Source organism: Maribacter stanieri (genome assembly GCF_900112245.1).
Lineage (GTDB): Bacteria > Bacteroidota > Bacteroidia > Flavobacteriales > Flavobacteriaceae > Maribacter > Maribacter stanieri.
In genome coordinates, this window is record NZ_FOYX01000001.1 from 1 (window position 1) to 57,671 (window position 57,671).

Here is a 57,671-nt window from a genome sequence, read left to right on the forward strand (position 1 = left end):
CACAATATTTCAATGAACTTCTATCCACTCCGCACCGAATCTCTCGATTCCTTCGCTTCGTTTCCCTTAGGTGTTTCCCTAAGCGGCTGCAAATATACAACTGTTTTTTAACCTGACAACTTTTATCGAAAAAAAATATTTTTTCTTTTTTCCCAGATCAAATCAACATATACATGAACCTTTTTCCAACTCCCGATTCAGAACTAATCTTCCTCGTTTGCGGGGTGCAAATGTACACACTATTTCTAAATACACAACTACTTTTAAAACAAAATAAACAAAGTTTTTTGCACCAACACACAACACCTTTGTTTACAGGTTTTTATAACTCTGAAATAAAGAAATACATACAAAACACTAACTGTCAGATACTTAATCAATCAGACAAGTATAACTTTCCAATAATCAATGATTTAGAACTTATGCAATAAGGTTAAGAAAAGAAATTCCACACCAAACCAAAGCGTATTACAAAATCTCGATAAGGGTAGTTTGGTGCTGCATAGTAATCATACCCTGAGAAAGAAGAATTAAAATGTTCTGCCTTTAAATAAATTCTTGTCTGTTTAATTCGTGCATTAATAAAGAAATCTAATAAAGGATACCCACCTAGCTCTTCTTTATTCTGAACATAAAACTCACCTAAAATAGGATTGTAACCATTCATATTATAACTAGTAAAGTATTTAAAGGTAATACCTGTTTGTAGGTACATTGCTTTTTCAAATACATCGGAAGAAAAATACAGTGTATTCCTTGTGACTAATTGCGGAACATTCAAAACTTGGGTATCTTGAGTTACGTTTTGATACATTACCGTATTATTCAAGGCAAACATCCCTACCTTAAATTCTTTTTCATATTTAACCTTTAGATGAGATACAGTATTACCTTCTTGTAACGGTTGCAAAAAAGCATTATCAAAACCATCTGCTATTTCCTCATCTGAAACCGGTGCGAAATATGTATAGTTATCTAAATTACTATACTTTACCATTAAGTTACCCCACGTTTTTGACAAGAGCTCCACTTTTAAACTACTAGTGCGTTCTTTTTCAAAAACATCACTATTATTCCAATTATAATTTAAGTATTCGCTTTGATATAATAGATAATTGAAATCTGGCATCCTTGAAGAGGTGTGCAATGAGAATCTCAACTTATTATTCTTATTAATACTATATGATGCCGAAGCATTAAAAAGGTTCCCCGCCAATTGACCTGAAAGGTTATATTTCAAATCAGCATCAAAATCAAATTGCCCTATCCGCTTTGTGTACTTACCAACAATACCTAACTCTGTTCCATTTAATCTACTAGGTATTATTATCCCATCTGCTTCTATAAACTGACTATTGAAATAATAATCATAATTATAAACATTTACGCCCCCAGTTAATTTACCCAAGGTTCTATTATAAAACTCAGCATTTACTTCGTTATAAAAAGATTTTAAAATTGCTTTATCATCTATACTACTTAAAATTGCTTCACCGAACAAATCGTTATTACTCGTCTGGACAAACTGATAATATTTAGTCTCATAATCAAAAGTATGACCTATAGATAAAGATGTTTTTTCAAAGCGAGTTGAATCTAACTGCTTTCTAACTAATTTATAGGTCTGATCCAAATAATACCTTTTACCTAAAATCTTATTATTTGCATCATCTAAATAAACATCTACTCTCGGCCTATTGATGAAATCTGGATCTCCTGATTCAAATTGATCTTCTTTTTCTGATAAACCTCCATTTTCTTCAGAAGTAATATTCTGGGCAGCTATGTGGGCCCTTAACGCATATCTACCGTTTTTAGACAAGTAATTTGTTGTGGTGATAAAGTTTCCTGACTCTATTTCAGTATCATTATATTTCCCTAATGATCTAAAACCGGTATAACCTATAGAGAAGTTTAATCTTCTGGAAGTATTAAAAGTTAAATTGGCATCTAAAAGTTGACCTTCTTCCAATGTTGTTTTAAAAAAGAGCTCTGTCATTGGTGTTGCAACATTATAATAATCTATTTGCTCTTTTTCCAAATACTTGCAATCTTTTGCTTTAGCACCTAAACTGGGATAGCTAGTTATTCTATCAAAATCTACTCCTAATTCATTATAAGCTTGACCTATATTAGAAAAGGACATCAACTCAAAATCATCTTCACGTAAGTAATTATACTTATATTCCTTTTGAATGGTAAGGGTAGTATCTAAAAAAGTAGTATCTCTCTCAAAAGAAATTATTTTATAATCTTCTATTGTCAACGTTATAGAATCTTTCTGCAACTTCTCTTTTGGACTAATTGGTTTGGTCTTTTTACCCGGCGGAAGTGAATCATTCTTTCTTTCTGACTTCTCAATTACATCTTGGCCTAAAGTAATCGAAGTTGTTAAACACAATAAAACTATAATTATATATCTCATGAAGTCTTGTTACCCTTGCAAAGTTAATTTTTTTGTTGCTAAGTAAATGTGAAAATTCAATTGACTTTAATAACCACAATACAAAGGATTCCCAAATTAATATTAAATTTTAACTGATGTCTTTATTATATAAAGGAATATTTTTCTGATTTTTATAAAAAAATGTTAATGAAAATATTGCTTTTTAATGCATTCGCATTCTTAGCGTTTGCATCCGCTTCTGCGCAGTTCAATGAAAATGCGCCTTGGATGAAAGAACTAAACGGAAATGAACAAACCTCAAAGTCTTTCAAAAGTACCCATTCTTTATATGATATCTCTGATGCGTTCAATGATTATTGGCGAGATAAAGACTATTCTAAAAAAGGTAGCGGATTTAAACCTTACAAAAGGTGGGAGAATTACTGGAGTTATTATATAGATAAGAATGGAAATTTACCTACTTCTTATGATTTATGGGAATCATGGAAAAGCAAGCAAGAAAGTATTGGCAAAGAACTTAACCCAACTGCTAGTTGGAATGCAATAGGTCCTTTTACCCATGACACCTATTCTGGTGCTCTTTCTGGTCAAGGAAGGGTAAATGCAATTGCAGTAGACCCTAATAATGCTAACATTTGGTATGTTGGCGCACCTGCCGGTGGAATTTGGAAATCAATTGACGGTGGCGCTTCGTGGGTAAACTTATTTGACGATTTTCCCCAAATTGGTGTTTCGGGTATAGCAATTGACCCTAATAATTCGCAAATTATATATATAGCTACAGGTGATGATGATGCCGCAGATTCTTATAGTGTAGGTGTTTTTAAATCTATTGATGGCGGAAATAGTTGGAACGAAACTGGATTAAACCCTAGTACTTCTAACATTAATTTATTGATGAATGAAATTACCATTGACCCGACCAACTCTAATACTATTTGGGTAGCTACCAGTGTTGGCCTTCAAAAATCCATAGATGGTGGTACAACTTGGGAAGTAAAAAGAGCAGGTAATATTCAAGATTTTAAATTAAAACCTAATGACCCGAACACCATTTACGCGGTTACGTCTAATACTTTTGTGAAATCTACAGACGGAGGAAACACTTTTACTGAAATAACAGATGGAATTCCTGGAAGTTCAGGAAGGTTAGTTATAGGAACAAGTGTAGCAAACCCAAGTGGGGTATATCTACTTAGAGCTTTAACAGGGGGAAATAGTTTTGCGTTTGGAGGGCTATATAAATCTTTAGACAGTGGTGAATCTTTTACAAAAACAGCAAGTGAACAAGATATCTTTGAATCTAATCAAGCTTGGTTTGATTTAGCCATTGAAGTTTCCCCTACGAATTTTAATGAAGTATACACAGGTTGTTTAAATGTATGGAAAAGTACTAATGGCGGTAACACTTTTATTAGAGTAAATAGATGGAATGTTAGTGACCAAGGTTATACCCATGCAGATATACATACCATTAAAATTTTCAATAATAAGGTATACGTTGGTAGCGACGGTGGAATCTATATGTCTGAAAATGGGGGAAGCACTTTTACCGATTACACTGCTGGAATTTCTATTAGCCAGTTCTATAGAATTTCTGTAGCTAAAAATGATTCAGGGAAAATAACTGGAGGACTACAAGATAACGCTGGTTTTATTAGAGATCAAGAACAATGGAATGTTTTTACCGGTGGTGACGGCATGGATTATGAAATAGACCCAAACAACAGTAGCTTGGTTTATGGATTTGTACAGTTTGGTGGAAGTTTATTTATTTCTTCGGACTCCGGTCAATCTGTTGGTGTAGTTGGTGCACCAAATGATGCCAATGGAAATACAATTCAAGGAAACTGGATTACACCATTAGCTATAAGTTCTGACGGCAATGTTTACGCTGGTTTTGATGCACTCTACAAATTAGAAAACAATGAATGGACTAAAATTTCTTCATCTATAGGAACAGGAAATATAGATGATTTAGAAATAGACCCGCAAAATCCCGAAACTATTTTCGCAGCTGAAAGTAATATACTGTACAGAAGTAGAAATGGGGGGCTTACGTTCAGCTTAATAAAAGTTATGGATTCTGAAATTTCAGATATGGCCATTAACTCGAACGACAGTAATATAATTTACCTCACAACTTCTAATAGAGTAGGACTTGCTTTAACAGACCAACCAGCCGAGAGAGGTGTATTTAAGGTTACCATTGGTGAAACAGAAACTACTTCTGAGAACATAACTTATGACATACCTACAGATCAAGCTTTTTTCTCTATAGCGCATCAAGGCAGACATACAGATAACCCTATATATGTAGGTACTAGTTTAGGTGTTTACAGATTAGATGACACTTTAACCGAATGGGAAGAATACTATACCAATTTACCAAATGTTGCGATTAGCGATATTGAAATAAATTTAGATGGAGAGAAAATTATTGCCTCCACTTACGGTAGAGGTGTATGGGAATCAAGTATACCTATACAAATTCCCGATGATGAAATTAGATTGGTTTCTATAAGCCCATCATCTAATGAAGTTCTGTGTAGCAATTTTATTCCTACGGCGACGGTAGAAAACCAAGGTATTAATGCAATTACAGCTGTGGATATTGAATATTCCATAAACGAAAGCCCTACTCAAACCTTTACTTGGACCGGAAACCTTTTAAGCAATGAAACTGCTATAATTGAATTACCCTTAGAAACCACAGTAACTTTTGGCACCTCTACAATAGCGTTAACGGCAACTATTGCCAATGACACTTATAATGATAATAACACTTTACAAAACAGGTTCTTTTTGAATGAACCTGGCTCTGGTGGTACGGTGAACACTTTTGAAACAGAAGAAGAATCGTTAATTACCTATAATGATGGTAATTCTGAAAATGTTTGGCAAAAAGGTATCCCAACAGGAACAAAATTAAATACATCAACATCGGGTACTAATGTTTACGGTACAAATTTAAGTGGCGATCACCCAAACAGTACCAAAGCTATTCTTTTAAGTAATTGTTATGATATGACTACTATTATAGCTCCAGTGCTGAAATTTAATATGGCTTATGACCTAGAATTAAACTTTGATGTGTTGTATGTGGAATACTCTATTGACGAAGGTGGCAATTGGGACATTTTAGGAAATATTGATAGCGAGCCAAATTGGTATAATAGTAATAGAACCAACGCACTTTCTGAAGAAGCGGACGATTGTCAAAATTGCCCTGGTGCACAATGGACAGGTGAAAATACTGATATGACAGCATATGCTTATGATTTTAATTTGAATGCTACCAATGGAGAACAAAACCTTACCGGTGAAACTAATGTTCTATTCAGAATTGTTTTTCAATCAGACCCTGCAGTAACTCAAGAAGGTGTAATTATTGACGATTTTGTCGTTGATGGTTTACCAGATGATGATGACGATGATGATGATGGTATTTTAGATATTGATGATAATTGCCCATTAATTGCTAATGCCGATCAGTTAGATACCGATAATGATGGAGCTGGAGATGTTTGTGACACTGATGATGACAATGACGGTATTTTAGATGTTGATGATAATTGCCCATTGGTTGCCAACCCAAATCAAGAAGATGATGATTTAGATGGTATTGGTAATGTTTGTGACAATGACAGTGACAACGACGGTGTACCAAACGATATAGATTTATGCGATGACACACCAAATGGTACAGTCGTAAACATTGATGGTTGTGAGGTATTTTCTTTGCCAAATACTAACTTTCAGATTCAAACAATAGGCGAAGGTTGTAGCATAAGTAATAATGGTAGTATTTCAATTACCGCTGCAGATACATCTTTTAACTATAATGCAGTTCTAACAAGCTCAAATGGCTCTGCAAACGCCAGCTTTACCGAAGAAAATACATTTACAGATTTAGCCTCTGGCAATTATGAATTATGTGTAACAGTTGAAGGACAAGATGATTACCAAGCATGTTTTGAACTTACTATTTCTGAACCAGATGCATTATCCGTATCCGCTAAGATAAACTCACTAAACAACGAGGTAACACTTAGGCTATCTGGAGGTGAATTATATACCATCTTTTTAAACGATAAAATGTATTCTACCACGGAAAAAGAAATTACTTTGCCTTTGGAAGATGCTTCTACATTAATTTCAGTTAAAACAGGTTTAGATTGCCAAGGAGTATTTACAGAAAAAGTAGTACTGAGCGATGCTTTACTTATATATCCGAACCCAATTGAAGGAGGAGATTTAACTATTTATCTTGGAGCAGAAGCTGCACCTGAAATAACCATATCACTTTATAACGTAAATGGAACAAGTGTTTTATCTAAAAACATGAAACCATCTAATAACGAAATAAAGCTTAGTGTTGACGGTTTAGCCACCGGAGTTTATCTATTAAATATAAAATCTGGCAGTACACTTTCTAATTACAAAATTATAAGAAAATGAGAATATTAAAATATACATACTACATAATACTAGTAAACCTACTACTAATATCTTGCGGTGGTGGATCTGATAATGACACTCCTGTTGACCCCATAGTACCAGTTGTACTAGATCCAGATGCGGCAAGCTTAATATTTCCAGAAGACAATACGGAATGTAATGAAGGTGTTGTAAGCACTAGCGATGAAACAAAAAGTACCGTTACATTTGAATGGTCAGCTGCAGAGAATACAGATTCCTATGAGATTAAGCTTAAGAATTTAGATACGGGAAGTGTAACAACTGCCGTTTCTAATACTAACGAGAAAGATATCAGTATAAATAGAGGCACGCCTTATGAATGGTATGTTATTTCTCTCGCAAATGGTACATCTACTAGTGCAACCAGCGACACATGGTCTTTTTATAATCAAGGACCTGGAATTGAAAATTACGCACCTTTTCCTGCTATTGCTATTAGCCCACAAAGGGGATCTACAGTTTCAAGTTCTAGTACAACTATAATTTTAGAATGGACAACATCAGATGTAGATGATGATATTGTCTCTTATGAAATTTTGTTCGATACTAGCGAAACACCTACAGTTTCTTTAGGTGAAACAATCGAATCAACTATAGAAGCTACTATTGCTTCAGGCAACACTTATTATTGGAAGGTTATCACAAAAGACTCATTTGACAATTCTTCTATCTCTGAATTATTTGAATTTAGAATAGAATAACAAAATTAAAAAAGCCAAGGATGCAATTACACCCTTGGCTTTTTTAATTTAATAAATATTTTTTTATAGCGAGTTATAATAATTAAGGAAACTAATTACATCTTTCTCTTGACGAAGGTTCAATTTATTTTCCTTCACATATTCTTTCATTTCCTCTTTTCTATCTCCCGTAAAGTCCAAAATACTTTTTTTCGTTAGACGTACTTTAACCGCATGGTTTTCTGCATCTGCAATCGTTTCATCTAACATATAATAAGAACTATTCCAAACAAATGTTGGTGGTACATACTTTTCATAAGATGTACTTGGGCTCCGTGCTTGTTTCAATAAAGCCTCTGGTTTAAATAAAAGTTTTAAAGCTCCTTCATTTAAATCAGTAAAATAGCTTGTCTTTATTGATTCATCTGAATCAACATAGGTGTAAATGCTATAATTCTTACCATCTATCTCAACTCTAATATAAGCACGCTTTAAAAGCGAATAGTAAGAATCTTTTGAAATATTATCTAATATTTCAACCTCATTTCTGTAGGCATTATAGCGCATCTTACCAACCTCTTTAACTTTATCGTCAACAATAACCTCACCATGTACAAACTCTTCATTTAAATAAGGTGTTCCCTTGGCTTTTGAAGGTTCTATCTCGGTACTACTAGTAACAAAATTCACTATACCTTCCTCAGGTACTGGCGAATAAGCGTTTTGTCCATTTACGTTGTTGATTACAAAAGTGGTAATGAAAATTACCGTTAAAATTTTATTCATTTTATGCATTGATTTTGGGACAATTTAATTGTTTATTATGAATTGAAGTGTTTAAAAACTGTTATTAAAAACTTAAAATATATAGTTTTATAACAAATTATTATACGACCATTCTACTGTTAATTTTAAATATTACGGAGTATCATTATTTAAAAAAGAAATAGCTGGACTATCAAGATTATAATGATAAGATCTCCAGTAGAAACCAGTACCCTCAAACTCCCAAACTACTTCTTTTGCATTAGTTACTTCGATAACACCCATAGAACCAGAAGTTATCAATGTATTGCCATTATCTAAACGAATTGCTCCCGAAACTCTAGCAGAATAAAGATTATCCCTAGTGTATTGCCATACAGTTTCTGGTTCATTATTTTCATTTGGAATTAAATTCAATTCTGCCGGTAAGCTAAATTCGTAAACTACAGATTGTTTAGTATCGCCATTTCCATTAGCATATACTAAAATATTACCAGCACCCGGCAAACCATCTTTTAAAACATTAGGGAAGTGATTATTGTAGAATAATCGTTCACCACTCTCGTTATTATAAGCCCTAGGATTTCCAAAACGATAAACTAAATCTCCACCTTTACCAAAATTACCACCTGTATCTATTATAGCTTCCTCAGCAGTTGTACTATGATCAATAACCCAAACCTCACTAAAATAGTTTACACTTAAATAAATTAAATCTTTATTACTATCATAACTTAATCCATTTGCATGCATAATATCACCGTCCGGACCTGTTTCTTCTCTTAAAACATCTATAAAGTTGATGTTAATTTTTTCAGGGTTATCTGCCACAACACCAAAATGCGGTTTAGAACTATCAGCATCTTGAACTATATGGTCCCAAGAATCCCACTTCCAAACAATTTCATTTGTAGCAGGATTTATTTCTATTATCGATTCTGTATACACTTTTTCCTCCTCACCAAGGTAACCTATGGCATCAAGTTCATCGGGAAGTCTTAGATCCCACACTAAGGCCAATACATTTCCATTAGGCAACATTTCTACATCATGATGGATGATATGTTCTTCATTTGCCAATATAAACTCCCAATCAATTGAATTATCAGGATTTATTATTTGGATTATTCCACCAAATCCACCAAAACTAAAAGTTGGAGAATCTACTCCCAATGACGCCAAAAGCTGACCATTTGGCATTAACTCCACATCATTACCTAAACCAAATTCTAATTGCCATTCATGAACAATTTTTGCAGAATCTTTTTCCATTAAATACACCCGATCCTCAGTAGCTTCGTTGAACAAAACATATCCTTCTTTTGACAAAGAATTATCATACAGCAAAACGCTACCTGTTTCTCCTTCCAAAGGATACACGGTTTCAACCGGAGTTTCTGTTTCAACTTCTTCCACTATTTCTTCTTCAACAACTTCTTCATTCAGCTCTTCTTGCTCTATTACCCTATCATCATCTGATGAACAAGAAATAACAAAACTTAAAAAAAAGATACTTAATACTTTAAAAACTATTTTATGTTTCATAACTAGGAATGCATTTTAAAGATTTTGTCGTAAAACCTAAGTAAGACTTTATAATGAAAATAAAAAAATCAGGCTAAATTGCTTCAGCCTGATTTCATATATATTATAATGATGTTTTTAAATCATCATAAATTCAAACAATATTCAATTGTTACAGAGAAAATGTTCAAATTTTACTTACAATAATCAACTGTGATTAAACCTGCATCTGCGCTTTCATAACCTCCAGCAACATTACCTTTTGGCGATATAATTTCAAATCCAATTTCACCATACTGATCTCCTGGAAAGAACCACTCGACAGATTCAGTACCCTCAGGTATTGTAATCGTTGCAGTTCCTTCTGATCCATCATTAGGTGTACATTCGCCATCTCCTAAAAAAGTACCCGCAGCACTACCATATGGAGAACAAAGTCCAACTTCAAATACAGTACCGTCATTTAAAGTAATGGTTAAACCAGAACCTCCAGTAGCTGCATCAGTCTGCCAGCCATCTCCATAAGAGTCAGACATATTAATAATCCAATCGCCAGGGGTAATTGGACATTCTCTATAAAATTCTAACGCTAACGGTGAATCTTTTATGACAAGATCATTAGATCCAGTTACATCTACTAAGTTAAGCACAAGATTGGCTCTACCCTCTTCTGGTAAAGCATCAAAATTACTGGTTATAGTAAGTGTAGATCCAAAAGCACCTGCTGGAATAGTTAAACCGCTGATCGAATATTGATCTGCTGTTGCTGTAGATGAAGGATCAACCTCCACGGAAATAGTTCTTTCACTATCCGTTTTTGTAGTAACAAACACATCTACAGTTATTGATGCCCCTTCCGCAGGAGTTGGCACTAAAATAGAACTCTCTGAAAAATTGGCGAATGTTTGGCCATTTTCACTATCAAATACTATATTCTCTTCTTCACAAGAAACAAAAGCAAAAAGTACTGCTATTATTGAAATATATTTTTTCATAATTTATCTAATTTTTAGTAGCCAGGATTCTGAACTATATTTTGGTTAGAATTGATTTCAGCAATTGGAATAGGCATTTGAAATCTGAAATTATCCGCAGCTAAAGTTGGGAAATCTGGAGGTGTTCCAGAACCATCAATAATATCTCCCATAGTAGAACGCATTACAGGTTCACCACGACGTTTTAAGTCAAAGAATCTATGTCCTTCGAAAGACAACTCAACTCTTCTCTCAAATTGAATAGCATCCTCAAGATCTTGACCTGCTTCACCACCATCATAAGCTACATATCTTAAATCTCTAAGCTCGTTAAGGGTAGATAAAGCATCTAGTCCTAACTCAAACTGAGCCTCTGCCTTATTCAATAACACTTCCTCAGCACGCAAAACCTTAATATCTACACGACCATTAACTTCACCTGTTTCTCCAAGAAACTTGGCAATTGCATTATATTGGTTACCACTATTTTCACCGATATAAGAAATTACTCCTAATCTTAAATCATCTTCATCAATACTATTAAAGAAATCAAAATCAAAAGCATATTCCAAAACATCAGAAGCTGTAGTTTGGCTATACAAAACACCCACGTTATTACCTGTACTTTCAGATGAAGTATTAATTGCCAATTCTACCACTAAGCCTGCTTCATTTACATCAGTATACAAACCTTCAAGATCCTCAGCCGTAGCTAATTCTACATCAACTTTATTAGCAGCGTCAATTACTTTCTGATATTCTCCATTATAAAGATATACTCTTGAAAGCAATCCGTAAACACCATTGACGTCAAGCTTGCCCTCTCCATTATCTTCACCTATTAGTTGCGCAGCTCTTTCTAAATCACCAATAATCTCAGCGTAGTTACTAGCAACGGTTTCCCTTACTGGCTCAGCTAAAGGATCTTCTGTATCACCATCTTCGGCCTTAATATAAACAACTCCTAAAGAAGCATTTGCATCAGCAGATTGTGTAGGTATTTTTCCGTAAAATCTAACCAAATCAAAATGTGCCCAAGCTCTAATTGCCAAAGCTTGTCCTAAGATGTTATCTTTTTCAGCACCATCGGCTAAATTGTCTATTTGAGCAATCACCAAATTGGCAACATTTACGGCCTCATAAGCTTCACTCCAATAAAAATCTATTGGACCAGCTGTACTTGCTACATATCTATAATCAAAGTAAGTACTGTTTGAGGTTCTACCTGTTCTTACAAGAGTAACATTATCTGAAAGAATGTCAGGAATACCTTGCAATCCAGAACCTGGATCAGAATAGTAATTCCACAATTGCCTGTAAGCTCCATCTACACCGTTCTGGAATGCTGATACACTTGTAAAAAATGTTTCAGGATTTCCTTCAACAAACGGTTGCAGATCATTCAACTCATCGTCACAGGACAAAAAGAACCCGAACGAAAATAAAAGAACTAATAATTTTATGTTATTTTTCATTTCTAACTTTTTTTTTGTTTTTAAAATCCTACTTCAACACCAAAAGTGTAAGACCTTGTATTTGGATAGCTAAATAGGTTAAATGATCCAGGTACGAAACCAGTATCTCCAGGCTCACCTGACTCTGCTGAACCTAAACCAACTTCTGGATCACCATTAAAATCAGTAATGGTAAATAAATTCTGTCCAGCTACGAAGAACCTTAGAGAATTTAAGCCAATACCATCAATCATATCTCTAGGCATGTTATAATCTAAAGTAAGAGTACGTAGTCTTAAGTAATCACCCTTTTCCAAAAATCTTGTTGAAGTTTGGTCTGCATTACTTTGATATACCGGACTAGGTAACACATCAGTATCACCTGGCTGTTTCCAGTAGTTGAAAGCTTCAACCCTTTGACTGCTAGCTATGTTCCCAATAGAAATTCCTGAAGAACGTTGAAAGTTATAAATATAATTTCCGCCTTTGTAAACGAAATCACCTCTAAGACCAAAACCTTTGTAAGAGAACGCAGTGTAAAAACCACCTTCAAAATCAGCTATTGGAGATTTTCCTTCTTGTAATTGTTGAAAACTATCACTAAACTCGTTAGTAACATTCCCATCTAAATCATAATATAAAGGCTCACCGTTTGCAGGGTTAACACCAGCATATTCAACCGCATAGTAAGAATTAATTTCTTCACCAACACGTAAAATGTTATCTCCAAATGTACCAGTAACAATATCTTCACCATCAACTAACTCAACAACTTCATTATCAATAAAGGTAATGTTACCACCAAGTGTCCATTTAAAGTTTTGCGTTCTAATAACATCTCCGCTTAAAGAAACTTCAATACCTGAGTTTTCTATTTCGCCAATATTAGAGAATATAGAGTTGTTTTCATCACCTACTGTATAAGAGATAGGACGATCTAAAAGTAATTCATTTGAGTTTTTCTTAAAGTAATCCACAACACCATTTAATCTATTGTTGAACAAACCAAATTCTACACCAACATCAAAAATAGCCTGAGACTCCCATTGAATCTGTGGGTTACCTACACCTACAGGTAAGGCAGTTGTTTGACCATTATATGTATTTGCAAAATCTAATAAGTTCAAATATTGGAAATCACCAATATTTTGGTTACCAGAAGTACCGTAAGAAGCTCTTAATTTCAATGTATTGAAAATAGAGTTTTCCATAAAGCTTTCATTAGCAATGTTCCATGCCGCACTAGCACTATAGAAATAACCGTATTTATTATCAGGACCGAATCTTGAAGAACCATCACGTCTTACTGATCCAGATAGAATATACTTTCCATCATAGTCATAGTCCATAAATAAACCTTGAGAGAATAAAATTCTTCTAGACTCTACAGAACCAACTGTAGTTGCTTCAGCAGCTACATCTAAATAAGGAATACTCGGTGAAGGAAAACCTCTACCTGAAGCCAACAAATCCGTTGAAATGTTTTCGTTATACTCCAATAGGAAACTAGCTGAAAAATTGTGAACACCATTAAAAGTATCTGAATATGTAAACACGTTATTAACGTTATATTCAAAATCAACTTCTAACTCATCCGTCTGAGTACCCGGAAAGGCAGCAGAACCAACTATAGAATTTAATACTCCACCAGCCAAAGAACGGCTAGTTCTATTATATCTGTTACTAATCAAACCAACACTAAAATTATTTGAGAATTTATCGCTAAAAGTCATTCCAGCAGTTAAATTCCCTATCAACAATAGATTCCTTGTATCTTCTGGCTCAGTAATCAATGCATTAGCAACTTGAAAACCTTGTCTTGTAGGATTATATACATTTTCACCTTGACTATCCGTTACTAAAGAACCATCATCATTGGTCAAAAATAAAGGCTCATAAGGATTGTAAGTGTACATAGCACTAATAGGATTCTGTACATTATTTCTATCTCTTGGCAAATCTGTAGTACTACGAGATACCGAAACATTCGCTCCTATATTCAACCAATCTTTAGCTTGATAATTAGTATTTAAACGAGTAGAAATTCTTTCGAAACCATCAATATTCTGAATGATACCTGAATTTTTGTCATAACCTAAAGACAAGAAATACGTTAACTTTTCGTCTCCACCAGAAATAGACAGATTATTAGATTGAATCACAGAATTTTTCAAAAGTGCTTCTTGCCAGTCGGTATCTAAAGATATCAATCTTGCAAGTTCTGCAGGTGAAGAAGTCGCACCAGGAGTACTAGTTGCAGCACCAACACCTAAAGCAGCATATTGACGCTCTAACTCTAGTTTTTGAGATGCATTCATAACATCAAAATTATCTGGAATTTTTTCTCCAAAACCATATGATGATGAAAACTTAATTTGGGCTTCACCAGCTTTACCTCTTTTCGTAGTAATTAAAATAACACCATTAGCTCCACGAGAACCGTATTTAGAAACGGTAGCCGCATCTTTCAATATTGAGAATGTCTCAATATCACTTGGGTTCAAGTTACTAATTGGGTTAAAATCTCTTTCCGTATCAATTGGAATTGGAACACCATCAATAACATACAAAGGAGTAGTTTGTGCATTAATTGAACCAACACCTCTAATTTGAACGAAGGCAGTATTACCTGGTCTACCGTTTGCAGCAGTTACCTGAACACCTGCAGCTTGACCTTGCAAAATGTTATCAATACTAGTAGAAGGTACAAATGCTTCAATTTTCTCAGCAGAAACTGTAGAAATTGCAGATGTAGAAAGTTCTTTAGATCTAGAACCATACCCTACAACAACAACTTCTTCCAATGCCTCAGCATCTTCTTCTAATTGTACATTAATAGTGTTAGATGCACCAACACTCATTGTCACTGTTTTTTGACCTAGGTAAGAAAATCTTAATTTTTCACCTTGATTTACGTTGATGGCATAGTTACCATCAAAATCTGTTTGAGATCCGTTTGTTGTTCCAACAACTACAACCGACACTCCCGGTAACGGCAAACCGCTTTGATCGGTTACAACACCGGTCACTGTTTTTTCCTGTGCAAAGGAAAATGTCATGAAGAGCACCAATAAAGGTGTCAACATCCACGTCAACTTCTGTTTCATAAAATTTGTTTTTGAATTAGCTTGCGCCAAAAGTCCAAAAATTTGCTTAGTATTCCAAAAGCTATCTTAACCCAAAAAAGTTATATGTTAAAAAAACACGTATTATTATTTTTTTCTTTTCAAAAGGAGAAATTTGTTGAAAAAAAGACAATTATTTAACAATAAATCATTATTTAAAATTCAAAATTTTAAGTTAAAAAAAACATAATGCTTCTTAATTTTTACAAAAATATTAACGAAACAGGTACCGACGAGGCTGGCAGAGGCTGTTTAGCAGGACCTGTCACTGCTGCCGCAATCATTCTTCCCGAATCATTTGAGAACACTATTTTAACAGATTCAAAGCTATTATCAGAGAAAAACAGAGAATTATTAGAGCCTCTTCTAAAGAGCAAAAGTATCTGTTATGGTATAGCTCATATACAACAAAATGTCATAGATGACATCAATATCTTAAATGCTTCTATTTTAGCAATGCACCAAGCAATAGATTCATTGTCCAAAACTCCAGATTATATAATTGTTGACGGCAACAGATTTAAACCATATAAAGACATTCCACATTCATGCATAATTAAAGGAGACTCTAAATATTTAAGTATTGCTGCAGCTTCAGTTTTAGCGAAGACGGCTCGAGATGCCTACATGTTAAAACTTCATGAAGAATACCCTATGTATAACTGGAAGAAAAACAAAGGCTACCCTACCAAAGAGCATAGAGCGGCTATTAAAAAATATGGTCCTACTAAATATCATAGAATGAGTTTTAAGCTTTTGCCCGACAACTAAACCTAATTATACAAATAGTATAACTTTGCAAAAACTTATCTGAATGAGGCATACCTTATTATATGTAGTAATAGTACTATTATGCATAAATTGTACGAATAACAAGACCACGGAGAATTACGTATTAGATTTAGTTCCAAATAATGCTGCCTTAGTTTTTAAAATTAATGATTTTGAGACCTTAACAGATGTACTTTCTACTAACGAAATTTTAAAATCGCTAGAAACTCAAAAGGCATTCGCCAATATAAAAAATACCTTAAAACCGTTACAACATCTATCTAACCAGAAAAAAGGTTTACTAGCCTTATCTATTGACAGCACACACTTAGATTACACCTATATTTCAAATGATAGTCTTTTAATACGCAATTGGGACAGCATTACCAGCAAAAGCATTGAGACCATTTTTTTCAACGATACAAAAATTACAAAATACGTAATTGAAGATTCCACTTTCTTTAGTTCTCATATCGAAAACAATTGGGTTTTGTGCTCTTCTCAAACTTTACTACAAAACATAATAACCAATATTGAAAACCCTAATATCAACGAAGCATTAAAACGATTCTATGATGTCTCTAGTGAAGAAAAGATTTTGAATGTTTTTCTTGACATTGAGCATGGCGAAACATTGCTTAAACAGCTTTTTGATGAAGACCAAAATATTTCGAATTTTGCAAGATGGTTAACTCTAGATCTTACCTTAAACGACACGGAAATTCTACTAAACGGCGTTGCAGAATCGAATACTGATGAAAACAAGTTTTTAAGTTTTTTCCAGAATACTAAACCAATACAGAACAAAATATGGAATTTAGCGCCGAGCGATGTAAACTATATAACATCATTTGGTTTAGATGATTTTAAAAAATACTCGGCAAACAAAACAGTCTTAAATTCTGCTAAAACAGCATTAGACTCCTTATTGACTACAGTTGAAGAAATTGGAATTACCGAATATGACAATGAGCATATATTATTCTTAAGAACTTATGGTACGGCAACACTATTGGATTACTTTAATGAACAAAAAATTTCTACCGATGAATTTAGTGGCAACGAAATCTGGGAGTTAAAATCAAACCTTGAAATTTTTGAACCATTGACCCCATTAATTGGCGAACATTCATTTAAATATTCTAGTATAATCGAAAACACTTTTATCTTCTCAAAATCTAAAAGCGTATTAGAATCGGTTATTACAAAAATTAAAACGGGAGATACTTTTGAAAAAACCATGCTTTTTAATAATGCCGAAAGTAAACTAACTTCGTCATCAAGCGTACTTTCTATTTCTAACTTAAAAGGTGCTGTTTCAATTTTAAACGAATCGGTTTCTAAAACACTAGGAGATTCATTTAATAAAAGTGACTTAAACGATTATGTTTATGGCTCGCAATTTATTGCCGATGCCGGTTTTTTTCACACAAATTTTTTAATTAAAAAAATAACAAAAGAAGAAGATCAAAATTCAGTCTCTTCAGCATTTGAAGTTCAATTCAATACAGATCTAGCAACATTGCCTCAATTTGTGACCAACCATAGCAATGGAAGAAAAGAAATTGTAGTCCAAGATCAAGAAAATATACTTTACCTTATTTCTAATAGTGGGAAAATTTTATGGAAAAAACAACTAGACGGACTTATACAGGGTAAAGTACAACAAGTAGACCTATTCAAAAACGGCAAATTACAATTAGCATTTACAACAAATAATGAATTCTTAATTTTAGACAGAAACGGCAAGGAAGTAAAACCGTTCACCAAAAAATTTACTGGAGGAAATTTAAACCCTCTGGCTGTATTTGATTACGAGGGCACCAAAAACTACAGATTTGTTGTTACTCAAGATAAAAAAGTGTTCATGTACAACGGTAAAGGTGACATTGTTAAGGGTTATAAATATGACAAAGACGAAGCTAATATTTTAGCTGCCCCACAGCATTTTAGAATTGGGAAGAAAGATTATATTGTTTTCAAGCTTGAAAATGGGCGCTTAAAAATAACTAATAGAGTAGGTAACACAAGAGTTAATGTAAAAGATAAATTTTCGTTTTCCGAGAATGACATTAAACTTTATCAAAATAAATTCACCTTCACATCTGAAGATGGAATCTTGTATCAAATTGATTCTCAAGGAAAATCCACATCTAGTAATTTAAACCTTGCAAAAGACCATGGAATAGATGCCACTTCTAGGACACTGGTTATTATGAATGATAATTTATTACGCATACGCGATAAAAAAGTGGAACTTGAATTAGGTGTGTATTCTAAACCAATCATTTTCTACCTGAACGATAAAATTTACGTTTCGGTTACCGATATTCAGAATCAGAAAATTTACTTGTATGATAGTCAAGGAGCATCTATACCAAACTTTCCGATTTTCGGCAGTTCCAACATAGATATGGCAGATATGAATCTAAACAAAAGAGCAGAGTTTGTTTTTAAAGATCAAGAAAACAGCATTAAAGTCTTTAAAATAAGATAAAGTATCAAACTGAAAAATACACAAACATTTATACCAATTACACAAATAGGATAAATAGATAATTTGATTTCCATATATTTAAGTAGTTATTAAACAGAACCTTAACTACAAGTAAAATGAAAACTAAACTTCTTCTTTTCTTATCTTTCTTAATTGGCACTACTTCATTTTTTGCTCAAGACAATTGTAGCAAATTTTACCCTATGACTGAAGGTGTATCTATGGAATACACCAATTACAATAAAAAGGGCAAGGTTGAAAACGTTAGCTCGTTTAAGGTTGTTGATGTAAATAATAGGGGAGGTGCCACAAATGCTACTATGGATATCAATTTAAAAGACCATAAAGGGAAAGACATCTATAGTACCAACTATAATCTAACTTGCAAAGACAATGTTGTTACTTTAGATTATGAATCATTATTGCCTACAGAAATGATGCAGCAGTATGGTGATATGGATATTGAAGTTTCTGGTAATGATATTGAAATACCAAACAATTTAAGCGTTGGCCAAAACCTTCGAGATGCCAATGTATCCATGAAAATTGGCATGAGCGGCATTAATATGAATATGACCGTTAATATGGTGAATAGAAAAGTAGAGAAAAAAGAGAGTATTACTACCACTGCAGGAACTTACGATTGCTTTGTGCTTTATAGCGAAAACCAATCAAAAATGATGATGGCAAACCAAGTATACCCAACTAGAGTTTGGTTGGCCGAGGGTATAGGTATGGTAAAACAGGAGACGTACAAGAAAAACGGAGATGTAATGAGTAGTACAATCCTCGCAGCATATAGTAAATAACAACTTCTACAACTATCAATAAAAAAACCGAAGCTTATGCTTCGGTTTTTTTATGCCTTATTGTTAACCTTTAACCTTTTGCTTCATTAAGAGGAAACAATCTTAAAATATTTAAAATGAAGACAACAACAAATTTTATTAAGTGTGCAATTTTGCTATGCGCAATTATATTGACCTCATGTTCAAAAGATGGAGACATTGGTCCAATTGGACCTCAAGGTGAACAAGGAATACAAGGTGAGCGAGGTCCCGCAGGAGAAGACGGTGAAGATGGAGAAGCTCTAGGTGTACCTGGCCCACAAGGAGAACAAGGCGAACAGGGTGAAACCGGACCTGCTGGACCAGCTGGTGAAGACGGAGAGAATGGTGAAGACGGTGAAGATGGCAACGCCAATGTGATATCTTCTAGTTGGCTTGTAGCAGATTTTCCAAATAATTATTCTTTCTCTGCAGCAACTGTTACCATTAACGATTCTAGAATTACGCAAGATGTATTGGATAATTATACTGTTTTGGGTTATTTTTCTTTTAGTGACAGTTATTCTGAAGTTTATGCCATACCGTTTACAGAACCTTTATTCAGATCTTTTATTATGGAGCAAAAAATGGCTATTGGCGAATATAAAATTACCGAAATGGGTAATTTAGATACTGTAGACACTATTGATCCTGTAGATGGTTTCGTACGCTATGTTCTAATTGCTAATTCCACAATTACACTTAAATCTGGAGAGAATAATCTACATACCGTTAGCGCTATGAAGGCCAACAACGTAAATCTTTCTAACTATCATGAAGTAATGGACTACTTAGGAATAGATTACTAAACTTTGAGTTTAATCAAAAGGAAAAACCGAGGCTTACACCTCGGTTTTTTTTATACACTATTGTTAACCTTTGCTATTTAGTTTTCATTAAAAAGAAATAATCTTAAAATAAGAAAAATGAAAACTACAATGACTATTATTAAATGTACACTCATGACTATTGCTATTGCATGTACCTCATGCTCAAAAGATGGGGATATTGGTCCTATTGGACCCCAAGGAGAGCAAGGCATTCAAGGAGAACAAGGTCCTGCTGGCGAAGATGGCGAAGCACTTGGCATACCAGGTCCACAAGGTGAAACTGGAGCCACTGGAGCCACTGGTCCGGCTGGTGAGGATGGTACAAATGGTGCTGACGGGGAAGACGGCAATGCAAATGTATCAACATTCACTTATGATCTTTCAACTGAATCTGGTGCAACTATTGCTATTACAGCCACCGCTTTAACTCAAGATGTTGTTGAAAACGACCTTATACTTGGTTATCTTTTAAAAAATGAAGATACCTACACCCCTATTCCTTCGTCAATATATGCTTTTGGACTAAATGACAATAGTGATATAGCTATTGAAATACAACTAAATAGATATTGGATGTTTTTTTATGAAGTTGGCACAGAGAATTTTAAATCAGTTACTGCCGGGCAATTGGACGAACTAAAATTAGTGATCATAGAATCAAACAGCACAACTTCTGGAAAATCAAGTAAAGAGGATATACTTTCAAAAATGAAGTCCGATGGAGTAAATACCGATGACTACTACGCAGTAATGGATTACTTCGATTTAAATTTTTAAACCTATATAAATACACACTAAAAAACCGAAGCTTATGCTTCGGTTTTTTCTATTATTGCAGCTTCAAAAAGTACTTGAAAATGCTTCAGTAATTTTTGTTTAACTTCCACCAAGTCCACCTCTTTTTTTCCTAATTCCACATTTAATGAAGTAACAGCTTTTCCTTTTATACCACAAGGAATCATCATATCAAAGTATCCTAAATCGGCATTTACATTTAATGCAAAACCGTGCATGGTCACCCAACGGCTAGCACGTACGCCCATTGCACAAATTTTACGTGCAAACGGAGTACCAACATCTAACCATACTCCTGTTTCCCCTGGTGAACGTTCAGATTTTATTCCGTACTCTGCTAAAGTTAAAATGACCATTTCCTCCAGAAAACGAAGGTATTTATGTATATCGGTAAAGAAGTTGTCCAAATCTAAAATGGGATAGCCTACAATTTGCCCAGGACCATGATAAGTAATATCTCCTCCTCTATTAATTTTATAGAAAGTTGCACCTTTGGCAGCTAATACTTTTTCATCTACTAATAGATTGGAAATATCACCGCTTTTACCCAACGTATAAACATGAGGGTGTTCAACATATAAAAAGTGATTAGGAGTTTCTAAATCCAGAGCTTCTCTCCTATTTCGGATTTTTAAATCTAAGGTTCCCTTAAATAACTGTTCTTGGTAGTCCCAAGTTTCCTTATAGTCTTTAAGACCTAAATCTTGTACTAGCACCTTCTTGTTCATCTTACAAAGATATGAAAAGCTAAATCCTATTTTTCTAGCTCTACTTCAATTACAATAGATTCTGGATTTTTCATCATATCCAAGAAATTTACTTCGTGAATCATGGTTTTACCATCCATTGAAAATGTAGCCTCTTCAATATTGGTAGATTTAACCCGCTTTGGAAAATGGTATTTAAATGTATATGTAGAACTGGACAGAAACATTTCTGCACTTGCCAAACTATCAATACTTTTTTCAAATAAGGCTTGATCTAAAATAATAGTCTCACGTTTAAACTTATTCTTTTTAAAAGTATAATTAACTTGTGTTGTTTCCTCTGTTGCACTATTTGGCATAGATTTACCTCCTGCAATTGGACCTACAGCACTAGCATTTTGAAAAGCGTTGAATGCATCATTTACTTCAGAAACCTTTTTAAAATCTGTATACATATTAAAGTTCATTACCCCATTGTCTGGATCTACCTTCATATGTAATTTAAAAGGCTCTAGCCTTTTAAATTTAGCCTGCTCCTCTGCAGATAATTGAGCAATACTATCCTTTTTATCTTGTAATAAATCTTTAAATACAAGTGTTGAATCTATTGCTTTATCTAATTGTGTAGAATCTGAGGCAGGTAACATTTGCATCATTTCTCCACCATCAAACAGTATGCTCATTTTACCAGAACCGTCTTTATTAAAATAAATCTCTTCGGTAAAATTACAAGCAGCAAAAAGTACTGTTATTATAACAGCTGACAAAATTTTAAAAAGTCTCATGTATTTGATTCTAATTAGGATTATTCAATATGACCAATGCAGCGATTACACCTGGCACCCAGCCGCAAAAAGTCAAAAGTAGAACAATTAGAAAAGACCCACAACCTTTACCTAAAACTGCTAAAGGGGGAAAAAATATGGCAAGTAATACTCGAATTAAACTCATTTGATTATTATTTTGATTGATTGATGTACCTTATACGTCGCAAGTATAATCGCTTTGTTACAAAATCTATTATTTTAAATGATTATTATACCACCAATGCTTAGAAAGTTTTTCTTAATTATTATTCTTCTCTCCTCTTCCATTGGTCTATCTCAATATAATTTCAAAGGTCAGATTGCAGAACAAAAGAGCGGCAAAACTATTTATCTCTCCATAATTGAAGATTACAGAAAGTTCGGTAGAATATCTATGAATCAAATTCTAAAAAAAACCACAACAGACTCTTTGGGTTATTTCAGTTTTAATGGAAACAACCTTATTAACGAAAATAGAATCTATAGAATTCATTTAGATGATTGTCCAAAATCCTCTTCTAGTTCAGAACATTTTTTTGGCAGTTGCGAATACAGCAAGAGTATACTATTTATAGCCAATAATACTGACACCATTACATTTCCCACTTCATTTGATAATGAAGCCCTTTGTGAAATTACATCTACTAACAGTAAATCATCTACCTTTTTAGATATTGATGTATTAAAGGAGCAAATGGCTTTCGATTTTAATGATTTTAGAAGTGACGCCAATAGAAAACTAAACTCCAAAAAATGGTTCTCCACCTTGCAAGATTTTGGAGAAAAACTAGATGAGCCTTTAGCCGAACTATATATCTTCAATTTTTTATCTGACAAAAGAAATGAAACCTACAGTTATTACTTAAAAGACATTGGCAATACAGACTACTATATAAAACTTGGCGAAAGATTAAACGCAAAATATCCTAAGGCACCATTTACCAATCTGTACATAAATGAAATTGCCATAGACCAACAGATTGCCGGTAGCAACACGCCAAAACCGCAATTATGGAAATGGCTTCTACCTTTATTGCTTACACTGTCAATTGCACTGAATATTTACTTTCTAATTAGAAATAAACAAAATATAAAAAATGCAGACAATGAAGCTCTTGAAAAATTAACGGAGCAAGAGCAAAATATTGTTCAACAGATTCTTGAGAATAAAACAAATAAAGAAATTGCTTCTTCTATGTTTATAAGTGTTAGTACCGTAAAGACCCATATCAACAACATCTATAGGAAATTACAAGTAGCTTCAAGAGATGAAATTAAACGGCGATATAGACCCCTAACTTAATTTCCACCTAGGGTCTAGTACCTTTTTCCACCCCATTAAATCCGTTTTGCACTAACAATTTCTAGAATTTTCAGGTCTAATACTAAAACTGAAAATCATGAAATTATCATTTATATTGACCACACTTCTTTTGAGCTTCTTCCTCAACACATTTTCTCAAAACACCAACCAAGAGGTTAGTATTGAAAATCAGCAGCCGTTTTTATTAGGAGAAATAACTATAGACGGCCTTTTATCCAACACCTATAAAACCTGGTTTGAATCTAATTTCGATAATTATAACACCGACAGCAAACAGATAGATTTGATTAAAGATAAATTGAAACCTTATAAAATTTTAGTTTTTATGGGTACTTGGTGTGGCGATAGCAAACGTGAAGTGCCAAGGTTTATAAAAATTCTAGAATCTTCTGAATATGCTATGGATAACCTAAAAATAGTAGCTTTAGATAAGCGAAAAGAAACTTATAAAAAAAGTCCTCAAGGCGAAGAATGGGGTTTGAATATACGTAGGGTTCCTACTTTTATATTCTATAAAAACGGACGGGAAGTCAATAGAATTATTGAAACCCCTATTACAACTCTAGAAGATGACATTTTAAAAATTATTTCAGAGGAAGAATATATCCCTAATTATTCAGCATCATTACATTTCGACTGATGTACTTTTTGGTAAATAAATGCTATAAAAAAAACAATAATAAATCTAGGTATCACCAACATCTAAATAAAAGGAATGAGCCAAAAAAATTTTGCAATTATTGATAGATTGCATCGTTCAGCACTCAACTATAAAAATTTTGCATAAAGACGGTATCCTTTAGTGCTTTCTAAATTGAAAGATTAATACATATCGATTATATTTGCCAGCTAAATAAACGACGGCATGCAATTATCGGAGCAAGAGCTTATCAGAAGAGAAAAATTGGAGAAATTAAGAACACTGGGTATTAATCCTTATCCCGCTGCTTTATATCCTGTTGATGCTACATCAGCAAGCATAAAATCCAATTATGAAGAAGGCAAACAAGTGGTTGTTGCCGGAAGGTTAATGTCTCGTCGTATTCAGGGGAAAGCTTCTTTTGCTGAGCTTCAAGATAGCACTGGCAGAATACAAGTTTATTTCAATAGAGATGAAATTTGTACTGGTGAGGATAAAACATTGTATAACGATGTTTATAAAAAATTACTAGATATTGGCGATATCATTGGTATCGAAGGGGACCTTTTTACCACGCAAGTAGGTGAAAAAACGATTATGGTGAAGAAATTTACCATGCTTAGTAAATCGTTAAGACCTTTGCCATTACCAAAAAAGGATGCAGAAGGTAAAGTTTATGATGAGTTCAATGACCCTGAGTTACGCTACCGCCAACGTTATGTTGATTTGGTTGTTAACCCAAAGGTGAAAGAAACATTCATTAAAAGAACTAAAATAACAACCAGTATTCGTGAGTTTTATAATGCAGCTGGGTATTTAGAAGTAGAGACTCCGATCTTACAACCTATACCTGGTGGTGCAACTGCGCGTCCGTTTTTAACGCACCATAATGCATTAAATATTCCTTTATACTTAAGAATTGCTAACGAACTTTACCTTAAGAGGTTAATTGTTGGTGGTTTTGATGGTGTTTATGAATTCTCAAAAGATTTTAGAAACGAAGGAATGGACCGTACCCATAACCCAGAATTTACTGTAATGGAATTGTATGTTGCATACAAAGATTACAACTGGATGATGGATACCACTGAGAAATTATTGGAGAAAATTGCGATGGATTCTAACGGTACTACAAAAATAACCGTTGGCAAACATGAAATTGAATTTAAAGCTCCGTATGCACGTGTACCAATTCTTGAAGCTATAAAAATACATACCGGTTATGACGTAGCTGGTATGCCTGAAGATGAACTTCGTGAAACAGCAAAGAAGTTAGGTATTGAAGTAGACGAAACTATGGGTATCGGTAAATTAATCGATGAAATTTTTGGTGAAAAATGTGAGCATCATTATGTGCAACCTACATTTATTACAGACTACCCTAAAGAAATGAGTCCGCTTACCAAAGAGCATAGGGACAACCCTGCGTTAACAGAGCGTTTTGAGCTTATGGTTAATGGTAAAGAACTTGCAAATGCATATTCTGAGCTTAATGACCCCATTGATCAAAGAGAGCGTTTTGAAGATCAATTGAAGCTTTCTGAAAAAGGAGATGATGAGGCTATGTTCATTGACCAAGATTTTCTTAGAGCTCTTGAATATGGTATGCCCCCAACTTCTGGTATTGGTATTGGTATTGACCGTCTGGTGATGTTGATGACTAACAATGCGTCAATACAAGAAGTATTGTTCTTCCCACAAATGAGACCAGAAAAGAAGCCTTTACAACTGTCTGAAAATGAAAAAGTGATTTTCGATATTCTAAAGGCGGAAAAGAAAATGGAACTCGACGCCCTTAAAACAAAGTCTGACTTAAGTAACAAAGCTTGGGACAAGGGCATCAAAGGGATTACGAAGCAACAGTTGGCTAAAATCTACAAAGAAGATGACGTTCTTTTAGTGGAAATTTTAAAATAGTCATTTCAAGGGACGTTAAAAAATAGTAGCTTAGAAGCTGGCTAAACCAACCAGCATGAATTTAAGTAGCAAAATAGGCTTGTTCGCAGGTCCTATTATATTTTTCACTATCCTTTTATTACCTAATGTACTTATATCTGAAAATGCAGATGCTGTAATTGCTGTTGCCCTATGGATGGTTACTTGGTGGGTTACCGAAGCTGTCTCCATATCTGTTACCGCACTATTACCCTTGCTGCTTTTTCCTATTTTAAAAGTAATGCCTATTGGAGATGTTGGGGCAAACTACGGTAGTCCTATAGTTTTTCTATTCTTTGGTGGATTTGTAATGGCATTGGCATTAGAAAAGGTTAATCTTCATAAACGTATTGCCCTTAATATTATTAGACTTACGGGTACAACGGCTAATAAAGTAGTGCTCGGTTTCATGATCGCCACTGCCGTATTAAGCATGTGGATCAGTAATACAGCCAGTACGGTAGTAATGCTACCCATTGCCATGTCCGTTATTAATCTGTTGATAGAAGATGAAGATGGTTTTACAAAACGAGACCGAAACTTTGCTTTAAGTGTGATGTTAGGTATCGCCTTTGCTGCCAACGCTGGTGGTATTGCAACTGTTATTGGCACTCCCCCAAATTCTGTTCTAATTGGCTTATTAGAAAATGAATACAATATTGAAATATCATTCCTAAAATGGATGATCATTGGGCTACCATTTTCCCTGATTATGATTACTATTTGTTACTTTGTATTGGTGAAAGTATTTTTTCCTACTCACGGCTTAAAATTCAAAGCATCTAAAACAATTATACACAAAGAGCTTCAAAAATTAGGGCCTACATCTGGAAAAGAAAAAATGGTACTTACCATATTTGGGGTTACTATATTTCTATGGATATTTAGAACCTTAATCAATTCCATATTTCCAAATCTAGGGCTATCAGATACACTAATTAGTATTTTTGCGGCTATTGCTTTGTTCACCCTACCTTACAATATTAAAAAGGGTGATTTTATTCTACAATGGCAAGACACCCAAAAACTTGCGTGGGGAATTCTAATTTTATTTGGTGGCGGGTTATCCTTAGCAAACGGCATGTCGGTTTCTGGCATTGTAGATTTAGTAGCCCAGGTTATTGGAGAAAGTAATCTGAGTATATTGTTAACCGCGTCGTTATTGATAACACTAATGCTATTTATGACAGAGTTAATGAGCAACGTTGCGCTTGTTGCCGTTCTTGCGCCTGTAGTTGCAGGTATTGCTATTGGTCTTGGTATACCTATCATCTATTTACTTATACCAATTACCATTGCTAGTAGTTGTGCTTTTATGCTACCAATGGCTACACCACCAAATGCAATTGTTTTTGCAAGTGGTTACATAAAGGTTCATGAAATGGCACGTGCCGGTGTTATTCTAAATCTAATTGCAGTGCTATTATTAATAGGACTATTTCAATTTATACTACCACTAATATTTTAGTTTTCAACTGAACAAAAAAATAAAGCCCTTGCTATTTGCAAAGGCTTTATAATTGACTAATTCAGAATGAAAAAATGTTTATTCCTACTTAATAGACGCCTTTCTCATGGTAATGTTACAAATAGGCTTAAGAAATTATTAACTATTTGTTCCATATATTATTTCAATCTTTGAAAAATTACCTAACTAACTCAAAAATGAAAAGAAAATTACTATTAAAATTATTACTCCTATTATGTGTTCTTGGCTACCAAAATGCCGACGCACAAATCTTTAAAAAGAAGAAAAAAGATACTGAGCAAGAAGCTGGCAAATCATCAAAAGATAAAATTCAACCTTACAATAAGGTAATTACCAAAGATGCCATAAGTGATACCGGACTTTTCACAACACATATAGTTGATGAAAATCACTTCTTTGAAATTCCAGATTCTCTTTTCAACAAAGAAATGTTGATGGTTAGTAGAATATCGAAAACCGCTTCTGGTATAGGTTTCGGAGGCGGAAAAATCAATACACAGGTTTTACGATGGGAAAAGAAAGATAAAAAAGTGTTGCTTCGTGTTGTATCCCATGACGTAGTTGCTGCAGATTCTCTTCCGGTACATGAGGCTGTAGTAAATTCAAACTTTGAACCTGTACTTTTTTCCTTTGACATTAAAGCTGTTCAGAAAGATTCACTGAATTCTTCAACAGTAATTGAGATCAACGACATATTCACAAAAGATACCAAAGCTTTTGGTATGCCAGAGCAGTATAGAAAACGTTATAAAGTTTCTCGTTTAGATGAAGGTAGAGGATATATTGAAACGATCAAGAGTTATCCTTTAAATGTAGAAGTACGTCACGTAAAAACATATTTGGCAAGTAATTCTCCAAGCAATTCTACATTGGGATCTATTTCTGTAGAAATCAACAACTCCATGATTTTACTTCCTAAAGAGCAAATGAAACGTCGTTATTTTGACGAGCGTGTTGGTTGGTTTGCCAGAGGTCAAGTAGATTATGGTTTAGATGCCCAAGAAAGTAAGACTATTAAATTTCTTGATAGATGGCGTTTAGAAGTTAAAGATGAAGACCTTGAAAAATTTAAAAATGGCGAACTCGTTGAGCCTAAAAAACAAATCATCTACTATGTAGATAGAGCTACACCTAAAAAATGGGTGCCGTTCATTAAACAAGGTATAGAAGATTGGCAAGTTGCTTTTGAGGCTGCAGGTTTCAAAAATGCAATTATTGCCAAAGAGCCACCAACTGTAGAAGAAGATCCAGAATGGTCTCCTGAAGATATACGCTATTCTGTAGTGCGTTATTTAGCATCACCAATACCTAATGCTAATGGACCACATGTTAGTGATCCACGAAGTGGTGAGATATTGGAATCTGATATTAATTGGTACCATAACGTAATGACTCTTTTAAGAAATTGGTATTTCGTGCAAACAGCGACCATAAATCCTGCTGCTAGAGGCGTTTCCTTCGATGATGATGTAATGGGCAGGTTAATTCGATTTGTATCATCTCATGAAGTAGGACATACTCTAGGTCTGCCACATAACATGGGTAGTAGTGTTGCTTACCCTGTAGATTCGCTTCGTTCTAAAACTTTTACAAAGAAATACGGCACCGCTCCATCGATAATGGATTATGCCCGTTTCAACTATATAGCCCAACCTGGTGATGAAGGTGTCGCATTAATGCCTGACATTGGTGTTTATGACAAGTATGCTATTCAATGGGGTTACAAGCCAATCTTGAACACTACTGCAGAGGAAGAAAAATCAATATTAGATAAATGGATTACAGCTCATAGTGGTGACCCATTATATCGTTTTGGCCATCAACAGGTAGGAGATATCGTTGACCCTAGCTCGCAAACCGAAGATTTAGGTGATGATGCAATGAAGGCAAGTGAATATGGTATTGCCAATTTAAAAAGGATTGTTCCTAAATTAATTGAATGGACAGCCGAGGATGGTAAGAACTACGAAGACCTAAATAAATTATACGGTCAAGTATTCTCCCAATTCAATAGATACATGGGCCATGTTTCCAACAACATAGGTGGGGTTTACGAAAACCATAAAACTTATGATCAAGAAGGAGCGGTATATACTGCAGTTCCTAAAGCCCATCAACAAAAAGCAATGGCGTTTTTACAAAAGCAATTATTTAATACGCCTATGTGGATGTTAGATCAAGATATTCTTGACCGTACAGAGTATTCAGGATTCTTAGAGCAAATGCGTTCTATGCAAGTACGTACACTTAATAATGTACTTAGCTTAGGAAAAATGGCTAGATTAATTGAATATGAAACCATAAATAAGACCGAAGCCTATACATTGGTTCAAATGATGAGCGAACTAAGAAAGGGTATTTGGTCTGAAACAAAAAGCGGCAAATCAATTGATACCTATAGAAGAAACCTTCAAAAAGCACATATTGATCGCTTGGAATACCTATTGACCGCAGAAAACCAAGCAAAGGCTTCAGATTTTGGTGGCTACAGAAAATCAACAGTTGTCAACACCAGTCAATCTGATATTAGAACTATAGCGAGAGCAGAATTAAATATTTTGAAACGAGATATTAGAAATGCGAAAAATAGAACATATGATATGATGACAAAATATCATTACGACGATGTTTCTGAGCGTATTAACGTCATTCTTGACCCAAAATAAGAACACGTAAAAACATCGATTAAATGCACCTATCGATGAAAAACCAATATCATCGATGAATGTAATCTGTTTACCACATATTAGATATCCTAAACATCAAAAAAAGCCCATTACACAACAATGGGCTTTTTCATGCGTTATTGTTTTTTAGATTAGCAATGAATTTAAAACCCCCAAATCATGACCAACAAATTAAAGAGTCTTATTTACTTAGCTTGTTTTATCTGTGCTTCTGTGGTATACCACCAAAACACAAATGATAATGTACAAGAGGATATTGTGAATACTACTTACGAACAAGATGTTGATATAGTTATCAATCCCTACAAAAACATTGAGGGCAGGACTCAACAGAATTAAAAAACATTAAAGAACTTACCTACTTAAAAGCGCGGCCCTAAAGCCGCGCTTTTTGATTTTTAAAACTTTCCTAATCTCGTTAAATATTTACTAAAGTGATTATGATCCTTAAACCTATCTGTAAAATTCATGTCCAAGTAACAAATACAAAAAATAAAAAACATGAAAAAATTAGTAATGGCCATATTAATAATGGCAGGCATAACCGCAAGCGCACAAGATTATAGTAAAAAAGGAAACAGAGGCGATATGAAGGATTTTACTCCAGAACAAATTGCAACTATCCAGACAAAAAAAATGACTTTGGCTTTAGACTTAAATGATTCTCAGCAAGCAAAAATCAAACAGATTCTAACTGAAGATGCGAAGACCAGAAAGGCTAAAATGACCGAAAGAAAAGCCAGTAAGGAAGAAGGTAAAAAAGTAGTGACGGCAGATGAAAAATACGCTATGGCAAATGAGCGATTAGATCATGAAATTGCACGTAAAAAAGAAATGAAATCTATACTTAATGATGACCAATTTGAAAAATGGGAAAAAATGAGTAATAGAAAAAAAATGCGCGGTCATAACAAAGAAAGGGACGGCAAGAATGGAAAACGTACTTCTAGAGATTAATATTAAAAAATCAGGATAAAAAAAAGACTTGCTTTGGGCAGGTCTTTTTTGCATTTAATCGATTTGCAAATTCCTCTCCATAGCCCCAAAAACGTACTATAATGCACTATAATGATTCATTCATGGATGAATTTGAATATTTGACCAATAAATTTCAATGCCCTATCATTATTAAAGTACTTAGTTAGTTCTAATTGAGAACCAAACATTTTTTGTTTCAAAGGCGGTCTCTAATTAGAACTTAAGACACCAAGCCATGATAGCAAAAAAAATAGGTTATTTATCACTACTTATAGCCTTTAGCTTGTTGACCAGTTGCCAACAGGAATTATACAAGTCTAACAATAAATTTAATATTCCAGAAAAAAGTACGGAGGAGCCTCTTGTACAATTCTTAATTGAACCTACAAATTATAGCGCTATTCTTGAAACCGAGAATTTAGCAAAGGCTTTAGACTATTCCAAAATTGCACATAAAACGCTATGGGTAAATCAATTCAACGAGAAACTTAATATTTCACCGACTACAAGAGTGATAACTGTTCACGAAACTGCTGGTTTAAGTACTACTGCCATAGATAGCCTTTTAAAATTCGTATCTAAGGGCGGAACACTTTTCGTTACCAAAGCAGCTAAAGATGAACGTTTATCTTACTTTTTTGGAATGACACCAGATGCTGACTGGAGTACGAATAGAGAAGCATCAGGGTTGTTCTTCAATAAAGCCCTATTCCCTGGTATGCAAGGGCGTGGTTTTGATAACAAAACAGTTCACCTTGGTTTTGATGGCTCTAACTTTTCTAGTCACGTAAATGTTTTAGTAGCCGCCCACAACAACAAAAACTACCCTGTCTTAATAGAAAATAGAATAGGCAATGGAAAAGTAATTCTTTACAACTCATCTCAAATTCTAAAAAAGGAAATGAGAGGCCTTTTATTTTCCGCAAGTTTATTAGGGCTAGAGGGTATTCCTTATCCAATTGCAAATATTGGAACTTTATTTCTCGATGATTTTCCAGCCGCTATGTATGATGATAACGGAAAAGCCATCAACATACAAAATGGCATCAGTAAATCTGAGATGTTAAAAGCAGACTGGTGGCCTAAAATGAAGAAATTTGCACAAGAAGAAGATATAAAATACTCTGCTTATGTAACTTTTAATGCTAATGAAAAAAACACTGGCGATGCTAATTTTAAAAGTTGGGATCAAACCGGATTATTAGATGGTAAAAATGAGAATGGCACCAACAAATGGCTTACCAACGAATTTACCAATATAGGTCATGAACTTGGTTTTCGTGGTTATAATGACCTTCCGCTTTCTAAAAAGTTATGGAAAGACACTGATCTAATTCTAGATAACGCCAAAGCTTCTGCTAATAAATGGGAAGACGATGTATCAAAAACATTACCAAGCTCATACGCAGCCCCAGACAATCAAATAGATAGTCTAGGTCTTATAGCTTTAAAGAAAGGTTTTCCTAGCTTAAATTTTGTACATACTTCTTTTTCAGGAGATGTTTATGAAGGTGGAAATAGAGAGTTTGACCCAGACCCATTAAACAATAGGTTTTTTGACTACCCACGTTTAAGCAGCGGATATGAAATATCCCAAAAAGATCAATGGGCATTAGAATCTACTTACCTATATACCGGGATTTGGTCACATGTATTAAATACCAATGATATTCTAAAAATTGGAAGTACAACGAACGCTATTGGTGAACTAAAAAAGCATATTGTAGATTATAAGCGAAGACACCCTTACATGAAGTTTTTAACTGCCAAACAATCTACAGAAGCAGCTATGGACTGGCGTTACCAAAGTATACGCCACTTAAGTTACGAGGGGCAATACGAAGTTTCCAGTTCTTTAAATTCTGACGAAAAAAAGGACTCTTATTGGCTAATGTATGTTGAAGAACATAACAATGTTAAGGTACATGAACAATTATTCTTTAACCAAGTTGAGTTTAGTTCGGTTCCTTTATTGAACGGTTTTCTGTATAGCATTAAAACCAACACCCCAAATATTAGTGTACCAGATATTCGACCAGAAATAAGAATACTTATAGGCACAACCTCAACTTTAATTACCAATACAAAAAACGATTATAAATCGTATAATAAGAGTAAGCAAACTATGGTTCCATTAAAGCAAAAAATCGACAGATTGGTTGTGGAAGAAAAAACAGAACAGGCAACAAATTTAATGGAGAAGTTATTTAAGGATAATAAATTTATTAATGTCAAACAAATAGTTACTTATGCCGAAGGGATGGAAGCACAAGGAAAAACCGAGGAATTGTGGTCTCAATTAAATGGCATGTACCTTAAAAATCCTTCTAGCTCTTATGCAGATTTTTCTAGAAATATTAGCACCGTAAGTAATTATCCATCGCCTGCTGTCAAAAAAATGTGGATGGAGAGACAAATGGAATGGGGACAAAATGACGTAGCTATTCTAAAAGAATATTATCAGGATTTCAATACTGACGACAACACCAAAATCATAGAACAAGTCTTAGAAGTACTATATACTTTAGAACCCACTGAAGCGAATAAATTGACCTATTACGAATTTCTAGTAAAGTCTAATTACGAAGATCTTTTGAGCAAACTTGATGCTATTGAACCCTGCAGTATTTCTAATAAAGATTTAGCAACTTCAATTAGCCATGTCTATGCCAATAAACTAAATTTTGAAAAGGCAGAATTATGGCAAAAATGCGGGAATATTTCTCCGGAAGTTGTTAAAGAGTGGAAGGAAAAAACGAAAACTATAGCAAGCAAAAAGTTTACAGATTTCGAATATTACACAAGATACTTATTGGTCAATGATCCAGATAAGGCGGTTGAAGAATTACAGGATATTGAACCTTGTAGACCAGACCTTATAAGGATATCTAAAAATATAGCATTATTATTTGCGCAATATACCCAATACCAAAAAGCATTAGATTGGAGTACCTGTACCAATACTATACCCATATCAAAATTGCTAGATTGGAATTTAGAATTTGCCAATGGTAGATATCTAAAGAAAGTATATGCTGACCATATAGAAAAAAATCCTAGAGATTATAAAACTATGAACCACATGGTGAAGTTGCTATTATTAAAAGGTGATGTAAACGGTGCCGGTGAAATTGCCATGAACATACCATCTTCTAAAATTGATTCTGATTTTAAAATAGCTTTTAACAATGAGGTGAAAACTGAATCTGACGATAAACAATCACTATACATAAGTAAATTCAAAATTCTAATGGATGATGCTATTGTCAAAAAATCAGAGATTGAAGCAAGAAAAAAGAAAGGCCATTCTATAGGTCTAACTTCTACTGCTATAGCCGATGAGTTTAACCCTACATTATTTAACAATGCTTTCAATTTTGGATTTTACAATACAAAATTAGATTTTCATCAGTTCTCTATTGTTCAAGGTACTGCATATTCTGTTTTAAAAGACACATTGGTACCAAATGATATAGGTAGAGATTTATTGGGTGTAGAATATATGTACAAGAAGGAATCTAACGAAAAAAGTCCGTTTTATGTTGGTGCAAAAGTAGAACTTGACAACTTCAATAAATTATTCTTTCACGTAAAAACGGGTATAGATTTTATTGGAGACAACAACAAATCTTCTTTAGCTCTTAAAACTAATCCTGTTACTACCGGACCTGGATATGATTTAAACATCTATGATATTCAAGTTAAGGCTACGCAAGAATTTGAGTATTCCCAGAACTTGAATCACGAATTTTATGTGAAAGGAGATTATTATACAGATAGTCAATACTACGCAGTGGGCGGCACAAGGTTAGAATACAATCTAATTAATTTAGATAAGTTTAAAATTGGCCCTTTGGCTGAAGGCGCCTATGGTGTTGGTTCTGAAGACAGAAGAAACGGATTTCCATACTGGTTAACAGAAGATAGACTTTTTGCCGGTGGAGGATTACAGTTACAGTTAGGAAATGAAGATTCAGATTTTAATCTAAAAAGTGACTTCTCACTTTTTGCAGAACAAGACGAACCTACTTTTCAACGGTATGAAGGTGAATTGTCTTATAGAATTAAAAACTTTACTACTATCAATTTAAACTACTCTTACTTTACTATAGACCAATTTTTCTCAAATGCTGTTCAGTTGGGTGTTCAGTACAATTTCAAATAAAAAAATAATCACGCATAAAAAAAGAGCCTTGCATAAGGGCTCTTTTTTTATTTCTGTTATTCATATATAATCTGATTTGCTATAAGTCGATTTCCTTTAGTGCATTTATAGTTGCATCTAAATCTTCATAACTTAATGCATCATTTAGAAAATAACTTTCAAAGGCACTTGGAGGTAGATAAATTCCTCTTTCTAACAAACCGTGAAAATATTTCTTGAAGGTGTCGTTATCACCTTTTGCAGAAGATGCGAAATCAACCACAGGCTCATCGGTAAAATGGACGGAGATCATACTACCAAAACGATTGATTTGATGCGGTACATTTTTCTCCGTAAGCACTTTCCCAATACCTTTATGTAAATATGCTGTTTTCTCTGCTAGACTTTTAAATACTTCCGGGGCATTGTTCAACTCGGTCAACATTGCCAAACCAGCACTCATGGCAAGTGGATTTCCACTTAAAGTTCCTGCTTGATATACAGGACCATCAGGCGCTAGATAATCCATTATTTCTGTTCGCGCAGCAAAAGCACCTACTGGCAAACCACCACCAATGACTTTTCCATAAGTAACAATATCAGCTTTTATATTCAATACTTCTTGGGCACCGCCTTTTCCTAAACGGAAACCCGTCATTACCTCGTCAAATATCAATAAGATATTTTCTTGGGTACATATTTCCCGTAATCCTTTTATAAACTCATCGGTAGGCACAATGCAACCCATATTACCGGCTATAGGCTCTATAATAATTGCAGCTAATTCACCTTTATTTGCTTGAACCAATTCTTTGACCCCAGCCAAATCATTATACGCTGCCAACAATGTATCTTTTGCCGTGCCCTGGGTAACACCTGGACTATTAGGACTACCAAAAGTTACGGCCCCACTACCCGCTTGAATTAAAAACGAATCTGAATGCCCGTGGTAGCAACCAGCAAATTTTATGATTTTGTCTTTACCGGTATAACCCCTTGCCAAACGTACAGCACTCATACAAGCTTCCGTACCGCTATTTACAAACCTTATCTTGTCCATATTAGGCACCATAGAGATAGCTAGCTTAGCTAGCTCTGTTTCAATCTCGGTAGGCATACCAAAAGAAGTACCATTTTGCGCTTTTTCAACAACTGCTTTTATAACAGGTTCATATGCGTGACCTAAAATTAACGGACCCCAAGATGCTATATAGTCAATTAACTTATTGCCATCCTCATCAAATAAATAAGCTCCTTTTGCTTTCTTTACAAAAATTGGATCACCGCCAACGGCTTTAAATGCACGTACAGGAGAATTTACTCCTCCTGGTATATATTTTTTAGCCTCAGCAAACAAGGCACTACTTCTTTGATAAATCATTTCTCTTAATTGATTTTACTATTTTTTTACTTTAATAGGTTGCCCAATAGATAAGTCAGAACTACGTAAATTATTCAATTGCATAAGTTCATCAACACTCATATAATACTTTCTAGACAATGAATATAAAGTATCTCCTTTTTGTACTGTGTGTATGTTATCTGAATCTGTAGCAACTATAGTTGTATTATCATAACCTGCTTTTTTTATTTGCCTATCATACTTATGCAAATCATATTTCTCTATTAAATAAATAAGCTTCTGCGGGTATCTTGGATCTGTTGCGTAACCTGCCTTTCGTAATCCTCTCGCCCAACCTTTATAATCCGTATGTTTTAAATCGAATAAAAAAGCATATCTAGACCTTGTAGTTAAAAATATACTGTGGTCTCTAAATGAATACATAGGATGGTTGTATTTTCTAAAGCACTCTCCTTTTTCATCGTCATCATGAAAATCATAATCACCCTCCCAACCTTTATGGCATTTTATCCCAAAATGATTGTTCGTTTTCATAGCTAATTCACCTTTGCCATTTCCACTTTCTAAAAGACCTTGTGCTAAGGTTATACTTGCAGGTATTCCATAACCCATCATTTCTAATTGGGCTGTTTCTGCAAATGTAGAAATGTAATCGGTTGGAGAGTCTATTCTAAATTGTATAAATTTTGAAGGTTCTGCAGGTAAATCTTCTTTCCCTACTTTTTTAGAATTATTAGTTGTTGATTTACTTCGTTCATTTTGAACGTTTTTAGTTCTCAACTGGTCTGAATATCTTTTTTTAGATTTACAAGAGGTAAAACCTAAACCCACCAACAACGCCAATAAAATTATCTTTTTCATATATTCAACAAAGGTAAATTTTTCTTTTTCAGTACACTATTCATGCCAACAATTCCTTGCAAGCCACCGGTATGTATTGCTAGAATTTTAGTATTTGGCACAAAAATATCAAGCTTGATCATATCGAACAACCCAAACATCATTTTTCCAGTATAAATAGGGTCTAAAGGAATTTTAGTTTTTTCCTTAAAGTCATTTATAAAATTAATTAGCTCTTCGGATATTTTTGCATACCCACCAAAATGATAATCGGTATTTAAATCCCATCGGTCATTACTGGCTAATTTCTGAATATCATTTTTTAAAAAATCTCCATTTAGGGCGGAGAATGCTAATATTCTTTGATGTGAAAAGGAAGCATTTATTAATCCGGATGCGGTACCGCCTGTTCCTGCACTTGTACAAACAATATTGAATTCCTTATCGTTATGTGTCAAAATTTCCTCACATCCTTTTATAGCCAAGCTATTTGTTCCTCCTTCAGGCACTAAATAAAACTCTCCAAATTCTTTTCTTAACTGTTCAATAAACTCGGGATCCTCTTTCTTACGATAGTCATTTCTACTAATGAATTTAAAACGCATTCCATCTTCATAAGCCCGAGATAATGTAGAATTTGATTGCCAAGAATTTTCTAACTCTTCGCCACGTACAACCCCTATTGCACGAAATCCTTTCTCTTTCGCCGCATATGCGGTAGCTGCAATATGGTTAGAATATGCTCCGCCAAAGGTCAATAAGGTATTTTGATCTTCTGCTTTGGCAGCCAATAAATTGTATTTGAGCTTTCTGTATTTATTACCAGAAATGAAAGGATGCAGTAAATCTTCGCGTTTTAAGACAAGGGTAACTTGCTTTTCTGATAATAAAGGATGTTCAACAAGTTGATTGATGCTTTGCAAGTAGGGCGAATTTAACGCCAAAGATATTTAATAAAGCTAAATGTTTTGCGGCTAGACAGATAATCCATATTATTTTCATGCATATATGCCTCTTGCTCAAAACTAAGATTCTGATAAGCCTTATAAGAATCTAAATACCAAATGGCTCTAATTGCCCACTCGGTTAAGTAAAGTACATAAAAAGGTAAAATCAATAATTCTTGTTGTTGACGTAAATGAATTTTTTCATGATTTATGAGTACATCGTCATTTTTTAAACTTCTAGTTTTTAAAAATATAAAGGGCCATAGTGAAAGCCCCACATAATTTTTATAGAAGAAATGTCTAAAAACCAATATCATAGATTTACTTTGGTATTACTATAACAAAGATAAAGCCAAAAATCGCTTGCTAAAAACTTACCGGTTTTTGTTGCCAACAAAACCGATTAAATGCCAAAGCTTAGCTTAAGCGCTTTTACGTCTATCTTCAAGTCATTAACTACCAAGGTTATCAACAGAAAGAATTAACTTTATATCATTAAAAATCAGCGATTACATGAAAGAGATAATTCCGATAGAGGAAGGAGATTTTTACTGGTCTGAAAACGGATTTAGAGTTTTTACAAAACAGTATCACTTAAAAAGAGGTTATTGTTGTGAAAGTGGTTGTAGACATTGCCCGTATGGATATGACCCAAAAACTAACATGCAGTAAGTTTTTAACATAGCTCGGCATGATATTTGTATTTAATTCTATCAGAAAATTGAGTCTTTAAAAAATATAACGTTATGAAAAACATCAAATTACTTGGTTTACCATTGCTACTTCTAGTCCTTATTTCTTCTTGTTCTTCTGTTAGTGTTCTTTCAGATTACGACCAAAAAGCAGATTTTAATGGCTACAAAACTTACGCCTTCTATAAGACAGGTATTGATAAAGCACAAATATCAGATTTAGAAAAGAAACGAATTCTACGCGCCATTGAAACGGAAATGAGTTCTAGAGGCTTTGTAAAATCTGAGACACCAGATTTGTTGGTGAGTATTTTTACCAAAGAACAAGAAAGAGTTGATGTTTACAATAATAACTACGGTTGGGGCGGTGCCTGGGGATGGGGATACAACCCATGGGCTTGGGGTCCTGGTTTTGGCTGGGGAGGAACTAGTGTAAGTGCTAGTACACAAGGCTCTCTTTATATCGATTTAATTGATAACAAATCAAATGAGCTAGTATGGCAAGGAAAAGGTGTTGGCACATTGTCAAACACAAGCAATATTGCTAAAAAGGAAGAACGTATTCGAGAATTTGTTTCTCAAATATTAGAGCAATACCCACCTAATGCTGTTGCTTTGAAATAATAAAATATATACTTAAAAAAAGAGGCTGTCAATACATGTATTGACAGCCTCTTTTTTTATTTACAATAATGGAAAATTAGTATTATTCTTTACCTCATTTAAAACGAATGCACTTTTAACACCTCCAATACTAGGTAATGAAGCAATTTTAAATTTTGCAAAATTATAATATGCATCAAGGTTTTTGACTACGACTTTTAATAAAAAATCGAACTCACCACCCACAACAAAACATTCTACCACTTCTGGATATTTCATAACCTGCTCAAAGAAATCATCCATCATTGCTCCTTTTTGTGCCTCTAAAGAAACAAAGCTAAATACCGTTATGCTCTCCTCTATTTTATCCTTGTTTAATATAGCTACATAGTTCTTTATAAACCCGTCATGCTCTAATCGTTTAATACGTTCATAAACGGGTGTTTTTGTCAATCCTAATTGCTCTGCTATAGTTTTGGCACCCGTCTTAGCATCTTTCTGTAAAATCTTTAATATCTCCCTATCTATAAAATCCAGTTTCTCCACCATACTTTTTCCTTTTTTTCGAATATAACTTGTGCTTATAAGGTAATTATTCCTTTAAATATATATTTAATAAGTCTTATTTACCAATTTAAATAATATTAACAATTAATTGATCTGTAAATTCTATTTTTAATAGAAATAATTAGAGTTAACTCTAGAAAACTTAAGCGTATGAATACTTCTGAATATGAAAGCAATCCTATCTTGGATAAACTTCCTAAACATTTAAGACAGTATATCAAGCCTCAAAATTATGAGGATTATACGCCAGTTAACCAAGCTGTGTGGCGCTACGTTATGCGTAAAAATGTGGATTACCTTAGTAAAGTCGCGCATAAGTCCTACACCGATGGTTTACGCAAGACAGGAATATCTATAGACAATATACCTAACATGTACGGCATGAACCGTATTTTAAAGGATTTAGGCTGGGCTGCAGTAGCTGTTGATGGCTTTATACCACCTGCGGCATTTATGGAGTTTCAGGCGTATAATGTACTTGTTATTGCTTCAGATATTAGACAACTCGAAAATATAGCTTATACACCCGCCCCAGATATAATTCATGAAGGCGCAGGACATGCCCCTATTATTGCAAATCCAGAATATGCGGCATATTTAAGACGTTTTGGAGAGATTGGCTGTAAAGCTATTTCAAGTGCAAAAGATTTTGAACTTTATGAAGCGGTACGCCATCTATCTATTATTAAAGAAGCTAAAGGGACTGCTTTAGAAGAAATTGAAAAAGCTGAAAAACATATAGAATTTCTTCAAGATAATATGGGTGAACCTAGTGAAATGGCTTTTATAAGAAATCTTCATTGGTGGACAGTTGAATACGGGTTAATAGGCTCTCTAGAAGACCCTAAAATTTATGGTGCGGGACTTTTATCTTCTATAGGGGAAAGTCAATGGTGTATGACCGACAAGGTCAAAAAACTACCTTATTCTATAGAGGCGGCAAGAACATCTTTTGATATTACCAAACCTCAACCACAACTATTCGTTACACCAGATTTTGCCTTTTTAAGTCAGGTACTGGAAGATTTTGCTAATACAATGGCGCTGCGAAAGGGCGGATTATCAGGTTTACAGAAACTTATAGACTCTAAGGAATTAGGAACCATAGAACTGAGTACCGGATTACAAGTATCTGGTAATTTCGAATCTTTAATTTCTCATGATGGTAAACCTATCTACTTTCAGACTAGAGGAAAATCAGCACTTGCATACAGAGAAAAAGAATTAGTTGGGCAAGATGTAAATCAACATGAAACAGGTTTTGGCTCACCTATTGGAAGACTAAAAGGGATAAATATACCTATAGAAGATATGAGTCCGCGCGATCTAAAAGCATATAAAATTTACGAAGGAGAAATTGTATCCCTAGACTTTACTGGCGGAATCAATGTTACCGGTAAAATTGTAACCGGTACGCGTAACCTTCAAGGTCGTATTATTTTAATCACTTTCGAAAATTGTAAGGTTACCTACAAAAATGATATTCTTTTTGAATCTTACGATGAATTGTATAACATGGCCATTGGAGAAGAAATCGTTTCTGCATACCACGGCCCTGCAGATTTAAAGAGTTTTGACCTTTTAGACCATTCTTTAAGCACCAACTGTTACAACAACCATCAAGAAGGCTTAACCGAATTGGAGTCTTACTATAAATTAATTCGTGATTTTAGAGAGGGCAATAACACTATAATCTCGAGAACAAAAGTTTTTGAAGTAATACAAGAAAAATATCCAAATGATTGGTTATTACCTATTGAAATTTATGAATTGGCAATTCTAAGCAACGAAAAGAAATTAGCCGAAAGCATAAAGAAACATCTTGAAAATATTAAACTAGACCAACCTAAACTTGGGCAATTAATTGATGACGGACTAGAATTGGCAACTGTTACAACTATGGCTTAACCACTTGTACACCTTCTAAAGATTCTATGGTTTGATCTTGATATGTTAAACGCCACCCCATAGAATTGGTAAGAATGTAGAATTTCTGCAACTCACTGATCAGTCTATTTTCTGCATTGCTACGAAGCGAAGAAGCTTCTACTTTTTTCATTAAGGAAGCTTTGACCGTTTTTTTTATTTTATTGTAATCTGCAGCATCAAACTGATTTAAGTAATCTGCAGTTACATCATAATATTCAAAATCTGGATTTAGTTTTATTTCAGCTTCTGGAATGCTATTTATTTTGACTGTCTTTGTTGCTTCATCAATCTCAAAATTAATGAGACTTAAATCATATGCTACGGTTACATCTGCATTTACTACAACCAATGCCTTTTTTTCTGCTCTTAGCAAAGGGCCAAAAAGCTCCTTAGAATCTTTGTAATTATAAACTTCAGAAAAATGACCTTCGGTTACTATCAATTTAGAAACGTTAGTTATCTCTTGCTGAATGAGCATGGAGTTTTCCTCAAGAATGGATTTATCTTCATTACTATCATTGCAGGAACGAACAATAAAAACAATTGCCAAAGTAATTAAAACGCCTGCTACAAATTTCCTCATGCTTTTGAAGTTTTAAAATCCATAAATGGATATGCATTCTGTATATACGCAATTTTGTGTGTGAGTGATTTTAAAAACTTTTGATGTGCCTCTCCTTCGGGATTAAAAGCCCTATGTTGCAAACCGCGCTTAATTTCATCTACCTTTTTCATTACTCCATTACTAGTTTCATCAATCCATACTTCTACAAATTTCTCCCAAATATATTCTATTGCTATTTCGCTTGGATGAATCATATCTTTAGCATAAAAACGATAATCCCTAAGTTCATCTATCATTATTTCATAACTAGGAAAATACGAAATCCCATCACTGTCAATGACTTGATGAATAGCCGAAATTAAATGCGCTTTACTCAACTGGTTTTCAACGAAACCATCCTTTAAATGCCTAACTGGTGATACGGTAAATATAAATTGCACTTCTGGGTTTACTGATTTAACCAAGGCAATAATACACTGAAGACTCTCCTTTACCTTCGAAACACTTAATAATTCTTTTGTAAAATCTTTCTGAGGCACTTTGTGACAATTTGCCACAACCTGTGCGTTTAACGTGTTTAGATATACCCAAGCAGTACCTAAAGTAATAATTACGTGACTGGTCTGTTTCAATTGAACCAATGTCTGCTCTACCTCAAGATTTAAATCTGAAATTATTTTTTCTTTGGATGGATTACTGAGTTCTGAATGTGCATCAAAACAATGCCATTGTTCATTTAAAAAGAACACATCATCTTCAGTATAAACATACTCCTGAACCGCCCTTTGAATTACTTTCTCAATAGCCAACGGATGAAACAAAATCCCGAACGGATTCTGCAGCCCTTGAAATTTATAATACTCAAGTTTAGCACCTATATTTTCAGAAAAACAAGAGCCCAAAAGCAATAATTGACTAGAATAATCAATCTGATTTTGGGATTTTGATAATGATATTTTCGTTAAGAGATTCATCTATTAGAATTAGTATCGTATTACGAATTTCTTAAACTGGAATTACTTATTTGATATAGCTCTCTGCCATTGTTAATGCCTCATCAATACCTCCAGGATTTTTACCTCCTGCGGTTGCAAAAAATGGTTGACCACCACCGCCTCCTTGAATATACTTACCAAGCTCCCTTACTATAGTACCTGCATTCAAATTTTTAGAAGCCACTAGTTCCTTTGAAATATAGCAAGACAATAATGCTTTACCATTTTGCTCAGAACCAAACAAAAGAAATAAATTATCTTTCTGGTTACCCATTTCAAAACTTAAATCCTTGATTCCCGATGCATCCAAATCAATTTTTTTAGCTAGAAATTGTATTCCGTTTACTTCTTTAAGTTCTGACAGTAAATCTCCTTTTAAATTCTTCGCCTTATCTTTCAATAACTCAGCTACTTGTTTTTTAAGATTGCTATTCTCTTCTTGTAAACCAGATACCGACTTAACCGGATCTTGAGTGTTACCCAACACATCTTTTATCTTGGTCAAAAGCATATCATTATCTATATGAAAATCTTTTACCGCATCACCCGTAATTGCTTCAATTCTACGAATACCAGCTGCTACCGCACCCTCAGACTTAATTTTAAATTGCCAGATATCAGCAGTATTTTTAACATGGGTACCTCCACAAAGTTCTATAGATTGTCCAAAACGAATAGTTCTAACAGCATCTCCATATTTTTCACCGAACAATGCCATAGCTCCATCATCAATAGCTACTTTCATAGGTACATTTCGCTGTTCTTGAAGTTGCAAATGACCTTCTATACGTGCATTAACAAAATTCTCTACCTCCCTTAATTCTTCTGCTGTCATTTTAGAAAAATGCGAAAAATCAAATCTCAAATATTTGGAATGTACCGAAGAACCTTTTTGTTCTACATGCTTACCTAAAACTTCACGAAGTGCTTGGTGCAACAAATGCGTTGCCGTATGGTTCGCCTCTGTTCTACTACGTTGTTTTTTATCTACTACCGCTTTAAAACTTTCTCCTAAATGTTTTGGTAGGTTTTTAGCAAAGTGAATAATCTCATTATTTTCTTTCTTGGTGTCGATAATGTAAACAACATCGCCATGTGAATCTTCTAAATAACCTTTATCACCTACTTGACCACCACCTTCAGCGTAAAATGGAGTGAGATTAAATACCAATTGAAACTGGGTTCCATCCTTTTTAGAAACGATTTTACGGTATTTAGTGATCTTTACCTCAACATCAAGCATATCATAACCAACAAATTCTTGTTCGTTATCTTCATGCAATATTTCCCAATCTTGTTTTGAAACGACTGATGCAGATTTAGAACGATTTTTCTGTTGTTGCATAGCCTCGTCAAAACCAGCTTCATCTAATTGATACCCCTTTTCACTTAAAATTAAAGCCGTTAAATCTATAGGAAAACCGAAAGTATCATAAAGCTCAAAAGCTTTACCACCATCGACTGTTTTTCCTTTAGTATTTTTAATAATTGTATCGAGCAATACCAAACCTTGATCTAATGTTTTCAAGAAAGAATTCTCTTCTTCCTTAATTACATTTTCAATTAACTGCTTTTGTTCTTTCAATTCAGGATATGCATCCCCTAAAGATTTAGTCAACACATTAACCAAACGAAACATAAAAGGTTCCTTGGTATCCAAAAATGTAAATCCGTAACGAACTGCTCTTCTAAGTATTCTTCTAATTACATAACCAGCACCTGTATTACTAGGTAATTGACCATCTGCAATTGAAAAAGCTACTGCACGTATATGATCACTTATTACACGTATTGCTATATCATTTTCCTCATTCTTACCATATTCGGAATTAGTAATGACTTCTATTTCACGAATTAATGGCATAAAAATATCCGTATCGTAGTTAGATTGTACACCTTGCAATACCATACACAGACGCTCAAAGCCCATACCTGTATCTACATGTTTTGCAGGCAAACTTTCTAATGAACCATCTGCTTTACGATTATATTGCATAAATACGAGGTTCCATATTTCCACTACCTGCGGGTGATCTTGGTTTACCAAGCTTGCACCAGATACTTTTGCCTTTTCTTCTTTAGATCGGATATCAACATGAATTTCAGAACATGGTCCACATGGACCTTGATCGCCCATTTCCCAGAAATTATCCTTTTTGTTACCCATGATAATTCTATCCTCAGGAACAATATTCTTCCAAAGCTTAAATGCTTCTGTATCCAGTTCTAATTTATCCGCATCATTACTTCCTTCAAATACCGATACATAAAGACTATCCTTATCGATATTAAAAACTTCTGTCAACAACTCCCAAGCCCAGGTAATAGCCTCTTCCTTAAAATAATCACCAAAACTCCAGTTGCCCAACATCTCGAACATAGTATGGTGATAGGTATCTTTACCAACTTCTTCTAAATCATTATGCTTACCACTTACTCGTAAACATTTTTGAGTATCAACTACTCTAGAATTTTTAGATTGGCTTATTCCTAAAAAATATTCTTTAAATTGATTCATTCCCGCATTTGTAAAAAGCAGGGTTGGGTCATCTTTAATGACCATTGGCGCAGAAGGCACTATTTTGTGTTCTTTTCCCTTGAAAAAATTCAGAAATTGAGTTCTTGTATCTTTTGAATTCATCTAAAATGCTAAGCTTTTACAAATTGTAACGGTTTATATAAAACTATTTTTATATTTGTTTGTTCCCTAATAATTAAAGAACAAAAATAGGATAAATAACATACATGTCTAAGGTAAAATACTATTACGACCCAGACACGCTGTCGTACCGTAAGATAGAACCCGAAAAATCTAAACGTTATAGAAATATAACCTTCTTTATTTTGGGGGCATGCCTTTTTGGTTTTTTAGGTCTTATTCTTCTTCTAAACACCAATCTTGTCAACACACCAAGAGAACTTTCACTATCTCGTGAAGTAAAAAATTATGAACTTCAGTACGAGTTACTGAACAAGAAAATGGAACAAATTGAAGAGGTTCTAGGCAACATAGAAGATAGGGACAATAACATTTACAGATTATATTTTGAAGCTAACCCTATACCAGACGAACAGCGAAAAGCTGGTTTTGGTGGTATAAACAGATACAAATCTTTAGAAGGCTTCAACAATTCTGAAATGATTATTTCTACAACAAAGAGATTGGATATCATTAAAAAGCAAATTGCCATTCAATCGAAGTCGTTGGATGAAATCACAAAACTGGCAGAAGAGAAGGAGAAGTTATTAATGTCCATACCTGCAATTCAGCCTATAAACAATGAAGACTTAAAGCGCATGGCTTCTGGTTATGGATGGAGATCAGATCCTTTTACAAAGGCAAGGAAAATGCATTACGGAATGGATTTCACTGCCCCAAGAGGCACGCCTGTTTATGCTTCTGGAGATGGCAAGATAACCAGGGCAGATAATAACTCATCTGGTTATGGAAAGCACATTCGTATAGACCACGGTTATGGCTATTTGAGCCTATATGGGCATTTGAGCCAGTATAATGTTAAAAAGGGACAAAAAGTAAAACGAGGTGATTTAATAGGTTTTGTAGGAAGCACAGGCCGCTCAGAAGCACCGCACTTGCACTATGAAGTCTGGAAAGATAATGACCGAATCAACCCAATGAATTTCTACTATGGTAGTTTATCACCAGAAGAATTCGAGAACATGTTGAAATTCGCTAATCAAGAAAATCAATCACTGGATTAATGCAGATAGAACTCCCTGAAAAAAGATATTATGGTATTGGCGAAGTAGCCCGTGCCTTTGGTGTAAACGCCTCATTAATTCGTTTTTGGGAGAAAGAATTCGACGTGCTTCAGCCTAAGAAAAATGCGAAGGGGAACAGGAAATTTACACCCCAAGACATCAAAAACCTTCAATTAATTTATCATTTGGTAAAAGAAAGAGGTTTTACTCTTGATGGCGCCAAAACCCATTTAAAAGAAGAGAAACAAAAAACACTCTCCAATTTTGATATAATTCAAAAGCTTGAGCGTGTAAAGGCTGAACTAAATAAAATTAAAGACCAATTATAACACAACCATTATGAAAAAAGGAATTATTGCATTAATCGTTATCGTAGTCATCGCATTTGGCTTATACCAATGGGGCGTAGGTTTTAATAACACTGCTGTAGCATTAAAAGAAACATCTACTAAAACTTGGGCGAATGTAGAAAGTGCTTATCAACGAAGAAACGACCTAATTGGCAATTTGGTTAAAACAGTACAAGGCGCAGCAGATTTTGAAAGAGGAACATTAACTGATGTTATTGAAGCGAGAGCCAAAGCTACATCAGTAAGCATTGACCCAAGCAACATTACACCAGAACAATTAACACAGTTTAATCAAGCACAAAGTGGACTTAGCAGTGCATTAAGCAGATTATTGGTAACCGTTGAACGCTACCCTGATTTAAAAGCTAATCAGAATTTTCTTGAGTTACAATCTCAATTAGAAGGTACTGAAAATAGAATAAACGTTGCAAGAGACAGATTTAATGCAACCGTTGAACCGTATAATCTTCACATTAAAAAGTTCCCGAACTCCATACTTGCAGGCATCTTTAATTTCGATGAATTAGCGTACTACAAAGCAGATGTTGGTTCTGAAAATGCACCAGATGTTAATTTTGATTTTGATTAATATATGTCTAAAGTAGAAGATTTTTTAACGGCATCAGAAGAGCAAGAGGTAGTGGGCGCTATTCTTGAGGCAGAAAAAAACACTTCTGGAGAAATTAGGGTACATATAGAAGCCCACACCCGTAAAGAGCATTACGAGCGCGCAAAAGAGGTTTTTCATTTATTGAAAATGGATAATACCAAACAAGAAAATGGCGTTTTAATTTATGTTGCCGTAAATGACAAGAAATTTGTTATTTGTGGCGATAAGGGGATTGACGCTGTTGTTCCCACAGATTTTTGGCAATCTACTAGAAATAGCATTCAAACACATTTTGAAAAAGGAGAATTTAAAGAAGGACTAGTTGCTGGTATTATAAAAGCTGGTGAAGAATTAAATAGTCATTTCCCTTGGCAATCAGACGACACCAACGAATTAAGCAATGAGATATCTAAAGGTTAGCCTTATAATTCTTTTTTTTTGGTGCACTCCTTCATGGAGCCAATTTGAGATACCAGATAAACCAGCATTACAAACCAGTGTCTACGATTACACCAATCTTCTTACCGATCAGCAAAAGGTAGCATTAAGCCAAAAACTGGTTCGTTATTCAGATAGTACCTCAACCCAGATTGTAATTACAATTATTGCTAGCACTAATGGAGAAAACATTAATTACCTAGGTGCTAACTGGGGGCAAAAATGGGGGATTGGACAAGATGGAAAAGACAATGGTATACTTATAATACTTGCCGAGAATGACCGAAAAGTTGCTATTAGCACTGGTTACGGAGTAGAAGGTTCATTAACAGATGCCCTTTCGAAACGTATTATTGAAAATGTTATCCTTCCCGAATTTAGAACCGGTGATTATTACGCAGGATTAGACAAAGGATCAGATGTAATTTTCCAAGTACTAAACGGAGAATTTCAAGAAGACAGAACCTTTAGTAATAATGGAAGTAATCCATTCTCATCTTTTCTACCTTTTATCATATTCTTAGTCATCTTGTTCATACTTTGGAATCGCAAAAACGATGACAATGATAGTAATGGCGGCAGAAGACGTAGAGGTTTAAGTCCGTGGGATATGATTATCCTTAGTAATATGGGTCGTTCTAATGGCTCTGGCGGATTTGGAGGCAGTAGCGGAGGCGGAAGTTTCGGCGGTGGTGGATTTGGTGGAGGCTTCGGAGGCGGAGGCTTTGGCGGTGGCGGTGCCTCTGGGGGTTGGTAAACACCTAAATGCGATGTAAAAAAAATTGGTCAAATAGTTTTGTGTAAACACAAAACTATTTGACCAATTTAAACTTATAATTCCTAAAGATTACTTCTTCCTCATAAATACCGTAATCGGCACACCTGTAAAGTCGTATTCTTCTCTTATCTTATTCTCCAGATATCTTTTATAAGGCTCCCTAACATATTGCGGTAGGTTACAAAAGAACGCAAACTGGGGATAAGGAGTAGGTAATTGAGTACAGAATTTTATCTTAACGAATTTACCTTTATATGCTGGCGGTGGATAGTTCTCTATTAAAGGCAGCATAGTTTCATTAAACTTACGGGTAATAATCTTCTTATTACGATTATTATAAACCTCAACCGCAGTTTCTATTGCTTTGAAAATACGTTGCTTTGTCAAAACAGAAACAAAAAGTATCGGCACATCTGTAAATGGCTCAATAGCTTTTTTAATTTTATCAGTATAGTGCTTTATAGTATTGGTTTCTTTATCCTCTACTAAATCCCACTTATTTACAAGAATTACTATCCCCTTATGGTTACGTTGAGCAAGCCAAAAAATATTCTCTACCTGTCCATCAAAACCTCTAGTAGCATCTAACATTAAAATACATACATCGCAATGTTCAATAGCTCTAACAGAACGCATTACAGAGTAAAACTCTAAATCTTCCTTAACTTTTGCTTTTCGGCGTATACCTGCAGTATCGACCAGGTTAAATTCAAACCCGAAACGATTATATTTGGTATCAATACTATCTCTTGTAGTACCTGCAATATCAGTTACTATATACCTGTCCTCACCAATAAGCGCATTAATGAAAGAAGATTTACCAGCATTTGGTCTTCCAACAACTGCAAATCTTGGCAATTCACTTTTTTCTTCTATAACATCAGGTAGTTTCTCAACTAAGTCATCTAATAACTCTCCTGTACCTCCACCATTTATACTAGATAGTGTGTAATACTCACCTAAACCTAGAGAATAGAATTCAACTGCGTCTTCTGCTCGTTTAGCATTATCAACTTTATTGACAGCCAAGAAAACAGGTTTTTTAACTCGTCTTAATAATTTAGCTACATCTTCATCCATTCCGGTCACTCCGGTTTCAACATCTACCATAAAGATAATAGCATCGGCTTCTTCGATTGCCAATTCTACTTGCTTATCGATTTCCTTTTCAAAAACATCATCACTACCAACGACGTATCCACCGGTATCAATAATGGAGAACTCTTTTCCGTTCCAATCACTTTTACCATAATGACGATCACGCGTAACACCACTAACGGCATCAACAATAGCCTCGCGTCTTTGAATTAATCGATTAAAAAATGTTGATTTTCCTACATTAGGTCTCCCTACAATGGCAACAATAGCACCCATAGCTTAAATTTGCTGCAAAGGTAGTACTTATAGTGGCAATTACAATATATCTTAAATGGAGAGATTTGACTTGAATTCATCAAAACTATCAAATTTGAAAAATTGTTGTTTTTTAGGGGTAGACAGATATGGTTCGCCAACAGCTCTTTTTCGAATAATTCTAGCAGGTGAACCATATATAACCAGATTATCGCCAAAATGATCAACAACAAGAGAACCGGCTCCTACAACTGAATGCTGACCTAATACAATGTTATTAACAACTGAAGCACCTAAACAAATTGACGAGAAACTTCCAATGGACACATTACCGCCGCAACATGACGATGGAGCTAAACTGGAGTAACTTTCCATTAAACAATCATGCTCCAAAATCGATTGAGAATTAAGTATGCAGAAATCGTGAATAATAGAATTTGCATTTATTATAGAACCTGGCATAATTACATTACCACAACCCAATTGCACATCTTTCCCTAAAACGGCATCAGGATGAATAGTGTTAACAAAATTAAAATATGGAACTATTTTAGAAATTCTATCTACAATCAATTTTCTAGTCCAATTATCACCTATTGCTACTAAGCCTCCTGTAATGTTAAATCTACTTATTAAATATGGTAAGTCAATTTCGCTACCTAAGACCTGGTACCCGTTAACTAGTGAACCTTTCTCTTTAAATGAATCTACAAAACCAATTACGTTGTATTTACCTTCTTTTTCCAAACAATCCAAAACAACACTACCATGACCGGAGGCACCAAAAATGATTATATTTTGCATTTCATCGGATTTTTTAAACAGTTTATCGATGAATCAAAAATAGTCTTTTATTGTTGTAATGAAGAATTAAAACTCTATTTGAGATAAAAATTTTATGATAAATGTCAATAAAAAAAGGTGAAATCTAACAAACACCTGATTACTAGCTGTTCATGAAATCCAAGGATAATATCTCATTTTCCTTTTCTTTATAAAACTGAATTTAACTTAGATATGGTAGAGTTTTATTATTTATTGTATCCAAAGCGCTTTAATTGACGAGCATTACTTCGCCAATTTTTATTCACTTTTACATACAATTCTATATGCACTTGTTTGCCAAAGAATTTTTCTAAATCTTTTCTAGACTCAACACCGACTTTCTTTAAAGCTGCACCTTTATGACCAATTATAATTCCTTTTTGAGAATCACGTTCTACCATAATCACCGCGCGCATACGAATGATGTCTTCATCTTCAAAAAATTCCTCGGTTTCTATTTCAACCGCATAAGGAATTTCCTTTTTATAATTTAATAAGATTTTCTCGCGAATAGTCTCATTTACAAAAAAACGCTCTGGTTTATCTGTTAATTGATCTTTTGGGTAATATGCTGGAGATTTAGGTAATAACTCAATAATACGCTCAAACACCCCCTTAACATTAAAATTAGATAGTGCCGATATAGGGTGTAATTCTACACTAGGCAACATCTCTTGCCAGTATTGAACCTGCTCTTCCAACAAATCTTGGGTTGCAGTATCTACTTTATTCAACAGTAATAGAACGGGAATTTTACTGTTCTTTATCTTTTCAAAGAATGCTTCATCCTTTAAGGCTTTCTCCCCTATCTCAACCATATATAAAAGCACGTCTGCATCTTCAAAAGCAGATTTCACAAAATCCATCATGCTGCTCTGAAGTTGATATGCTGGTTTAATAATACCAGGTGTATCAGATAAAATCATTTGAAAATCATCACCGTTTACTATGCCTAGAATACGATGTCTTGTAGTCTGTGCCTTTGAGGTAATAATAGATAATTTCTCACCTACAAAAGCATTCATCAAAGTAGATTTACCCACGTTAGGGTTTCCTATAATATTTACAAAGCCTGCTTTATGATCTGCCATCCTTTAACTTTATTATGTATTTCTTCAATTCCACATTTACCTTTGGAGCCAACAAAAGTACGGCAATCATATTGGGTATCACCATAAGAGCATAAGACAAATCGATTAAATTCTTCACCAGTTCTAATGAAGCAACTGCTGCGAATACAATCATTATAACAAAATACCAATTATAAAATCTACCAATTTTAGCATTCGTTAAAAAAGATAATGATTTAACACCATAATAAGAATATGTAAAAAGTGTTGATAATGCAAAAGCCGTAACAATTACCATTAAAAGTATATCTCCCCACCCAAACAATGTAGTTTCAAAAGCTGATAAAGTCATTACAATACCACTAGAATCCTCTAAATATGCACCACTTAAAATAATAACTATTGCCGTAAAGGTACACACCAATATTGTATCAATAAAAGGACCTAACATTGCTACCAAGCCTTCGCGAATAGGTTCATCATTTTTAGATTGTCCATGATACATTGGCGCACTACCTAAACCTGCCTCATTGGAAAACATCGCCCTACGAACCCCAATAATAACAAGCCCCCAAAATCCACCAGTTGCCAATGATTTAAAATTCCATGCCTCTGTTATAATCATTTTTAGAGATGGAAGTATTTGTTCCGAATTTAAGGCCATTACTACAATTACCGCAACTAAATACAAAGCCACCATAAAAGGTACTATTGCGGATGCTACCTTTGCTATATTTGACAAACCTCCAAAAATCACCAAGGATGTTATTATCGCTAAAACTATACCAATAGTCCATTTCCAATTCTGATCACTCATTTCAATCAGTGTAGTACCAGGATCTACAACACTCATGAATGTTTCTGTAAATTGATTAGCTGTAAATACGCCTAAAAATCCGAACAAACCACAAACAGCAAAGAATATTGCTAACGGACGCGCCTTTTCACCTAATCCTTTGGTGATGTAATACATTGGACCACCTTGTAACTTACCCTCAGAATCTATACCACGATACATAATTGCCAGACTACAAGAATAGAATTTAATACACATACCTATTAAAGCTGTCATCCAAATCCAGAAAACTACCCCAGGACCACCGTCATGAATAGCAATTGCAACTCCAGAAATATTACCTAAGCCTACGGTAGCAGCAACAGCGGCAGATAGTGCTTGAAAAGAACTCACATCTCCTTTTGAATCTTTATTATCATATTTACCTGCTGTAATTGCGATTGCATGACCGAAAAAACGGTAAGGCATTAGTTTTGAATAAAAAACAAGAAAGAGTCCGCCTCCTATTAACAAAAGAAACATTGGCCACTCGGTATACGGCAGTGCGCTCGCTATAAAGTCATTAATTGTATCCATAATATTGCAAAAAACCGAAGTTATGGATTTAATGTTTTTTAAAAGATAATGGTCTTAAAAAATATTATTTAAATAAGTTTTGAATATAGAGAAAATGTGTTGTATATTTGCAGCCCGTTACAAATAGTAGCGCACCTTTATCTCGTCAGCTTAATGACCTGAAGTTGCAAAACAAGTGAGATAAAAACCCATATCGCGGGGTAGAGCAGTAGGTAGCTCGTCGGGCTCATAACCCGAAGGTCGCTGGTTCGAGTCCAGTCCCCGCTACTAAGTTTAAAGTATTTAAAAACAACGGTTTAGTTTTCGCTAAACCGTTTTTTTATGCCTAATTTCAAGGAGTTAGTTACCTTTGAATACGAAAATGAATACGAAAGTGCATACGATTTGTCTGTAAAAAGAACCTTTTCCTCACCTAAAATATATTCTGCAAACGGCGATTTAAAAAAACGCTGGTATGTCTATTTTTCTTTTCGGGAACCTAAAAGTGGAAAATTAAAGCGTCAAACTCCTTTCTACGGGGACGCAAATAAATATAAGACCAAAGAAGATAGAATGTCCGTTTTGGTCATCTATAGAAAAGTTTTATTAAGACTACTGAACCAAGGTTATAATCCTTATTCCGATAACTTAGAATTACACCAAAGTTTACATCGCAAAAACAATGTTGCAGTTCCTGCCGATCTAACCAATAATAATTTAGAGAAATCCATTCCACTGCCAGGGAAAACATCGATGACAGTAAAGGAAGCTTTTGATTTTGGAATGAAGCTAAAAGAAAAATTGGTAAGCACTAGTACCAAAAGAGATTATGAAAGCAAAATAAAGAACCTTTTGGAATGGCTTTCAGTAAATCACCCTGAAATACGATTCATACCTGAGCTTAACAAAAAGCTTGTTGTAGGATTCTTAAACGATGTGTTACACAGAAATAGTGCTCGTACAAGAAATAATTACAAGACCGACCTAAGTAGCATTACCCAAGTATTGGTAGACAATGAAATTATAGAACAAAATTTCATAAAGAAAATACCTAACTTAAAATCCATACCAGAACGGAATAAAACATATTCCCAGAATATTCAAGAAAAGATTTTTGAATACCTAGAAGTTCACGACCCGATTTTATTACTCTACATTAAATTTATTGCCTATAACTTTTTACGCCCTATAGAAGTCTGTCGACTTAAAGTAAAAGATATTGATATCGAAAACAAAAGAGTTCAATTCAAAGCTAAGAACAGTCCATTAAAGACCAAAATAATACCAGAGCTATTGTGGATGGATTTGCCAGACCTTACGAAACTGGATAAAGAAGCCGTCTTATTTACACCGGAAAAAATTGGCGGCGAATGGGACACCCTTGTAGATAATAGGCGAGACTATTTCAGTAAACGCTTTAGAAAAGTCGTTAAAGAGCATTTTAAATTAGGAATAAATTATGGGCTATATAGCTTTAGACACACCTACATAACTAAGGTTTATAGAGCTTTAATGAAGGACTCCTCCCCTTTTGAGGCTAAAAGTAAGTTGATGTTGATCACAGGACATTCTTCCATGACGGCCTTAGAAAAATATTTAAGGGATATAGATGCCGAACTTCCCGAAGATTACTCAACAATGTTAAAAAATGTACATGAATAAAACCTCTTTGGAACTATTGTACAAGAACCTGTTCTCAAAGCTGTGGGAAGAACTATTATTTTTCATCCCTGATAATGAAGTTTCAAATGAATTCTTAGAAAACCATAAAGAAATAGAATTCGAAAAACTTCGTAATAAAATATTAGTGATAGATTATTATAAGGGGCCTACACGCTACGAAACAGGTAGGGACAATTACATGATAATACTTAAAGACAGCACATTAAAAAAAAGTACACGTCAATTATTAAATGCAAAAGCAAATTCCAATGCACAGGAATTTAATTACATTCTAGAATTATATTTCGAGCAGGTTGAGTGCTTACATTTTATTACAAATTGGCTGAATAAAAATATAACCCAAGTACTACCTCAAGAGGACACTATTCTAGGTTTGTTTAAACTCCAATATAATTTTCACAAGTCACATTTTGAAACAATTCTTAAACAGTTTTATCCCGATATGCAATCTTTGCCGAAAGGTAATTTTAATATCGGAAAATCGGTAGAGTCATCTTTGCCTCATGTATCCAAACTTTTTTATACTAGGGATATACAAAATGTAATACCTGGAGTTTCAAATTTACAAGAAGAGCTGCATGAAAACCTTCCCACTTCTACAGATAAGAAAACACAGCGCAGCAAAAATAAAAAACTACCTCTTATTTCCGATTCTGAGGCAGAAGCGATTTTATTAAAACGTATTTTCAATATTGATTCAAAAGTACTTAAATAAATTATACGTAAATTAAACGTTTAATTTACGTATAATTATGACAAAAACTGAAATTTGCAAGTATTGTGGTGGTGACTATGTTCCAAAAAGAAGAGGTGCGCAAAAGTTCTGTAGCAACTCTTGCCGTAGTTTAAACTGGAAAAACAACCAACAGATTAAAGAATTGAAGGTACCAGATGTAAACACTATAGATGAGAAACCTGTTTTAGTACAAAAGCCGAGCTTTCATGAAAAAATGTCTTTAGCAGGAATTGCAAATGCTGCCGCAGGAGCTGCTGTTACAGAAATAGCAAAGGATTTTGTAACACCTTATGCTAACAAACCTGCTACTAAAAAAGATATTGAAGATTTAAAAGCATTTCTTAAATCTCGTTATTTACCTATCTACAATTTAGGCAAAGATGTATATGATAGAATCCCATATTATGATGTC

The 57,671-nt window shown here is 34.3% G+C and carries 47 protein-coding genes and 1 tRNA gene (1 of these 48 running past the window's edge); 27 read left to right on the plus strand and 21 right to left on the minus strand.

What is annotated here, in order from left to right; genetic code table 11:
- Positions 1-433: 433 nt before the first annotated feature.
- Entirely contained in the window at positions 434-2,425 is a 1,992-nt protein-coding gene (locus tag BM296_RS00010; RefSeq protein WP_091900454.1) for a putative porin, read from the minus strand.
- A 168-nt stretch (positions 2,426-2,593) separates the two neighbouring features.
- On the opposite strand from BM296_RS00010, the gene BM296_RS00015 reads away from it, so the two are divergent.
- On the plus strand, positions 2,594-6,868 hold the full coding sequence (locus tag BM296_RS00015; RefSeq protein WP_245786945.1) for a thrombospondin type 3 repeat-containing protein: 4,275 nt from the start codon (positions 2,594-2,596) through the stop codon (positions 6,866-6,868).
- Positions 6,865-7,590, plus strand: coding sequence for a hypothetical protein (locus BM296_RS00020; RefSeq protein ID WP_091900458.1), 726 nt, complete (start codon positions 6,865-6,867; stop codon positions 7,588-7,590). The genes BM296_RS00015 and BM296_RS00020 overlap by 4 nt, the downstream gene beginning before the upstream one ends.
- A gap of 63 nt (positions 7,591-7,653) precedes the next feature.
- Here BM296_RS00020 and BM296_RS00025 read toward each other — a convergent pair whose 3' ends face one another.
- The 5 genes from BM296_RS00025 to BM296_RS00045 form a co-directional block, all read right to left on the minus strand.
- Positions 7,654-8,355, minus strand: a complete 702-nt coding sequence (locus tag BM296_RS00025) for a hypothetical protein (protein ID WP_091900460.1) — start codon at positions 8,353-8,355, stop codon at positions 7,654-7,656.
- 132 nt (positions 8,356-8,487) lie between these two features.
- A complete protein-coding gene (locus tag BM296_RS00030) occupies positions 8,488-9,879 on the minus strand; it encodes an aryl-sulfate sulfotransferase (RefSeq protein WP_091900462.1) in 1,392 nt (463 codons plus the stop codon).
- Positions 9,880-10,052: 173 nt separating this feature from the next.
- Complete coding sequence (locus BM296_RS00035) at positions 10,053-10,853, minus strand: hypothetical protein (protein WP_091900464.1); 801 nt, start codon at positions 10,851-10,853, stop codon at positions 10,053-10,055.
- A 14-nt stretch (positions 10,854-10,867) separates the two neighbouring features.
- Complete coding sequence (locus BM296_RS00040) at positions 10,868-12,307, minus strand: RagB/SusD family nutrient uptake outer membrane protein (RefSeq protein WP_091900466.1); 1,440 nt, start codon at positions 12,305-12,307, stop codon at positions 10,868-10,870.
- 20 nt (positions 12,308-12,327) lie between these two features.
- Positions 12,328-15,393, minus strand: a complete 3,066-nt coding sequence (locus BM296_RS00045) for a SusC/RagA family TonB-linked outer membrane protein (RefSeq protein ID WP_091900468.1) — start codon at positions 15,391-15,393, stop codon at positions 12,328-12,330.
- Between the two features lie 207 nt (positions 15,394-15,600).
- Between BM296_RS00045 and BM296_RS00050 the strand changes: the two genes are divergently transcribed.
- From BM296_RS00050 to BM296_RS00070, 5 genes are all read left to right on the plus strand, one after another.
- Positions 15,601-16,182: a ribonuclease HII gene (locus tag BM296_RS00050; RefSeq protein WP_091900469.1), complete on the plus strand. Its 582-nt coding sequence runs from the start codon at positions 15,601-15,603 to the stop codon at positions 16,180-16,182.
- 43 nt (positions 16,183-16,225) lie between these two features.
- The gene (locus BM296_RS00055) at positions 16,226-18,679 is read left to right on the plus strand and encodes a hypothetical protein (protein WP_091900471.1); all 2,454 of its coding nucleotides are present in this window, start codon (positions 16,226-16,228) and stop codon (positions 18,677-18,679) included.
- A gap of 116 nt (positions 18,680-18,795) precedes the next feature.
- Complete coding sequence (locus BM296_RS00060) at positions 18,796-19,488, plus strand: TapB family protein (protein WP_091900474.1); 693 nt, start codon at positions 18,796-18,798, stop codon at positions 19,486-19,488.
- Positions 19,489-19,604: 116 nt separating this feature from the next.
- Positions 19,605-20,315 carry a collagen-like protein gene (locus BM296_RS00065; RefSeq protein WP_091900476.1) on the plus strand — a complete coding sequence of 237 codons (711 nt, stop codon included), beginning with the start codon at positions 19,605-19,607 and terminating at the stop codon, positions 20,313-20,315.
- Positions 20,316-20,432: 117 nt separating this feature from the next.
- On the plus strand, positions 20,433-21,113 hold the full coding sequence (locus BM296_RS00070; RefSeq protein WP_091900478.1) for a collagen-like triple helix repeat-containing protein: 681 nt from the start codon (positions 20,433-20,435) through the stop codon (positions 21,111-21,113).
- Between the two features lie 32 nt (positions 21,114-21,145).
- On the opposite strand, the gene lipB is transcribed toward BM296_RS00070, so the two are convergent.
- From lipB to BM296_RS00085, 3 genes are read right to left on the minus strand one after another with little or no spacing between them, the layout of a single operon-like run.
- Positions 21,146-21,859: a lipoyl(octanoyl) transferase LipB gene (gene lipB, locus BM296_RS00075; RefSeq protein WP_091900480.1), complete on the minus strand. Its 714-nt coding sequence runs from the start codon at positions 21,857-21,859 to the stop codon at positions 21,146-21,148.
- Between the two features lie 26 nt (positions 21,860-21,885).
- Complete coding sequence (locus BM296_RS00080; protein ID WP_177214895.1) at positions 21,886-22,623, minus strand: hypothetical protein; 738 nt, start codon at positions 22,621-22,623, stop codon at positions 21,886-21,888.
- A gap of 10 nt (positions 22,624-22,633) precedes the next feature.
- On the minus strand, positions 22,634-22,789 hold the full coding sequence (locus BM296_RS00085; protein ID WP_074669928.1) for a YqaE/Pmp3 family membrane protein: 156 nt from the start codon (positions 22,787-22,789) through the stop codon (positions 22,634-22,636).
- A gap of 78 nt (positions 22,790-22,867) precedes the next feature.
- On the opposite strand from BM296_RS00085, the gene BM296_RS19505 reads away from it, so the two are divergent.
- The 8 genes from BM296_RS19505 to BM296_RS00125 all read left to right on the plus strand — a co-directional run bounded on the left by BM296_RS19505 (position 22,868) and on the right by BM296_RS00125 (position 35,862).
- Positions 22,868-23,947, plus strand: coding sequence for a response regulator transcription factor (locus BM296_RS19505; RefSeq protein WP_218157854.1), 1,080 nt, complete (start codon positions 22,868-22,870; stop codon positions 23,945-23,947).
- Between the two features lie 97 nt (positions 23,948-24,044).
- Positions 24,045-24,608, plus strand: a complete 564-nt coding sequence (locus tag BM296_RS00095; protein ID WP_091900482.1) for a TlpA family protein disulfide reductase — start codon at positions 24,045-24,047, stop codon at positions 24,606-24,608.
- A 225-nt stretch (positions 24,609-24,833) separates the two neighbouring features.
- A complete protein-coding gene (gene lysS, locus BM296_RS00100) occupies positions 24,834-26,525 on the plus strand; it encodes a lysine--tRNA ligase (RefSeq protein ID WP_091900484.1) in 1,692 nt (563 codons plus the stop codon).
- A gap of 55 nt (positions 26,526-26,580) precedes the next feature.
- On the plus strand, positions 26,581-28,011 hold the full coding sequence (locus tag BM296_RS00105) for an SLC13 family permease (protein WP_091900486.1): 1,431 nt from the start codon (positions 26,581-26,583) through the stop codon (positions 28,009-28,011).
- Between the two features lie 197 nt (positions 28,012-28,208).
- Positions 28,209-30,698 (plus strand): zinc-dependent metalloprotease, encoded by a 2,490-nt coding sequence (locus BM296_RS00110; protein ID WP_091900488.1) that lies wholly within the window; start codon positions 28,209-28,211, stop codon positions 30,696-30,698.
- Positions 30,699-30,878: 180 nt separating this feature from the next.
- Positions 30,879-31,058, plus strand: a complete 180-nt coding sequence (locus BM296_RS00115) for a hypothetical protein (RefSeq protein ID WP_091900491.1) — start codon at positions 30,879-30,881, stop codon at positions 31,056-31,058.
- Positions 31,059-31,220: 162 nt separating this feature from the next.
- Positions 31,221-31,676 carry a DUF4890 domain-containing protein gene (locus BM296_RS00120; protein WP_091900493.1) on the plus strand — a complete coding sequence of 152 codons (456 nt, stop codon included), beginning with the start codon at positions 31,221-31,223 and terminating at the stop codon, positions 31,674-31,676.
- 256 nt (positions 31,677-31,932) lie between these two features.
- Positions 31,933-35,862: a DUF2194 domain-containing protein gene (locus BM296_RS00125; RefSeq protein ID WP_091900495.1), complete on the plus strand. Its 3,930-nt coding sequence runs from the start codon at positions 31,933-31,935 to the stop codon at positions 35,860-35,862.
- 79 nt (positions 35,863-35,941) lie between these two features.
- Here the strand turns inward: BM296_RS00125 and hemL are convergent, their stop codons facing one another.
- Genes hemL through BM296_RS00145 form a run of 4 tightly spaced genes read right to left on the minus strand, consistent with a single transcriptional unit; the run spans position 35,942 to position 39,308 of the window.
- Positions 35,942-37,222 carry a glutamate-1-semialdehyde 2,1-aminomutase gene (hemL, locus tag BM296_RS00130; protein WP_091900497.1) on the minus strand — a complete coding sequence of 427 codons (1,281 nt, stop codon included), beginning with the start codon at positions 37,220-37,222 and terminating at the stop codon, positions 35,942-35,944.
- A gap of 18 nt (positions 37,223-37,240) precedes the next feature.
- Entirely contained in the window at positions 37,241-38,065 is an 825-nt protein-coding gene (locus BM296_RS00135; protein ID WP_091900499.1) for a glucosaminidase domain-containing protein, read from the minus strand.
- Positions 38,062-38,967 carry a 1-aminocyclopropane-1-carboxylate deaminase/D-cysteine desulfhydrase gene (locus BM296_RS00140; protein ID WP_091900501.1) on the minus strand — a complete coding sequence of 302 codons (906 nt, stop codon included), beginning with the start codon at positions 38,965-38,967 and terminating at the stop codon, positions 38,062-38,064. Before BM296_RS00140 ends, BM296_RS00135 begins: the two co-directional genes overlap by 4 nt.
- Positions 38,968-38,978: 11 nt before the next feature.
- The gene (locus tag BM296_RS00145; protein WP_091900503.1) at positions 38,979-39,308 is read right to left on the minus strand and encodes a hypothetical protein; all 330 of its coding nucleotides are present in this window, start codon (positions 39,306-39,308) and stop codon (positions 38,979-38,981) included.
- Between the two features lie 196 nt (positions 39,309-39,504).
- On the opposite strand from BM296_RS00145, the gene BM296_RS19340 reads away from it, so the two are divergent.
- A complete protein-coding gene (locus BM296_RS19340; RefSeq protein ID WP_177214896.1) occupies positions 39,505-39,663 on the plus strand; it encodes a C1orf53 family protein in 159 nt (52 codons plus the stop codon).
- Between the two features lie 74 nt (positions 39,664-39,737).
- Entirely contained in the window at positions 39,738-40,307 is a 570-nt protein-coding gene (locus BM296_RS00150) for a DUF4136 domain-containing protein (protein WP_091900505.1), read from the plus strand.
- 60 nt (positions 40,308-40,367) lie between these two features.
- Here BM296_RS00150 and BM296_RS00155 read toward each other — a convergent pair whose 3' ends face one another.
- Positions 40,368-40,835, minus strand: coding sequence for an Lrp/AsnC family transcriptional regulator (locus BM296_RS00155; protein ID WP_091900507.1), 468 nt, complete (start codon positions 40,833-40,835; stop codon positions 40,368-40,370).
- Positions 40,836-41,003: 168 nt separating this feature from the next.
- Between BM296_RS00155 and BM296_RS00160 the strand changes: the two genes are divergently transcribed.
- The gene (locus BM296_RS00160) at positions 41,004-42,761 is read left to right on the plus strand and encodes an aromatic amino acid hydroxylase (RefSeq protein WP_091900509.1); all 1,758 of its coding nucleotides are present in this window, start codon (positions 41,004-41,006) and stop codon (positions 42,759-42,761) included.
- Here the strand turns inward: BM296_RS00160 and BM296_RS00165 are convergent.
- From BM296_RS00165 to alaS, 3 genes are read right to left on the minus strand one after another with little or no spacing between them, the layout of a single operon-like run.
- Positions 42,751-43,365, minus strand: coding sequence for a DUF4230 domain-containing protein (locus BM296_RS00165; RefSeq protein ID WP_091900511.1), 615 nt, complete (start codon positions 43,363-43,365; stop codon positions 42,751-42,753). The two genes, BM296_RS00160 and BM296_RS00165, sit on opposite strands and share 11 nt — an antisense overlap.
- Positions 43,362-44,321: a GSCFA domain-containing protein gene (locus tag BM296_RS00170; RefSeq protein ID WP_091900512.1), complete on the minus strand. Its 960-nt coding sequence runs from the start codon at positions 44,319-44,321 to the stop codon at positions 43,362-43,364. The genes BM296_RS00165 and BM296_RS00170 overlap by 4 nt, the downstream gene beginning before the upstream one ends.
- Positions 44,322-44,367: 46 nt before the next feature.
- Positions 44,368-46,983: an alanine--tRNA ligase gene (alaS, locus tag BM296_RS00175; protein WP_091900514.1), complete on the minus strand. Its 2,616-nt coding sequence runs from the start codon at positions 46,981-46,983 to the stop codon at positions 44,368-44,370.
- A 104-nt stretch (positions 46,984-47,087) separates the two neighbouring features.
- Between alaS and BM296_RS00180 the strand changes: the two genes are divergently transcribed.
- From BM296_RS00180 to BM296_RS00200, 5 genes are read left to right on the plus strand one after another with little or no spacing between them, the layout of a single operon-like run.
- Positions 47,088-48,065, plus strand: coding sequence for a M23 family metallopeptidase (locus BM296_RS00180; RefSeq protein ID WP_027066329.1), 978 nt, complete (start codon positions 47,088-47,090; stop codon positions 48,063-48,065).
- Positions 48,065-48,394 (plus strand): MerR family transcriptional regulator, encoded by a 330-nt coding sequence (locus BM296_RS00185; protein ID WP_027066328.1) that lies wholly within the window; start codon positions 48,065-48,067, stop codon positions 48,392-48,394. The genes BM296_RS00180 and BM296_RS00185 overlap by 1 nt, the downstream gene beginning before the upstream one ends.
- Positions 48,395-48,404: 10 nt before the next feature.
- Positions 48,405-49,004 (plus strand): LemA family protein, encoded by a 600-nt coding sequence (locus tag BM296_RS00190; protein WP_027066327.1) that lies wholly within the window; start codon positions 48,405-48,407, stop codon positions 49,002-49,004.
- Between the two features lie 3 nt (positions 49,005-49,007).
- Positions 49,008-49,445, plus strand: a complete 438-nt coding sequence (locus tag BM296_RS00195; RefSeq protein WP_091900517.1) for a TPM domain-containing protein — start codon at positions 49,008-49,010, stop codon at positions 49,443-49,445.
- Entirely contained in the window at positions 49,426-50,220 is a 795-nt protein-coding gene (locus BM296_RS00200) for a TPM domain-containing protein (RefSeq protein WP_091900519.1), read from the plus strand. The genes BM296_RS00195 and BM296_RS00200 overlap by 20 nt, the downstream gene beginning before the upstream one ends.
- 90 nt (positions 50,221-50,310) lie before the next feature.
- Here the strand turns inward: BM296_RS00200 and der are convergent, their stop codons facing one another.
- The 4 genes from der to BM296_RS00220 all read right to left on the minus strand — a co-directional run bounded on the left by der (position 50,311) and on the right by BM296_RS00220 (position 54,861).
- Positions 50,311-51,615: a ribosome biogenesis GTPase Der gene (gene der / locus BM296_RS00205; RefSeq protein WP_027066324.1), complete on the minus strand. Its 1,305-nt coding sequence runs from the start codon at positions 51,613-51,615 to the stop codon at positions 50,311-50,313.
- A gap of 51 nt (positions 51,616-51,666) precedes the next feature.
- Positions 51,667-52,398, minus strand: coding sequence for an acetyltransferase (locus BM296_RS00210; RefSeq protein WP_091900520.1), 732 nt, complete (start codon positions 52,396-52,398; stop codon positions 51,667-51,669).
- Positions 52,399-52,625: 227 nt separating this feature from the next.
- Entirely contained in the window at positions 52,626-53,510 is an 885-nt protein-coding gene (gene era / locus BM296_RS00215; RefSeq protein WP_091900522.1) for a GTPase Era, read from the minus strand.
- On the minus strand, positions 53,497-54,861 hold the full coding sequence (locus BM296_RS00220; protein WP_091900524.1) for an alanine/glycine:cation symporter family protein: 1,365 nt from the start codon (positions 54,859-54,861) through the stop codon (positions 53,497-53,499). The genes era and BM296_RS00220 overlap by 14 nt, the downstream gene beginning before the upstream one ends.
- Before the next feature lie 194 nt (positions 54,862-55,055).
- Here BM296_RS00220 and BM296_RS00225 point away from each other — a divergent pair.
- The 4 genes from BM296_RS00225 to BM296_RS00240 form a co-directional block, all read left to right on the plus strand.
- Positions 55,056-55,128 (plus strand) — tRNA-Met (locus BM296_RS00225).
- Between the two features lie 54 nt (positions 55,129-55,182).
- Positions 55,183-56,502 carry a tyrosine-type recombinase/integrase gene (locus tag BM296_RS00230; protein WP_073240417.1) on the plus strand — a complete coding sequence of 440 codons (1,320 nt, stop codon included), beginning with the start codon at positions 55,183-55,185 and terminating at the stop codon, positions 56,500-56,502.
- Positions 56,495-57,238 (plus strand): hypothetical protein, encoded by a 744-nt coding sequence (locus tag BM296_RS00235; RefSeq protein WP_091900526.1) that lies wholly within the window; start codon positions 56,495-56,497, stop codon positions 57,236-57,238. The genes BM296_RS00230 and BM296_RS00235 overlap by 8 nt, the downstream gene beginning before the upstream one ends.
- A gap of 37 nt (positions 57,239-57,275) precedes the next feature.
- Positions 57,276-57,671, plus strand: the 5' portion of a protein-coding gene (locus BM296_RS00240) for a hypothetical protein (RefSeq protein WP_073240419.1). Its footprint extends 33 nt past the window's final position; only the first 396 of its 429 coding nucleotides appear in the window; the start codon lies at positions 57,276-57,278; its stop codon lies beyond the right edge, outside the window.

Bases quoted from the DNA above. Each gene is read 5' to 3' on its own strand.
- BM296_RS00010 (WP_091900454.1), bottom strand. From the start codon at position 2,425: ATGAGATATATAATTATAGTTTTATTGTGTTTAACAACTTCGATTACT.
- BM296_RS00015 (WP_245786945.1), top strand. From the start codon at position 2,594: ATGAAAATATTGCTTTTTAATGCATTCGCATTCTTAGCGTTTGCATCC.
- BM296_RS00020 (WP_091900458.1), top strand. From the start codon at position 6,865: ATGAGAATATTAAAATATACATACTACATAATACTAGTAAACCTACTA.
- BM296_RS00025 (WP_091900460.1), bottom strand. From the start codon at position 8,355: ATGAATAAAATTTTAACGGTAATTTTCATTACCACTTTTGTAATCAAC.
- BM296_RS00030 (WP_091900462.1), bottom strand. From the start codon at position 9,879: ATGAAACATAAAATAGTTTTTAAAGTATTAAGTATCTTTTTTTTAAGT.
- BM296_RS00035 (WP_091900464.1), bottom strand. From the start codon at position 10,853: ATGAAAAAATATATTTCAATAATAGCAGTACTTTTTGCTTTTGTTTCT.
- BM296_RS00040 (WP_091900466.1), bottom strand. From the start codon at position 12,307: ATGAAAAATAACATAAAATTATTAGTTCTTTTATTTTCGTTCGGGTTC.
- BM296_RS00045 (WP_091900468.1), bottom strand. From the start codon at position 15,393: ATGAAACAGAAGTTGACGTGGATGTTGACACCTTTATTGGTGCTCTTC.
- BM296_RS00050 (WP_091900469.1), top strand. From the start codon at position 15,601: ATGCTTCTTAATTTTTACAAAAATATTAACGAAACAGGTACCGACGAG.
- BM296_RS00055 (WP_091900471.1), top strand. From the start codon at position 16,226: ATGAGGCATACCTTATTATATGTAGTAATAGTACTATTATGCATAAAT.
- BM296_RS00060 (WP_091900474.1), top strand. From the start codon at position 18,796: ATGAAAACTAAACTTCTTCTTTTCTTATCTTTCTTAATTGGCACTACT.
- BM296_RS00065 (WP_091900476.1), top strand. From the start codon at position 19,605: ATGAAGACAACAACAAATTTTATTAAGTGTGCAATTTTGCTATGCGCA.
- BM296_RS00070 (WP_091900478.1), top strand. From the start codon at position 20,433: ATGAAAACTACAATGACTATTATTAAATGTACACTCATGACTATTGCT.
- lipB (WP_091900480.1), bottom strand. From the start codon at position 21,859: ATGAACAAGAAGGTGCTAGTACAAGATTTAGGTCTTAAAGACTATAAG.
- BM296_RS00080 (WP_177214895.1), bottom strand. From the start codon at position 22,623: ATGAGACTTTTTAAAATTTTGTCAGCTGTTATAATAACAGTACTTTTT.
- BM296_RS00085 (WP_074669928.1), bottom strand. From the start codon at position 22,789: ATGAGTTTAATTCGAGTATTACTTGCCATATTTTTTCCCCCTTTAGCA.
- BM296_RS19505 (WP_218157854.1), top strand. From the start codon at position 22,868: ATGATTATTATACCACCAATGCTTAGAAAGTTTTTCTTAATTATTATT.
- BM296_RS00095 (WP_091900482.1), top strand. From the start codon at position 24,045: ATGAAATTATCATTTATATTGACCACACTTCTTTTGAGCTTCTTCCTC.
- lysS (WP_091900484.1), top strand. From the start codon at position 24,834: ATGCAATTATCGGAGCAAGAGCTTATCAGAAGAGAAAAATTGGAGAAA.
- BM296_RS00105 (WP_091900486.1), top strand. From the start codon at position 26,581: ATGAATTTAAGTAGCAAAATAGGCTTGTTCGCAGGTCCTATTATATTT.
- BM296_RS00110 (WP_091900488.1), top strand. From the start codon at position 28,209: ATGAAAAGAAAATTACTATTAAAATTATTACTCCTATTATGTGTTCTT.
- BM296_RS00115 (WP_091900491.1), top strand. From the start codon at position 30,879: ATGACCAACAAATTAAAGAGTCTTATTTACTTAGCTTGTTTTATCTGT.
- BM296_RS00120 (WP_091900493.1), top strand. From the start codon at position 31,221: ATGAAAAAATTAGTAATGGCCATATTAATAATGGCAGGCATAACCGCA.
- BM296_RS00125 (WP_091900495.1), top strand. From the start codon at position 31,933: ATGATAGCAAAAAAAATAGGTTATTTATCACTACTTATAGCCTTTAGC.
- hemL (WP_091900497.1), bottom strand. From the start codon at position 37,222: ATGATTTATCAAAGAAGTAGTGCCTTGTTTGCTGAGGCTAAAAAATAT.
- BM296_RS00135 (WP_091900499.1), bottom strand. From the start codon at position 38,065: ATGAAAAAGATAATTTTATTGGCGTTGTTGGTGGGTTTAGGTTTTACC.
- BM296_RS00145 (WP_091900503.1), bottom strand. From the start codon at position 39,308: ATGATATTGGTTTTTAGACATTTCTTCTATAAAAATTATGTGGGGCTT.
- BM296_RS19340 (WP_177214896.1), top strand. From the start codon at position 39,505: ATGAAAGAGATAATTCCGATAGAGGAAGGAGATTTTTACTGGTCTGAA.
- BM296_RS00150 (WP_091900505.1), top strand. From the start codon at position 39,738: ATGAAAAACATCAAATTACTTGGTTTACCATTGCTACTTCTAGTCCTT.
- BM296_RS00155 (WP_091900507.1), bottom strand. From the start codon at position 40,835: ATGGTGGAGAAACTGGATTTTATAGATAGGGAGATATTAAAGATTTTA.
- BM296_RS00160 (WP_091900509.1), top strand. From the start codon at position 41,004: ATGAATACTTCTGAATATGAAAGCAATCCTATCTTGGATAAACTTCCT.
- BM296_RS00165 (WP_091900511.1), bottom strand. From the start codon at position 43,365: ATGAGGAAATTTGTAGCAGGCGTTTTAATTACTTTGGCAATTGTTTTT.
- BM296_RS00170 (WP_091900512.1), bottom strand. From the start codon at position 44,321: ATGAATCTCTTAACGAAAATATCATTATCAAAATCCCAAAATCAGATT.
- alaS (WP_091900514.1), bottom strand. From the start codon at position 46,983: ATGAATTCAAAAGATACAAGAACTCAATTTCTGAATTTTTTCAAGGGA.
- BM296_RS00180 (WP_027066329.1), top strand. From the start codon at position 47,088: ATGTCTAAGGTAAAATACTATTACGACCCAGACACGCTGTCGTACCGT.
- BM296_RS00185 (WP_027066328.1), top strand. From the start codon at position 48,065: ATGCAGATAGAACTCCCTGAAAAAAGATATTATGGTATTGGCGAAGTA.
- BM296_RS00190 (WP_027066327.1), top strand. From the start codon at position 48,405: ATGAAAAAAGGAATTATTGCATTAATCGTTATCGTAGTCATCGCATTT.
- BM296_RS00195 (WP_091900517.1), top strand. From the start codon at position 49,008: ATGTCTAAAGTAGAAGATTTTTTAACGGCATCAGAAGAGCAAGAGGTA.
- BM296_RS00200 (WP_091900519.1), top strand. From the start codon at position 49,426: ATGAGATATCTAAAGGTTAGCCTTATAATTCTTTTTTTTTGGTGCACT.
- der (WP_027066324.1), bottom strand. From the start codon at position 51,615: ATGGGTGCTATTGTTGCCATTGTAGGGAGACCTAATGTAGGAAAATCA.
- BM296_RS00210 (WP_091900520.1), bottom strand. From the start codon at position 52,398: ATGCAAAATATAATCATTTTTGGTGCCTCCGGTCATGGTAGTGTTGTT.
- era (WP_091900522.1), bottom strand. From the start codon at position 53,510: ATGGCAGATCATAAAGCAGGCTTTGTAAATATTATAGGAAACCCTAAC.
- BM296_RS00220 (WP_091900524.1), bottom strand. From the start codon at position 54,861: ATGGATACAATTAATGACTTTATAGCGAGCGCACTGCCGTATACCGAG.
- BM296_RS00230 (WP_073240417.1), top strand. From the start codon at position 55,183: ATGCCTAATTTCAAGGAGTTAGTTACCTTTGAATACGAAAATGAATAC.
- BM296_RS00235 (WP_091900526.1), top strand. From the start codon at position 56,495: ATGAATAAAACCTCTTTGGAACTATTGTACAAGAACCTGTTCTCAAAG.